Origin of the sequence: Brucella sp. NBRC 113783, from assembly GCF_040372265.1 — a bacterium.
In the GTDB taxonomy this organism is placed as follows: Bacteria; Pseudomonadota; Alphaproteobacteria; order Rhizobiales; family Rhizobiaceae; genus Brucella; species Brucella teleogrylli.
On sequence record NZ_BAABRX010000010.1, the window covers coordinates 1 to 56,435 of the forward strand.

A 56,435-nucleotide genomic window follows, 5' to 3' on the forward strand; every position below is an offset into this window, starting at 1 on the left:
GCAACGACACGCTCACGCAACTCAATCGGATGCGGCTTGCCCATGGTGCATCTCCTTCCATGAGACAAGTGAATCACAGATCAAGCCAAACGGGAATCCCGAATCCGGTTAACAGCGACATGCTTTAAAAGTCGTGCCGCCTAGCAGATCGTCGAAACCTCAGCCATCAGCCAGTCGCGGAAGAGCTGTAATGCATGGTTTGAGGCAATGGTCTCATGGCTGCAAATGAACTTGTAAGATTCCTTGGGCTGGAAGAATTTCTCCGATACGATGCCGAGACTGCCGCGCTGCACGTCGCTTTCGAGAAGCGGTCGATGAGAAAAGCCAATGCCTTGTCCCGACCGCGCCGCCGCCAGAAGCGTGTGCTGGTCGTCGAAAAACAGATTTGAGTTTGCGGCTATATCACCAATGCCGTGGTGCGATATCCATCGCTTCCAATCGCTCATGTCGCGGTAGTGTAGGCGCGGAATGTCGGGGTTTGTGAGAAGGTCTTCCGGGTTTGCCACGCCTTCGAGAAGAGAAGGGCTACAGACGGGAACGAGCTTTTCGGTCAACAGGTCGATGCTGTAGGCACCGGCAGGGGCGTTCAGGCAATATTTGATCTGCGCGTCTTCTCTGTCATGCGCAATGGAATCGATCTCGAGATTGTTCAGATGCAGCTGTATACCCGGGTTCTGTTTGAGGAATCCAGCAATGCGGCTGGCAATGACTTCCATAGAGAAGAAAGGCCCGGCGCGGACGCGGAGAATTTGCGCCCTGTTGTCCTGACCGATAAGGGCCGTCACAGCACCGATTTCGTCAAGGGCACGCCCACAAACTTCGGCCAGCAATGCGCCCTCTGCGGTAACGGTCACGCCACGAGGCCCGCGAATAAGCAACTGGCAGCCCAAGGCCTGTTCGAGAAGTTTGATCTGATGACTGACCGCGCCTTGGCTGACCGCAAGCTCTTCCGCCGCAGCGGTAAAGCTCTGGCAGTGCGCCACGGCTTCAAAAGCCCGCAACGCTTTCAAGCTTGGAAGTCTTCTCCGCCCGGCTCGTGAATTCATAGTCCCATTAAATTTTCTAATAACATTGAATAGTTCTTTTGCATTGATCGGCTGCGGGCACAAGCATAATCGTCAATCAATAAAAGCTGCCCAAGGGAGCATTCCCACCGGCTGATGATCTCAGGTGACGCTGATTTTCTGGGATCAGACATTGCCGGGCAAGGGCGAATAACAGGAGATCGGAACATGCATAAGCACGCCAAAATGGGAATTATTGCAGCGGTTGTCGCCGTGTTCGGTGCTTTCCCATCCTATGCCGAGGAAATCCGCATGGGAGCCGAGGGCGCTTATGCGCCGTTCAATTACCTCGATCCCAATGGGAAGCTGCAGGGCTTCGATATCGACGTCGGCGATGCGATCTGCGAGAAACTGAAAGCGGATTGCGTGTGGAGCGCCAATGAATGGAGCGGGATTATTCCTGCTCTTCAGGCGAAGAAATTTGATGTGATGGCGTCGTCGATGGCTATCACGGAATCGCGCATGCAGCAGGTCAATTTTTCCAATCCCTACTACTACAATACCATGCGGTTTGTTGCGTTGAAGGAACTTGGCCTGAAGGACGTGACGCCGGAAAGCGCCAAGGGGAAGGTCATAGGCACCCAGACCGGCTCTATCGCGGTCGATGTTTTGCAGCGCTTTTTCCCTGATAATGAGGTGAAGCTCTATCCGACGCTGGAAGAAGCTTTCCTCGACATTGAAAACGGTCGCGTGGACCTCGTGCTTGAATCCAAGTTCGCGCTCAGCAACTGGATTTCTAAGGGAGCGAGCTGCTGCGAGTTTGTCGGTAACGAGTTCCTGCTCGATGGCACATTGGGCGCTGGCATGGCCTTCCGCAAGGATGATGAGGAGCTGCGCGCGCGCGTCAACAAGGCGCTGGAAGAGATCATCCAGGACGGCACCTACGACAAGATCCGCGCCAAGTATTTTGACTTCGACATTCGGGAAAAGCCGAAATTCGCCAGCGAAATCTTCGCAAAATAGTTCGTTCCGAAAGGGCCCTGATCTGAAGCACCACATCAGATCGGGTGCCCGCCTTGTGCCATGCGCAAGGTTGCGGCGGCGCGATCATGCTTCAGCCGTTACATTCTCGACCAATCCAGACTGGTCTTCGCCGACATAGAGCATTTCCAGCAAAAGTGCGTAGCGGTTTTGCGTAGGATAATGCGTAAAAACAAATAGATAGAGCGGTTCCACGATTCCGTTTTCACCGGAACCGCTCTAAGAAAGGTCGATCCCGTGTCCTATCGCGTTGCGATCATCGAACTCATCAATGAAAGTAATACCTTCACGAAAAATCGCACGAGTATTGGCGATTTCCGTGCGTCCCACTATTTCAAGGGTGATGAGATTCCGGCCAATTTCCGCGGCACCGGCTCGGAGGTCGGCGGCGCGATAAAGGTCGCGGATGAAAAGGGATGGACACCTGTTTATATTACTGCCGCCCATGCGGAGCCGAATGGCGCGGTGCTGGAAAGCGCACGTCTGGAAATCACAGGCGAATGCCTGCGGCGGTTGAAGGAATGCGGACCGTTCAACGGTATCTTCGTCGCTCTGCATGGTGCCATGGTGACGGAAACGGATCAGGATGGCGACAGCCAGTTCCTGCGCGAAATCCGCTCGGTGGTTGGGTATGATGTACCGATTGCCATCACGCTCGATCTTCATGCGAATATTTTCGACGAACTGGCCGATCTGGCGCAGATCGCGGTTTCATTCCGAACCTATCCGCATGTCGATATGAATGAGGTTGGGGTTGAGGCTTGTTCGCTGCTGGATCGGGCGATGAAGGGCGAGATCGAACCTGCTCTCGCCATCGCCCGCCCGCCAATGCTGCTCGGTTGCGATGACGGTCGCACGACGGATAATGGCCCGATGTGCCGTCTGCTCGAAAGCGCGGACCGCGAAATGCAGCAGCCGGGCATCCTCAATGTGGCGATCAATGCCGGTTTCACCGATGCCGATGTTTGGGCGGCGGGACCAAGTGTTATTGTCACCTTCGATGCGAAAAGTGTTGAACGGCAGGCCGCTTTCGATGTTGCAGGCAAGATGTGTGATGAAATCTGGTCCTATAAGGATCAGTGGACGCAGCCGATGCCTCTTGATGCGTGCATCGCGCGATTGAAAGAGGCGCGCGGCGCCAAGGGCACGATTGTTGTTGCGGACTTCTCGGATAATCCCGGCTCGGGCGCTTATAGCGATTGCACCGCGCTGATTGCGGCGATGCTGGACGCCGGTGTGACCGATGCCGCCGCTGGCGCGCTGCTGGACCCCGAAGCGGTGGCCGAGATTGCAGCCAAGGCAGTGGGCGAGACCCTCACGGTGACGATTGGCGGCAAGTCTGATCCAACGGTCGGCGGTGGCCCGCTGACGGTGACGGGCCGTGTCATGGCGATCAGCGAAGGCAGCTTCGTTTTCGAAGGGCCGATGTTTACGGGTCTGCCCGGAACGACCGGAAAATCCGTGTGCCTGCGCGTGGAGGGGATCGACATCATGATCGTTTCCGAACGGATGCAGATGCTCGATCAGAACATCTTCCGGATTGTCGGTATCGAGCCGAAGGAAAAGGCAATTGTTGCGGTCAAGTCGATGCAGCATTTCAAGGGGGCTTTCGGCCCGATTGCGGCGCAGATCATCGTGACCGATGCTGGTGGGTTGAGTTCGCCGGATCTTTCGAGACGCACTTATTCGCGCCTGCGGCGTCCGGTTTTCCCACTGGATACACTCTCGTGAGTACATCAGTGAAAGTCCCAACTGAATCTGTTGGACTTTTGCCAGCGAACAGGGAATTTAGAGCATTTCCAGCAAAAGTGCGTAGCGCCTACGCTGGGAAATCAGTCCACTGGACTGATTTCTAATCCCGCTTCGATGCGTAGGATAGTGCGTAAAACAAATAGATTGAGCGGATCCACGATTCCGTTTTAATCGGAACCGCTCTAGAACCGTTTCGATCTGACGTAATCAATCATACCCACGGATGGAGTATCCGATGCAGACAGCGCCAATTTTCGCCGGATTAAAAATCGAGGCGGCTGAAATACGGGTTATCCGGTTGCCGCTGCTCGTGCCTTTCGTGATCTCCACCGGCACGATGACTGAAAAGGTGATACCGATCCTCACCCTGAAGGCGGAAGGTCTTGAAGGCTATGCCGAAGGCGTGATGGACCCCTTGCCGGATTATCTCGAAGAAACCATCTCCGGCTCGCTCTCATTCCTGCGCGATGTGCTGCTGCCGCAGATTGTTGGAAAGCGTTTCAACGGTCCGGCTGATCTTGCCGCCATTCTCGATCCGTGGCGCGGGCACAGGATGAGCAAGGCCATGGTCGAAATGGCCGTGTGGGACTTGTGGGCGAAAGCGCTGAACCTGCCATTGAGCGTTGCGCTTGGTGGCGTTCGCGATGCCATCGATGTTGGTGTCAGCCTTGGCATCGCCGATATTCCAACGACGATTGACCGCGTCGCGGCTTCGCTCGACGCCGGTTACAAGCGCGTGAAGCTCAAGATCAAGCGCGGCCATGATCTGGCGATGCTGCAAGCCGTGCGCGACCGCTTCCCGGACGCCAAGCTGACCGTTGACGCCAATACGGATTATCGCCTGTCGGACCTGCCGCTTTTGAAAGCCATGGACGCATTCGCGCTCGATTACATCGAGCAGCCGTTGGCGTTTGACGACATTACCGACCATGTGCATGTGCAGGAAAAACTGCTGACGGCCATTTGTCTCGATGAAAGCATTCGCTCTTCGGTCGATGCGCGCAAGGCGCTCGTCGCGCGTGCCTGCCGGGTCATCAACATCAAGGTCGGGCGCGTCGGTGGCCACAGCGCATCGCGGGCCATTCATGATGTCTGCGCGGCTTTCGATGTACCTGTATGGTGCGGCGGCATGCTGGAGGCAGGCATTGGACGTGCGCACAATATCCATCTTTCGACGCTGGTGAATTTCACCAAGCCGGGGGATACCTCGTCCGCCAGTCGCTATTTCCCGCGCGACATTGTCAATGAGCCGCTGGAAGCCGAAAACGGCCGCATGGCTGTGCCGAAAAACGGCCCGGGTATTGGTGTGACGCTCGACCGCGCCTTCCTCGATACGGTGACGAACCATCGCGAGGAATTCGCAGCATGAGCGAAATAGTCATCCGCGAACTCGCATCGCTGGCCGAGATGAAGGATTCGGAAACTGTGCAGCGGCTTGTCTGGGGCGACGACGATCCTGTCGATGCCTCCGATCTGTTGCTTGCTATCCAGCATGAAGGCGGGCTTGTCGCCGGTGCCTTCGATGGTGAGAAGATGCTGGGTTTCATCTTCGGTTTCCCGACTGCGACACCGGGCATCCAGCATTCGCATCGTCTGGCGGTTTTGCCGGAAGCGCGGGGCCTGAAGCTTGGTGCGCGCATGAAGTGGTTCCAGCGTGACTGGTGCCTTGCGCGCGGCGTGACCCATGTGCGCTGGACCTATGATCCCATTCGCGCGGTCAATGCCGGGTTGAATATTGCAAGCCTTGGCGCCACGTCGTCCACCTATCACATCGACTATTATGGTCCGATGGTCGGCATCAATGCGGGCCTTCCGTCGGATCGCATCGTAGCCGACTGGCACTTGGACGATCCGCGTGTCGAAGCCCGTTCCAAAGGGCAGGCGCCTGAATTTCCCGCCGATATTCGTCGCGTCGAATTTCCCGGCGATATCGACCAGCTGCTTGCGACAGATCCAGCGGCGGCCATGCAGGCGCGCCTGTCGCTTCGCGAGACGCTGCGCGCAGCCTTTGCCGAAGGGCAGCGCATTGTCGGCTTCGATCCCAAAATACCTGCCTATCTGCTGCGCTGAAGCCAGCCCGCGCGCCCTTTTAAAAGCCCGCATCCGAGCATCGGTTGCGGGCTGACTTTTTTCCGCGCGGCGCTACTTATTACATGGAGCGGACATCCCCCACGCTTGCGATGGTTTTTGAAAGGCAGAGCAAGCGCTCGCGTGTATGGTGAGTCCTCGACAGGATGCAGGCGGCGAAAGGAAAAGCGAATTGGCTCAGCATCGCGTAGTGATTGTCGGCGGCGGTTTTGCGGGTTTGCAGCTGGCGAAAGATCTGCAAAGTCCGGATACATCGATCACGATCATCGATCGCAGAAACCATCATCTTTTCCAGCCCTTGCTCTATCAGGTCGCGACGACTGTTCTTGCAACATCGGAAATCGCCTGGCCGATCCGCTCCGTCTTTCGCAATCGCGAAGAGGTTTCCACCCTGCTGGCTGAAGTGACGGGCGTGGACACGCAGGCGCGCAAGGTGCATCTCCGCGATGGGCACGCCGTTGATTATGACACGCTTGTGCTTGCGACCGGTGCGCGGCACGCTTATTTCGGACGCGACGAATGGGAGCCTTATGCACCGGGCCTGAAGGCGCTGGAAGATGCGACGACTATTCGCCGCCGTCTCCTGCTGGCTTTCGAACAGGCCGAGCTGGAGGCCGATCCCGAAGTTCGCAAAGCGCTGTTGACATTCAGCATCATCGGCGCGGGGCCGACCGGCGTGGAACTGGCGGGGATCATTGCGGAACTGGCCCACCGCACCTTGGTCAAGGAATTCCGCAATATCGATACATCCACAGCCCGCATCATACTCATTGAAGCCGGGCCGCGCATTCTGCCGGTTTTCCCGCCGTCGCTTTCGGAATATGCGGAGAAGTCGCTGACGAAAATGGGCGTGGAGGTCAGAACCGGAACGCCCGTCACTGCCTGCGATGCCAGGGGCATTTCCATCGGTGACGAACAGGTCGCGAGCCGCACCGTCATCTGGGCGGCGGGTGTGCAGGCTTCGAAAGCGGCTGAATGGGTGGGCGCCGAACAGGATCGCGCCGGGCGCGCCGTGGTCGAGCCGGACCTGACAGTGAAGGGCCATCCCGAAATCTTTATCGTCGGGGATACGGCTCTGGTCAAAACCGCTGATGGAAAGCCAGTGCCGGGCATTGCGCCTGCCGCCAAGCAGCAGGGCAAATATGTGGCGAAGGTGATCAAGGCGCGGTTTGCCAATCATGCCGCGCCCGGTTCCTTCCGTTACAAGCATCTTGGCAACCTTGCCACCATCGGTCCAAGTGCAGCCGTCATCGATTTCGGGTCGCTGCGGCTCAAAGGCTGGATTGCATGGTGGATATGGGGCCTCGCCCATATCTATTTTCTCATTGGCACGCGCAGCCGTCTGGCGGTGGCGCTCAGCTGGCTCTGGGTCTTCATTTCGGGGCAGCACTCAGCGCGTCTGATTACGCAGAAAGAAACGCTGAAAAATGAAGTGTAGGCGTGTCGCCCACGGCATGTTTACGCCAACGCGATAGTGAATTTCGTTTCGCTGGACACATGGTTGTGTGCGCCATTCTTAGAGCGCGGTTCGATCTGATTGAATCAGATCGAACCGCGCTCTAATTTTTCTGTTATAACGCGCATCTTCTCCGATAACCGTTTCACACTTTTCGGGATGCGCTCTTAACGAGGAGATATGAGAATGCGCTTGATGATGGGAATGCTGCTGGCGGGTGTCAGTATTTTGGGTGGGGCGAACCTGGCGCAAGCCGAGGAAAGCGTGGAAGTTCTCCATTACTGGACCTCGGGCGGTGAGGCGGCAGCGCTTAATCTCTTGAAGGAAAATCTTCAGAAACAGGGTATTGGCTGGGTCGATATGCCGGTCGCCGGCGGTGCGGGCGAGGCTGCCATGACGACCTTGCGCGCCCGTGTGACGGCGGGCAATGCGCCTGCCGCCGTGCAGATGCAGGGTTTCGACATTCTGGATTGGGCGGAGCAGGGCGTGCTCGGCAATCTGGATGAAGTCGCCGACAAGGAAGGCTGGGACAAGGTCATCCCGCCTGCAATCCAGCGCTTCTCGAAATATGACGGCCACTGGATCGCCGCGCCGGTCAATGTGCATTCCACCAACTGGGCGTGGTACAACAAGGCCGCGCTCGACAAGGCAGGCGGAAAAGTGCCGCAGAACTGGGACGAGCTTGTCGCGCTGCTCGACAAGTTCAAGGAACAGGGGATCACGCCGATTGCCCATGGCGGCCAGCCCTGGCAGGAAGCGCTTATCTTCACAAGTGTCGTGATGTCGTTCGGGCCGGATTTCTACAAGAAGGCGCTGATCGATCTCGATCCGGAAGCGCTGAAGAGCGATACCATGAAGCAGGTCTTCGAGCGGATGGCGAAGCTGCGCACCTATGTGGACGACAACTTCTCCGGACGTGACTGGAATCTTGCCTCATCAATGGTCATCGACGACAAGGCGGGCGTGCAGTTCATGGGCGACTGGGCCAAGGGCGAGTTCACCAAGGCCGGAAAAAAGCCGGGCGCGGATTTCGTTTGCGGTCGTTTTCCGGGAACGGAAGGTTCCGTGGCTTTCAATGCCGATCAGTTCGCTGTCTTCGAAGTGGGTGAGGACAAGCGCAAGGCGCAACTTGCACTCGCAGCCGCTGTGGAAGACGTCAATTTCCAGTCGGCCTTCAATGTGGTGAAGGGCTCGGCACCGGCGCGCACGGATGTGCCGACCACGGCATTTGACGAATGCGGACAAAAGGCGATCAAGGATCTGGCCGCCGCCGACAAGAGCGGATCGCTGCTTGGTTCCTTCTCGCAGTCGCATGCACAGCCAACCGCGATCAAGAATGCGATGTTCGATGTCATCACCCGTCAGTTCAATGGCCAGCTGACGGCTGATCAGGCGGTTGAAGAGCTCAGCTCCGCCATCGACATGGCGAAATAAATAAAAAAGCCTCCACCGAAACCTTCGGGGGAGGCTTTTTCGTTAGAGCGGTTCCAGTTAAATTGGAATCGCTGGAGCCGCTCTATCCATTTGTTTTCACGCATTGTCCTACGCAAAACCGCTTCGCACTTTTGCTGGAAATGCTCTAGATCGGCTTTTATGCCAGATCGAAACGGTCGGCGTTCATCACCTTGGTCCAGGCGGCAACGAAGTCCTTCACGAACTTCTCCTTGCTGTCGTCCTGAGCATAGACTTCGGCATAGGCGCGAAGGATCGAATTCGAACCGAAAACGAGATCGACGCGCGTTGCGGTGAACTTCGGCGTGCCGGTCTTGCGGTCGCGGATTTCATACAGGCCTTCGCCGGTCGGAACCCACGTGTAGCGCATGTCGGTGAGCGTGGCGAAGAAATCCGTCGTCAACGCGCCGACCTTGTCGGTGAAGACGCCATGCGCCGTGCCGCCATGGTTGGTGCCGATGGCGCGCATGCCGCCGACAAGGACCGTCATTTCAGGGGCGGTGAGGCCCATGAGCTGGGCACGGTCGAGGAGCAGTTCCTCGGCGCTGACCACATAGTCCTGCTTCTGCCAGTTGCGGAAACCGTCTGCCAGCGGCTCGAGCGGAGCAAAGCTTTCGGCATCGGTCTGCTCGGCTGTCGCATCGCCACGTCCCGGTGCGAAAGGCACTTCAATGTCGAAACCGGCGGCCTTGGCTGCCTGTTCCACACCGTAATTGCCAGCCAGCACGATGACATCGGCCAGACTTGCGCCAGACGCCGCTGCAATCGGTTCCAGAACCGAGAGAACACGGGCCAGACGTTCCGGCTCGTTGCCTGCCCAATCCTTCTGCGGAGCCAGACGGATACGCGCGCCGTTTGCGCCGCCACGGAAATCCGAACCGCGATAGGTGCGGGCGCTGTCCCAGGCGGTGGAAACCAGATCGGACACGGAAAGGCCGGAAACGGCGATCTTGGCCTTGAGGTCCTTCACGTCGTAATCCGTGCGGCCAGCAGGAACCGGGTCCTGCCAGATCAGGTCTTCCGTCGGCGCGTCAGGCCCGATGTAACGGGTCTTCGGGCCCATGTCGCGATGGGTCAGCTTGAACCATGCGCGGGCAAAGGCATCCGAGAACGCGTCGAAGTCGTTCATGAAACGCTCGGAAATCGCGCGATAGATCGGGTCTACCTTCAGCGCCATATCAGCATCGGTCATCATCGGGTTCAGTCGGATTGACGGGTCTTCCACGTCAACCGGCTTGTCCTGCTCGGCAATCGAAATGGGCTCCCATTGCGATGCGCCAGCCGGGCTCTTGACCAGATGCCATTCATGCTTGAACAGCATTTCGAAGAAACCGTTGTCCCACTTGGTGGGTTCCGTGGTCCATGCGCCTTCGAGGCCCGAAACCACGGTATCACGACCGATGCCGCGACCCTTGGTATTCATCCAGCCCAGCCCCTGATATTCAGGCCCTGCATCTTCCGGATCGGGACTGAGGTTAGCCGGATCGCCATTGCCATGGGTCTTGCCGATCGTATGGCCGCCAGCTGTCAGCGCCACGGTTTCCTCGTCGTCCATACCCATGCGGGCAAAGGTTTCGCGCATCTGCGCTGCCGTTGCCAGCGGATCGGACTTACCGTTCACGCCTTCCGGGTTGACGTAGATGAGGCCCATTTGGACCGCCGCCAGCGGGTTGTCCAGCGTGCTCGGCTTGGTCACGTCACCGTAACGGCCATCGCTTGGCGCCAGCCATTCCTTTTCATTGCCCCAATAGGTGTCTTTTTCGGGCGCCCAGATATCTTCACGGCCAAAGGCGAAACCAAAGGTCTTAAGACCGGCGACATCATAGGCAATCGTACCGGCGAGCGCGATCAGGTCGGCCCAGGAGAGCCGGTTGCCGTACTTCTTCTTGATCGGCCACAGCAAACGGCGACCCTTATCGGTGTTGACGTTATCCGGCCAGGAATTGAGCGGCGCAAAACGCTGGTTACCGGTGCTGGCGCCACCGCGACCATCGGAGGTGCGGTAGGAACCGGCGGCGTGCCAAGTCACGCGAGCCATCATGCCGACATAGCTGCCCCAGTCGGCAGGCCACCACTCCTGACTATCGGTCATGAGCGCGCGCAGATCGGCCTTGAGGGCTTCCACGTCGAGCTTTTTCAGCTCTTCTTTATAGTTGAAGTCCTTGCCCAGCGGATTGGTCTTGCTGTCGTGCTGGTGCAGAATGTCGAGGTTCAGCGCATTGGGCCACCATTCCATGACAGAACTGCCAAGCGCGGTATTGCCGCCATGCATGACCGGACATTTTCCGGCCGATTTCGTCTTAACGTCCATGATTGCTCTCCGATGGCTTTCCCAAAGATGGCTTTCGCTAAATTGAACGAGCGGCTGACACTGGCATGCCAAAGCGTCCGCTTTATGAAGGCGGACACTCCGGGCCACAGTCAGTTTTGGTACGGTAATCAATGCTTCCGATAAATTCCAATTGTATATTCTAAAGGCTGCGATATGCTCAGCTTATGATTGGCCTCTCCATGAAACACCTTCGCTATTTCGACTCGCTGGCGCGATTGAGCCATTTCGGGCGCGCGGCAGCGGCCTGCTCCATCTCTCAACCCGCCTTATCCTTGCAGATCAAGGAACTGGAAGACCTGATCGGCGCGCCTCTGGTGGAGCGTGGTGGCAGACAAATCCGCCTGACCGGGCTCGGTGAGGAATTCGCGGAGAGGGTGCGCGGCATTCTGCGTTCGGTCGACGAACTGGAAGAGCTGGCGCGGGCAGCGCATGGCCCGTTCACGGGGCGCCTGCGTCTCGGCGTGATCCCGACGGTTGCGCCCTATCTTCTGCCGGAAGTGATCAAGACGCTCACCCAGCGTTATCCGGGGCTGGAACCACGCCCGCGTGAGGCCATCACCCAGAAACTGATCGAAGACCTTTTGGAAGCCAGACTGGACGCGGCGATTGTCGCCTTGCCGATTTCCGAGCCTGCCTTGCAGGAAGTGCCCCTCTTTGAAGAGGAATTCGTGCTGATGCGCCCGCTGGAAGATGCGGGCAAGCCGGTTCCCAGCGCCGAAAAACTGCATGAAATGCGGCTTCTTCTTCTGGAAGAAGGGCATTGTTTCCGCGATCAGGCGCTATCCTTCTGCAATATTGCGAATGCGCCGCCGCGTGAATTGATGGAAGGCAGTTCACTGTCCACGCTTGTGCAGATGGTGGGTGCTGGCATCGGCATTACGCTTGTGCCGGAGATGGCGGTCTATACGGAAACACTCGCCGCGAATGTCTGCATGTTCCGCCTTGCCGAACCGCGCCCGTCGCGGACCATCGGTCTGGTTTGGCGCAAAAGCAACCCGCTGTCGTCGCAACTCTCGCAGATCGCCGAGATCGTTCGGGAAGTCGGGCTGCGCAATCAGGACCGGATGCAGGCTTTGTTGAGCCAATGAACCACCCGTCTGCGTCGGATCGGGCCTATTCTCCCACAATTTCGCCGACAACTTTGCCCGCTACAGACGTGCAGCGAAGATAGACCCGGTTCACGGCAACGCCGGGCAGGGGCTTTTCAAGAGCGTCGCGGGCGTGAAAGCCGTTTGCGTTATTCATTATAAGCAACCTGCGGCTTTCCTGCGGGATGGAATAGCGAAATTTGTTTTCTGATATGGCATTCACCATGTCAGTGACGACGTCATGGGATTGGGTATGCTCCTCGCCCACCTTCCCGTCGAACTGGCCGCTCATATAAGTTGTAATCGAGCCGTTCTGGTCATGGCTGAAAATGGTTGCCTTGACGCGATGTTCTATGACCATCACGTCATTTTGCCCGTCTTCATAGACAGTCGGATTGAGCTTGAAATAATACGCATCCGATAAGCCTATTCTGTCCACAAGCGCTGCCAGACCATCGAGTTTGCAGGTCGGAACCCAATGAAAATAGCCGCGTTCCTCGAAATTAATGGCAATGTTATAGACTGATATGTAGTCGGGAACGGCCACCTCTGTGCCGGTAAGTGCACTGTCGGAATGAAACTCCAATCGGTTCGTTGGCGTTAGATCCTGTAATCCGGCGCGTTCAAGTCTTTCGAGACTGTCTGCGGAAGTGGTGAAGACGGAAAACGGCGTCTGGTTTCTCCCGTCGGTTAACGTCGGCATAAGCGCCTGGGTCAGCGAAACGGCCAGCAGCGCACCCGCAATGGCATCCAATGTCGCATCGTCAAGGATGGACGGTATATCGACCGCGACGATCCCGATTTCCGGGCAATCCAACTGATACTGCAAATCTTTGAGCAAGTTTGCGAAGACATGTGCGGCCTGGTCGGCCAGATCCGCCGCGAGTTCCTTGTCACGCAAATCCGCGAGCGAAATCATGATGCCGCTCTTGGTGAGATAGTGCTCACAAAAGTCGCTTGCGGCCTGGTGAGGCAGCGAAAAGATAACCGGAGTTTCAAAGTGTTTCGTCATGAGAGTTATCTTTCCAGCGGGAAAATTAGGGAGTGAACTACCCCCTAATCTCCATCCAGAAGTTAGTAACGGGCGTTCTTAGCAGAGATAATATTATTTCTTCTTATTGTTGCAGTCATAAACATAAAGAAAATCAATACATCTGAGTGTTGAAGAGAGTCCCTTCAATACATCTTCAACTGCAATTGATTGCTTGCTTACGGTGTTGTTTGGATTATGCATTGAACTTCTCCCAATTTTTAAAATGTGCCTTTTTATGAAGGTAGCTTATTATTGAAGTCATTTATTATTTCGCGAAATAGCAAAGGAGCGCTGGCAATTTTATATCAGAGATTGCTTTTTATAGTGTTGATTCTTGCGGGCGAGTTTTTGGTTCGGCGAAAGGATTCTGCCATACTGCGCCAGTCCCGCCGACAAAGCCTACCATGGCCTTCTTCCCAATCCCATTTTACACCACACGCCTGCTCGCGAAATTTTGACGTTTACGGAAACGTCAAACTGCGCTAGTTTTGAGTCCGAACTGGTCGGCTGCGACCCGAGAACGGGTTAAGGCTGGCCAGAATGCTGCAAAAATGGCAGGTTTTCGAGTGAGAACGGTCCTTTTTGTTGCAGCATGCAGGTTGTCACGGCGTTTTGCCAGTTAAGCAGACAGCATGCATGAAACGCGGTTTGGAGCTGGTATCCGTCCGTTACGGGCTGGCTCAGGTGATGAATTTGGAGGATTTTGATGCCGAGCTATCGCGCGCCCGTTGAAGATACGAATTTCGTGCTCAACGACGTTCTGAACTATCAGCGTTACAACAATCTGCCGGGCTTTGCCGACGCGTCGCCCGACGTGGTCGAGGCAATCCTGTCGGAAGGTGCAAAGCTCGCTGAAGGCACCCTGTTCCCTGTCAATCACAGCGGCGACCGCGAAGGCTGCAAGCGCGCTGCCGATGGCAGCGTCACCGCGCCGAAGGGTTTCAAGGAGGCCTTCGATCTTTACCGCGAAGGCGGCTGGCTCGGTCTCGCCGTGCCGGAGCAATATGGCGGCCAGGGTCTGCCTTATCTGCTGCACACCGCCGTCGGCGAATATATGTCCTCGGCCAATATGGCGCTCACCATGTATCCCGGTCTGACGCAGGGCGCGATTGCCGCGATCCTTGCCCATGGCACCGATGAGCAGAAGGACACCTATCTGCCGAAGATGGTGGAAGGCACCTGGACCGGCACGATGAACCTGACCGAACCGCATTGCGGCACGGATTTGGGTCTCCTGCGCACCAGCGCGGCGCCGCAGGGCGACGGCTCCTACAAGATTTCCGGCCAGAAGATTTTCATCTCGGCTGGCGAACATGACATGTCGGAAAACATCATCCATCTGGTGCTGGCCCGTATCGACGGCGCGCCGGAAGGTGTGAAGGGCATTTCGCTGTTCATCGTGCCGAAGTTCATTCTCGATGAAAACGGCAACCCGGGTGCGCGCAACGGCGTTTCCTGTGGGTCTATCGAAGAGAAGATGGGCATTCACGGCAACGCCACCTGCGTCATGAACTATGACGATGCGACCGGCTATCTGATCGGCGAGGCGCATAAGGGCCTGCGCGCCATGTTCACCATGATGAACGAAGCGCGTCTCGGCGTGGCGCTGCAGGGGCTTTCGATTGCCGAAACCGCCTATCAGAATGCCGCGATCTATGCCCGCGAGCGTAATCAGGGCCGCGCCCTTTCTGGCGCGAAAGAGCCGGAAAAGAAGGCTGACCCGATTATCGTGCATCCGGATATCCGTCGCAACCTGATGACGATCCGCGCTTTCAACGAAGCAGGCCGCGCGCTCATCCTGTGGACGGCGCTGAATTCCGACATCGCGCACCGTTCCGGTGATGAGGGTGAGCGTCAGGCCGCCGATGATCTGGTCGGCCTGTTGACGCCGGTGCTGAAAGGCGTTCTGACCGACAAGGGTTTTGAACATGCCGTCATGGCGCAGCAGGTGTTCGGCGGTCACGGCTATATCGAAGAACACGGCATGAGCCAGTATGTGCGCGATGCGCGCATTGCGATGATCTATGAGGGTGCGAACGGCATTCAGGCGCTCGATCTGGTCGGTCGCAAGCTGGCGCTGAATGGCGGTCGTGCGGTCACGACCTTCTTCAAGGAAGCGGGCGAGTTCTGCGAAGCCAATCGCGACAACGAGAAGCTGTCCTTCTTCACCAAGCATCTGAAGAAGGGGCTCAACGACCTTCAGGCCGCCACCATGTGGCTGATGCAGAACGCCATGGCGAAGCCCGACAATGCCGGTGCAGCCTCCAATGACTATATGCACCTTTTCGGTCTGGTTGCTCTGGGCCTGATGTGGGGCCGCATGGCCAAGGTCGCCGAGGAAAAGCTGGCGGCAGGTGAAGGCAACAAGGCTTACCTTGAAGCCAAGCTTGTCACTGCCCGGTACTATTTCGAGCGTATCATGCCGGAAAGTGCCGCCCATCTGGCGCGCATCCAGTCGGGTGCGGATAGCATGATGGCGCTGCCTGCGGATGCGTTCTGATTTTCTGCCGATATTTTAAAGGTTAGGCCGGGTTCTTCGGACCCGGCGGGAAGGAGAAAAAATGGCTGAGGCTTATATTTACGATCACGTGCGGACGCCGCGCGGGCGCGGCAAGAAGGACGGGTCCTTGCATGAAGTGCCTGCTGTGCGTCTGGGCGCAAAGGTTCTGGAATCCCTGCGCGACCGCAACAACATCGATACCGCCAAGGTCGATGACATTATTTTTGGCTGTGTCGATCCGGTTGGCGAAGCCGGTGCCGTCATTCCGCGCTCTGCCGCTTTTGAAGCCGGATACGACTTCAAGGCCCCGGGCATCCAGATTTCGCGCTTCTGCGCTTCGGGTCTCGATGCCATTAATCTGGCGGCTGCCAAGGTTGCCTTCGGCGCCGATGATCTGGTGATAGCGGGCGGCGTTGAAAGCATGTCGCGCGTGGGTATGGGCATGTCGGGCGGCGCCTGGTACATGGATCCATCGGTTGGCTTCCCGGGCTATTTCATGCCGCAGGGCGTTTCCGCCGATCTGATCGCCACGAAATACGGTTTCAGCCGCGACGACGTCGATGCCTATGCTGTCGAAAGCCAGAAGCGCGCAGGCAAGTCGTGGGAAAAGGGTTATTTCAAGAATTCGGTCATTTCGGTCAAGGATCAGAACGGCCTGACCATTCTCGACCATGACGAGCATATGCGCCCGACGACCGACATGCAGGCGCTGGGCCAGTTGAACCCGTCCTTCGTGATGCCGGGCGAAATGGGCGGCTTCAATGCTGTCGGCATTCAGGCGCATCCGGAAATCGAAACGGTCAATCACGTTCATCATGCCGGTAATTCGTCGGGTATCGTCGATGGCGCAGCGGGCGTTCTGGTTGGCTCCAAGAAGGCTGGCAAGGCGTTCGACATCAAGCCGCGCGCCCGTATCCGCGCTTTCGCCAATATCGGCTCCGACCCGGCGCTGATGCTGACCGGCCCGGTCGACGTGACGGAAAAACTGCTCAAGCAGGCAAAGCTGAAGATTTCGGATATCGACCTGTTCGAACTCAACGAAGCCTTCGCCGCTGTGGTGCTGCGCTATATGCAGGCCTTCGACATTCCGCACGACAAGATCAACGTCAATGGCGGCGCGATTGCCATGGGCCATCCGCTCGGCGCAACCGGCGCGATGATCCTCGGTACGGTGCTGGATGAGCTGGAACGCCGCGATCTCAACACCGCGCTGGTGACCTTGTGCATCGGTGCTGGCATGGGCACGGCGACGATCATCGAGCGCGTATAAGGGCGAGGGAGGTTTTTACGAATGGCTTACACGAATTTCAAAGTTGAGACCGACGCCGACGGCATTGCCCTCGTCACCTGGGACATGCCTGAAAAGTCGATGAATGTTTTCACCGTCGAGGCGATGCAGGAACTGAACGCCATCATCGATGCGGTGGTTGCCGATGACAAGATCAAGGGCGTGGTCATCACGTCCGGCAAGGAAAGCTTCTCCGGTGGCGCCGACCTGACCATGCTGGAAGGCATGTTCAAGGCGTTCCAGAAGCAGAAGGCCAAGGACCCGCAGGGCGCGGTTCAGTCCCTGTTCGACAATGTCGGCAAGATGAGCGGCCTGTTCCGCAAGCTTGAAACCTGCGGCAAGCCTTGGGTTTCGGCCATCAACGGCACCTGCATGGGCGGCGCGTTTGAAATGTCGCTCGCCTGCCATGCGCGGGTTGTGTCGGATGCTCCGGGCGTGAAGCTTGCGCTGCCTGAAGTGAAGGTCGGCCTGTTCCCGGGCGCTGGTGGAACGCAGCGCGTTCCGCGCCTAGCCAACCAGCAGGACGCGCTTCAGATGATGACGACCGGCTCCAGCCTGACGGCGCAGCGCGCCAAGGCGATGGGCCTCGTCACGGAAGTCGCCCCGGCGAAGAAGCTGGTCGAAACCGCCAAGAAGCTCATCAAGGGCGGCCTCAAGCCGGTTCAGCCTTGGGATGAAAAGGGCTTCAAGCTGCCGGGCGGCGCGATCTATTCGGCTGCCGGTGCCAATCTCTGGCCCGCCGCAACCGCCATTCTGCGCCGCGAAACATCGGGCAATTATCCGGCGGCGCTGGCTATTCTGAAGTCGGTTTATGAGGGCCTTCTGGTGCCGTTCGATACCGGCCTCAAGATAGAGCAGCGCTATTTCACCGAAATCCTCCAAACAACCGAAGCGGGCATGATGATCCGTTCGCTGTTCGTGTCGTTGCAGGAACTGAACAAGGGCGCACGCCGCCCTGCGGATGAAAAGCCGACCAAGCTCAAGAAAATCGGCGTCATTGGCGCTGGTTTCATGGGGGCGGGCATTGCTTATGTGACCGCCAAGGCGGGCATTCCGGTGGTGCTGATCGACCGCGATCAGGAAGCCGCCGACAAGGGTAAGGCGCATACCGCCGATCTCGTCACCAAGGAAATGCAGAAGGGCCGCGCTACTGAGGCCGACAAGGAAAAGCTTCTGTCGCTCATCACCGCGACGCCGGACTATGCCGAACTCGACGGTGCCGATCTGGTGATCGAAGCCGTGTTCGAGGACCGTGAAGTCAAGCGTGTCGCGACCGAGAAGGCCGAGGAAGTGCTGAAGTCTTCGGCGATCTTCGCGTCCAACACTTCGACCCTGCCGATCAGCGGTCTTGCCAAGGTATCGAAGCGTCCGAAGAATTTCATCGGCATCCACTTCTTCTCGCCGGTCGACAAGATGATGCTGGTGGAAGTGATCCTCGGCAAGAAGACCTCGGACAAGGCTCTGGCCGTCGCGCTCGATTATGTCCGCGCGATCAAGAAGACGCCGATTGTCGTCAACGACACGCGCGGCTTCTACGTCAATCGCTGCGTGCTGCGCTATATGTCGGAAGCCTACAACATGCTGGTTGAAGGCGTTCCGGCGGCCATGATCGAAAATGCCGCCCGCATGGCCGGTATGCCGGTCGGCCCGCTGGCGCTCAACGACGAAACCGCCATCGACCTGTCGCAGAAGATCCTGAAAGCCACGCTTGCCGATCTGGGCGACAAGGCCGTTGATCCGCGCCATGTCGAGCTGGTGGACAGGCTCGTCAACGAGTTCGACCGCAAGGGCCGCAAGAATGGCAAGGGATTCTACGAATACCCGGCCAAGCCCGCCAAGAAGCATCTTTGGGCTGGTCTCAAGGATCTCTATCCGCAGCAGAACCCCGACAAGATCGACGTGAACGAGCTGAAGCAACGCTTCCTCGTCACCATCGCTCTCGAAGCTGCCCGCGTGATGGAAGAAGGCATTGTCACCGATCCGCGCGAAGCCGATGTCGGCTCGATCCTCGCCTTCGGTTTCGCGCCTTATACGGGCGGTACGCTGTCCTATATCGATGGCATGGGTGCGAAGAAATTCGTCAAGCTTGCCAAGGACTTGCAGAAGAAATACGGCCAGCAGTTCAAGGCGCCGAAGCTTCTGCTCGACCTGGCCGAGAATGGCGAAAGTTTCTATCAGCGTTTCAATCCCTACAAGAGCGAAACCAAAAAAGCGGCTTGATCCGTAATCTCTTAAAGTCTGGAAGGCGCGGTGTGAAAACATCGCGCCTTTTAATTTTCCGGCGTCCCTTTCGATCTCGTTAGGAAATTTTCCCTGTTATTTCATGCGTCTTGCGTAAAACACCAATTTTCGGTAGGTTCTGACAAAAGTTGGTAAGGGTATTAGGTTTAAAATCCTACGCGGCGCATTCTCACGGCCCGAGTTCGCCATGGGACGATGCCTGCCTGAAATTGGCGGATAACACATGTTTTCTCACGACAGCGTCTGGGCGGCGATAGACGCACTGGCAGAACGCCATTCCCTGAGTGCGTCGGGCCTTGCCCGCCGCGCTGGTCTTGATCCCACGACCTTCAACAAGTCGAAGCGTTACGCCGCCGACGGGCGCGCGCGCTGGCCCTCGACGGAATCGCTGGCCAAGGTGATGGAAGCCACCGGGGCAAGCTTTGAAGAACTCACCCGCCTGATCGGCGGCGGCGTTAATACGAACCAGGGTTTCGGCGAATATACGCAGGACGCGCAACCGATCCCGCTTCTCGGCATGGCGGAGGCTGGCACGGGCGGCTATTTCGACGATGCGGGTTTCCCGGCGGGGCAGGGCTGGGACATTGTAGAATTTCCAGTGGGTGCCAGCGAAGGTGTGTATGCGCTGGAAGTTTCGGGCGACAGCATGTTGCCCCTTTACCGTGACGGCGATACGTTGATTGTCGCGCCCAATGCGCCGGTGCGTCGCGGCGACCGCGTGGTGGTGCGAACCAAGGACGGAGAAGTCATGGCCAAGATACTCTATCGCCAGACACCACGGACAATCGAATTGCATTCGCTTAATCCAGAGCATTCAAACCGCAGCTTTGAGACCAAGGATGTGGAATGGATCGCCAGAATTCTATGGGCCAGCCAGTAATGGCGCAGTCGCATACGAGAAGCCATTCGCGCATGGTCTATGGCAGTCTCGCCGGTTTGACCGGCGCGCTGTTGGCCGCTGCTTTCATCGCTCCGTTTTATGGCGCTCTGGATGGGCCCGTGCCGGTGATCGCTGCGGATAGCGGCACGACCGCGCCGACCGGCAGTTCGGGCAACGGCATCGTCGTCGAACAATTCGATTATGACGAGCCGGGTACCAAAACGGATGGTCAGCAGAACGCGCAATCCGCTCCTGAGACCACGCCGCAGCCGGGCAATTCCAGCGATGAGGCAAACGGGCTTCAGCGCGAAGCGCCGCGACCGCCGCTCAGCGATCTCGGTCTTGCGGCGACACCAAAGCCGCCGGAGCCGGTCGCTCCGGCTGAGCCGGTTGCGCCAACCCCTGCCGTGCCTGTCGGGGAGGGCGAGGACATGCAGCTGTTGCAGCGGCCAGTCGCGGTTGCCGCCGGGCGGCTCGAAAGTCAGGGACGCATGATCGATTTGCAGGGCATCGAGGTTTTGCCGGTCGAGCAGACCTGCCAGACCACATCCGGCCAGAACTGGCCATGCGGTATGCAGGCGCGGACGGCCTTCCGCCAGTGGCTGCGCTCGCGCGCCATCATGTGCCGCCTGCCGCAGAACGATAGCGGTGCCGCCATTGCGACCGGGTGCAAGCTTGGCAATGACGATGCCGCTGAGTGGCTGGTGACGAATGGCTGGGCCAGGGCGACGCCAGACGGTTCCTATGCTGATGCGGGACGCAAGGCGGAAGAAGCGCGCCTTGGCATTTTCGGAGACAAGCCGGATGCGTCCTTGCAAAGTCTGGAGCCTGATCCGGGCAACAGTCTCAGCAATCCATCGCCGCTGGCACCTGAGCCAGAGCCGCAACCCTCTGCGCCGTCTCCGCAGCAGGGTGAATTTCCGCCAGCGCCTGTTGCGCCAGCACCAACACCTGCAAACTAGGCTTCGGCTGCTGCCTTCGGGCTTCTGCCTGATACTGATTTCAGCGGAACGGTGATCACCACGAGGCAAGCGATCACCAGTACGACGCCGAGCCAGCCCATGGCTGGGAGACGTTCTCCCACAATAACTACGGCCAGCAGCGCGGCGACGACAGGCTCGACGAGTGTGATCGTCGTCGCCATGCTGACAGGAACCCGCGCAAGGCCGATGCCAAAGCAGACATAACCGAGGAACATCGGCACCGCCGCCATATAGATGCCGACGGCGGCATTGTTCCAAGAGGCGAGGAAGGGCGCGCCGGTCATCAGCAGCACCGGCATCAGCAACAGGCCGCCAATGCCGAATGTCGCGCCCATCGCGACCGATGAATGGATGCCGCGCAGGATCAGGCCGCGCGCAGTCCATGAATAGAGCGCATAGGTGAAGCCTCCAATCAGGCCAAGTCCAATGCCGATCAGCACAGAGTTGCCCGTCTGCACACCACTATGCGCCGATCCCTCGGCTATGGATATGAGGATCATGCCGAGCAGTCCGATCAGGGCACCCCACAGCCATTGTCGGGACAATCGGGAACCATCGAATACATATTCGATCAGGGCGGAAAGCAGCGGCGCGGACCCGAGTGTGACGACGGTCCCGATGGTGACCCCAGCCATACGCATCGAGGCGTAGAAGGCGAGGGGATAGATGGCGACGGCCAGTCCGCCGAGAACGAGGTTGCGCCAGTTTCTGGCCAGTTGCGGCCGTGCACGGATGATGCCGGGTCCGGCGAGAAGCGCCTGCATCAGCCCGCCGACGCCCATGGCCGCAGCGCCGATTGCCGCAGAACCCACCTCCGGGGCAAATGTTGCGGCTGTGCCAGTCGTCCCCCAGACGGCAGAGGAAAACAAAATGGCGGCGACGCCAATCGCATAATTGCGCGATGATGTGTTCACAATGCCCCCAACATGTCCGATGCCATAGCCCGCGCCTCCTGAATGCAGGCGCTGTTCCCCTCAAGTCCGGCGCGCGACATTGCCCCTTCCAGCAGAAAAGACAGTTGCCGCGCCAATGCAGCCGCTCTCTCAGGCGCGTCGGGCAGCAGTTCCGCCAGATGGCCCGCCAGCAGCGCTTCGACCTCGCGCTTGTGGTGTTTCACTGCCTGGCGCCCAATATCGCCGACCATCAATTCGGCAGCAGCATTCAGCAGCCCGCAGCCGCGAAAGCCGTGCTCATAGGCAAATTCAGCATGGTCCTGATAGGCGTCGAAAACCGCGAGAACCTTTTCCAGCGGTGTGACAGCTTTTTGCAGCCGCGCATCATAGAGGCCCAGCCATTCGGCATGGCGCACTTCCAGATACTGGTTCACCAGATCGGCTTTGGACGCAAAATTATTATAGAGGCTCTTCTTGGCGACGCCCGCTTTTTCAACGATGGCGTCAATGCCGGTGCCGCCGATGCCTTGATCGTAAAACAGCACGGCAGCAGCATTCAAAAGCTTTTCGCGCGCGCTTTCCGTGGAAGCCGGAAATGGTGTTTGAACGGACTTCATCGCAGTAATCCTTGTGATAGGTATACCGTTCTACCTACTACGAGATGCAGAGTCAATCGGAGCAAATGTGCCAGCGTTTCGGGCGCAAAAAAGCCCCGCGCCGGGTGGCTGCGGGGCTTGTCGTTTTGTTCGGCTATTGAGCGGCTCAGACCAGTTCGCCAGCCAGCGCCTTTTTGATCAGGGCGCGGGTTTCCTCGATGCCGTAAAGCGCGACGAAGGAGCCGAAGCGTGGGCCACGCTCCTGTCCGATCAGCACTTCATAGAGCATCTGGAAGAAGGAAACCGACACGCCGGGGCCGCCTTCCGGGCTCTTCTTGGTGTGATCCTGATAGCGTTCGATGGCGCGGGCGACGTCCAGAATGGCGTTCTGGATATCGTTGCCATCGGTCCCGGCAGGCAGGGTCGCAAGCTTGGCGTCCAGCGCTTCCAGTGCGCCGCGTTCCACGTCGTCCGGCGCACGGAACTGCTTGGTCGGCTTGACGAAATCGTTGAAGTAACGGATCGCGTAACCAACCAGCGCATCCAGTTCCGGATTGTTTTCCGGCGTGACGCCCGGCGCGTGGCGCGAGATGAAGCCCCACAGAACCGACGGGCTTTCCGCATTTGATGCGCTGACCAGATTGAGCATCAGCGCGAAGGTCACCGGCAGGTCAACCTTTGGCGGGTTGCCATAATGAATATGCCAGACCGGATTGTTCAGCCGGTCCTTCCACTCTTGACGGTTATAGGCCGACAGATAGGTGAAATATTCGTCCACCGCCTTCGGGATGACATCGAAGTAAAGGCGCTTTGCGGTCTTCGGCTTCTGGAAATTGTAAAGCGCAAGGCTTTCGGTCGGCGCATAGGCCAGCCATTCGTCAATCGAGATGCCGTTGCCCTTGGACTTGGAAATCTTCTGGCCAAGTTGGTCGAGGAACAACTCGTAAACGAAATGTTCCGGCGCGCGTCCGCCGAGAATTTCGCAAATGCGGTCGTATACGCCCGCATTGGTCTGGTGATCCTTGCCGAACATTTCGAAATCGACGCCGAGTGCCGCCCAGCGCATACCAAAATCCGGCTTCCACTGCAGCTTTACCTTGCCGCCGGTGACGGAAAGCGTGGTTTCGACGCCGTCTTCATCGTCGAATGTGATCGTGCCAGCCTTGGCGTCCACGCTCTTCATCGGCACGTAAAGCACGCGGCCCGACTTGGGCGAGATCGGCAGGAACGGGCTATAGGTCGCCTGACGCTCTTCGCCGAGCGTCGGCAGCATGACTTTCATAATGTCGTCATAGCGTTCGACGGCGTTGAGCAGCACCGCATCAAACTTGCCGGACTTGTAGTAATCTGTCGCGCTGGCGAATTCGTAGTCGAAGCCGAAAGTGTCGAGGAAGCGGCAGAGCATAGCATTGTTATGCTCGGCAAAGCTCTTATATTCGCCGCCGAACGGGTTCGGCACCGACGAAAGCGGCATTTGCAGATAAGGCTCAAGTGCTGCCTTGTCCGGCACATTGTCTGGAATCTTGCGCATGCCGTCGAGATCGTCGGAGAAGCAGATCAGGCGCGTCTTCACCTTGTCTTCGGTCAGAATACGGAAGGCATGGCGCACCATCGAGGTGCGCGCCACTTCGCCGAATGTGCCGATATGCGGCAGACCCGACGGGCCATAGCCGGTTTCGAAAATCACTGTGTCCGGCAGGCCGGTCTTGGCATAGCGCTTGAGGATTTTCTTCGCTTCTTCAAAGGGCCAGGCTTTCGCGTCCGCAGCCGCCGCGGTCAGTTCCGGGGTCAGCGTAATTTCGGGCAGACGATGCGAAGTCATGGTTTTGTCCTGATATCCTGTGAAGGGCGTTATTCTTGAAAAACGGTGCACGCATCCGTGCCTATGCTCTATGGCGCGACAACCCCGTGCCGTCAACGGCTGGTGCGGAATTTCCTTGCCTAACCGCGGGAGGCTTCCTAACTTTCCGGCAAATTGTAACCGGAAAAGCTGATTCCGATCATGGTGTCGCTGAGGAGTACCCGATGAAGAAAATCTCGCCGCAGGATGCACTCGTCTACATCATGATCACGACGTCGGCTGCCGACACGACGATGACCGACGCGGAACTGGAGTCCATCGGCAATGTGGTGACGCGCCTTCCGGTGTTCCGTGGCTTCGATACGGCGGAACTGCCGCGTCTTGCCAATGAATGCTACGCGCTGCTGGCCTATGAAGACGGTCTGGAAAAGATCCTCGACCTTGCGCATGAAGCGCTGCCTGAAAAGCTTTATGACACGGCCTATGCGCTGGCGGTGGAAGTGGCGGCTGCCGATCTCCATGTCGAGCAGGAAGAGCTGGAATTCCTCCAGATGCTGCGCGACCGCTGGACGCTGGACGAGCTGACGGTTGCCGCCATCGAGCGCAGCGCACGGGTGCGTTTCCGCAAGCTCTGAATAGTTTGCGTCACGCAATAAAAACGCCGGTCCGAAACAATTGGACCGGCGCTTTCTTTTTGCGGGATAGGCTTACCAGGCAGGCTGAACCGAACCCTTGAAGGTTTCTTCGATGAAGGTCTTCACTTCCGGGCTGTGATAGGAGGTGATCAGTTCCTTGACCCAGTCGGCGTCCTTGTCGGCGGTGCGCACGGCAATGACGTTGAAGTAGGGCGCCTTTTCGCCTTCGCGGATCAGCGGGTCCTTGGCCGGGTTAAGACCGGCCTCCATGGCATAGTTCGTGTTGATGACAGCCGCCTCGACATCTTCCAGCGAGCGCGGCAGCTGTGCGGCATCAAGCTCGACGAATTTCAGGTTCTTGGGGTTTTCGGTCACGTCGATGACGCTGGCGCGTAAGCCCTTGGCCGGATCGATCTTGATGAGACCGTTATCGGCCAGCACCAGAAGCGCACGCGCGCCATTGGTCGGGTCGTTGGGGATCGCCACCGTCGCGCCATCGGCAAGTTCGGAGATGTTCTTCAGCTTCTTCGAATACATGCCCATCGGGAAGTTGACGGACTGTGCCACGCTGACAATATCGAATTTGCGGTCGGCAACCTGATTATCGAGATAGGGCTGGTGCTGGAATGAATTGGCTTCCAGCGCGCCATCGGCCAGCGCCATATTTGGAATGACGTAATCGGAAAATTCCTGAATATCGATTTCCAGACCCTTGGTGGCAGCGACTTCCTTCACCTTTTCCATGATCTGGGCATGCGGGCCGGGCGTGACGCCGACGCGTATGGTTTTTGCCATCGCCGATCCGGCTGTGCAGACGGCGAGAATAAGGGCGGCGGTTAGCAGCTTACGCATCGGAACTCCTGAGATAATTGGTATGCGACCTGGGGAGGATGATTTCATCAGGTCCGGTTCATAAAGCATTTCCAGCAAAAGTGAAAAGCGGCGGCCGACCTGTCATGCACAAAAAAGCGGGCGGGGAAAACCCGCCCGCCTGTCCGGTTTCACGCTATCAGCACACGACCGGAAGCCGTCGCGCCTTGCGTCGTTCCAAAGCCGCGCGCATCACATGGGCGGCTTCTGAGAAAGTTGCGTTTTCTTTCCAGCGTTCCGCATGAACCAGTGTCGACGGAACGATATCCTTCAATGCTTCCAGCGTGTGGCGCGGCACCATGTCGGTGCAGTTCCACAGGCGACGGAAGACAACGCTGATACGTGTAATCTTGCCATTGACCTGAACAACCGGCTCTGCCGTTTCCAGTGTCCAATCTTCATAAGCATCGACCGCATCTTGAAATGCGTGATGTAGATAGATCGGTGCGTGACCGTCATGAAGCGGGGGCAGCAAACTAGACATTTCTGTTTCCTCTCTTCCAATGTGGTTCAGCTTCAAAACTTGCAGCCGGATTTATCTATCGGGCCTGCAAGTGGGCGAAACAGGAGCGGGGGTAAACTCCTGTGGTCATGTGCTGGCCATATTCGGTTCTCTCTTCACGAAATACGACAACACATAATTAACCATGATCTATGCAAAGGCGCCCCTTTGGCAAGGGGAGAATTTCTTAAGATGGCAATTTTGTAAAAAATTAATTCAGCAGTATTCTGCAAAATACTGAACAATCAGTGAGCATATTATTGGATTATACTACGTTTATCTGTTGGTCAAAATTTCCCAAAAAGGAAATGATTTTCAATATTTATTGTCGTGGTAACAGGTTTTGACCCTGTCATTCGGCCGTGGCTGCGATAGAAATAAGCCGATGGGAATAAAAATGCAGGGCAGGTGGGGTTATGTCTCGGTTCATTGCGTCGCGAAGAGGTTTTCTGGTCGGCTCGACCTTTCTGGCCGCATCGGTGGCGTGGCCGAAATGGGCGCAGGCGCAGGACAGTGCAGAAAAGGGCGGACGACTTGTAGTGGCGGCGGATTCCGAACCGCGTAATCTCAACCCGGCTATCGTCGCCTCCAATGGCGTGTTTTTCGTTGCAAGCAAGATCGTCGAGCCCTTGGCCGAAGCCTCTTTCGACGGCGAAAACGGCTTGAGCCCGCGACTGGCCACGGCCTGGGAAGGCTCGGCTGACGGGCTGACTGTGACGTTCCGCCTGCGTGAAGGCGTCACGTGGCATGACGGTACGCCGTTTACGGCGGCGGACGTGGCCTTCTCCGCACTGGAAGTCTGGAAGCCGCTGCAAAATCTTGGCCGCGTCGTGTTCAAGGCGCTGGATAAGGTGGAAACACCGGACGATCATACCGCCGTCTTTCATTTCTCGGAGCCGACGCCGTTTCAGCTCGTGCGCAACGCTCTGCCAGCGCTGACCGCGGTTCTGCCGAAACATGTTTTCGCGGGCACCGATATTGCGGCCAATCCGGCCAATGAAAAGCTCATTGGCACCGGACCGTTCAAATATGCCGAGCACAAGACCGGCGAATATTATCGACTGGTCCGGAACGACGCCTATTGGGGCGAGGGCGAACCTCATCTCGATGAGATCATCTATCGTGTTCTGCCGGACCGGGCTGCCGCAGCCGGAGCGCTTGAAGCGGAAGAGATTGATCTGGCGGCTTTCTCCGCCGTGCCGCTGGCCGACCTCGACCGCATTTCGAAAGTGCCGGGGCTAGCGGTTATTTCCAAGGGCTATGAGGCGCTGACCTATCAGCTTGTCGTGGAAATCAATCATCGTCGCAAGGAACTGGCGGACCTGAAGGTTCGTCAGGCGATTGCCCATGCGATCGACCGCGATTTCGTGGTCAAGACCATCTTCCTTGGCTACGCCAAAACCTCGACCGGCCCCGTGCCGCGCTATGACAACCAGTTTTATACGCGTGATGTGCCGTCCTATCCGTTCGATGTGGCCAAGGCGAATGAGCTTCTGGACGAAGCGGGTTACAAGCGCGGCGGGGGCGGAACGCGCTTTGCGCTGAAGCTTCTGCCCGCGCCCTATTTCAACGAGACCAGACAGTTTGGCGATTATCTGCGTCAGGCTCTGGCTGCGATTGGTATCGATGCGCGCATCGTCAACAATGACGCGGCGGCGCATCAAAAGGCGGTCTATACCGATCACGATTTTGACCTTGCCATTGCGCCGACCGTCTATCGCGGCGATCCGGCCATCTCCACCACCATTCTGGTGGAAAGTGGCATTCCGGCGGGTGTGCCGTTCTCCAATCAGGGCGGCTATACCAATGCCGAACTGGACGCCCTGATCGCCGCCGCAGCACGCGAGATCGATGAGACGAAACGCACGGCGCTTTATCACGAGTTCCAGCAAAAAGTGGAAGCGGATCTGCCGCTGATCAATGTTGCCGAATGGGGTTTCATCACGGTTGCCAATGAGCGGGTGAAGAATATTTCCAACAATCCGCGCTGGGCGGTTTCCAACTGGGCCGATACCTGGGTTGAACCGCGATAGAGCATTTCCAGCAAAAGTGCGTAGCGTCTACGCAGGGAAATCAGTCCACTGGACTGATTTCTGATCCTGCTTCGATGCGCGGGATAATGCTTAAAACAAATAGCTAGAGCGGTTCCACGATTCCGTTTTAACCGGAACCGCGATAGACGGTGACGAAGCTTCGTGTTGATTGTATCGTCGCGACGTGGCGCAGATTCTAACCCTTCTCCGGAAACGTCTGATCGGCAGCATCCTTGTGCTGCTGATTGTCGTTGTCGGCTGCTTTCTGATGCTGGAACTGGCGCCGGGCGATGCGGTGGACGCCTATGCCGTCAGCTTCGGCGGTGATGCGGCGCAGATTGCGGAAATGCGTGCCCGCTGGGGGCTGGACCAGTCGGTCTGGTATCGGCTTGCCGCCTATCTTGCCTCTCTCTTGCAGGGCAATCTTGGCTGGTCGGTCAGTTTCAACCGCCCTATCCTCGGCGTCATTCTGGAACGGCTGCCCAATACGCTGCTGCTTATGGGTGCGGCGACGGCACTGTCCTTTGCCATCGGTACACTGCTTGGGCTTGTCGCCGGATCAAGGCCGGGCAGTTTGCGCGACCGGTTTCTGTCGGTTACCTCTCTGGTGCTCTACGCCATTCCGGGTTTCTGGCTGGCGCTGGTGCTGGTCATCCTGTTTTCGATCCGGCTGCGCTGGTTACCGTCGAGTGGCATCGAAACCATTGCATCCGGCAAGCAAGGACTGGCGCGGGCAGGCGACATAGCGCGCCATCTGGTGCTGCCGGTCATGTCGCTGGCGCTGATTTATCTGGCGCTTTATCTGCGGGTCATGCGCGCCGCGATGGCCGACATATGGCGGATGGATTTTGTGCGAGCCTTGCGGGCGCGCGGCATTTCGCGACCACGCATTGTGTTGCGCCATGTGGCGCGCAACGCGTTGTTGCCGCTCGTTACCCTGCTCGGATTGCAAGCGGCCAGCATGTTGGGCGGCAGCGTGGTGATCGAAAGCGTCTTTGCGGTTCCCGGTCTCGGACGACTGGCGCAGGAGGCCGTTGCAAGCCGCGATACGCCCTTGCTTCTGGGCGTCATTCTCACAAGCGCGATCATGGTGATCATGGTCAATTTGCTTGTCGATCTTCTCTATGTCTGGCTCGATCCGCGTATTGCCCAAAGGCCGACAGGAAAGGCCAGCGCATGACGGTTTTTCTGCGCAGTCTCAAGACGGGCGAGGGTCTGGCAGGTTCGCTTATCCTGACGATCCTCGTCGCAGCAGCACTTTTCGCGCCGCTGCTCTTTCCTGGTGATCCGCTGCGGATTGTCGCGTCTCCCTTGCTGGCACCGTTCGAAAACAGCGCCTTTCCGCTTGGCACGGACCGGCTTGGGCGCGATGTGCTGGCCGAACTTTTCCACGGCGGGCGCACCTCGCTGGTTGTCGGGCTTGCGGCGGCTGTGGCCTCCATCCTCGTCGGCAGCACGGTCGGCGTGCTGGCGGGTTTTGCAGGCGGGATCGTCGATGAAGTCCTGATGCGGGTTACAGAGGCGTTCCAGACTGTGCCGGGCTTTTTGCTGGCGCTGGCGCTGGTTAGTCTTGCCGGGCCGTCATTGCCGGTTCTGGTCGCCGCAATCGTACTCTCAAGCTGGACGCAGGCTGCACGGCTGACGCGCGGGCAGGTGCTGTCCATCCGCGAGCGCGACTATGTGGCCTCGGCGCGGGTCATAGGCATGCATCCGCTGGAGATCGCCTTTCGCCAGATATTGCCCAACGCCCTGCCGCCGGTTCTGGCGCTGGTGCCGGTGATCGTCGCTTCGGCTATATTGATCGAGGCCGCACTGTCCTTTCTCGGCCTTGGCGATCCGAACCGTGTCACATGGGGCGGCATGATTGCGGAAGGCCGCACGGTTCTGCGCTCTGCACCGTGGCTTTCCATTGTGCCGGGACTGGCATTGGCGTTGACCGTCGTTGGCGTCTATCTGGCGGGCGAGGGCGTGACTGCCGCCGCGGCACGGCGCGAGGTGCAATCGTGAGCCTGCTCGTGAAACTGGATAACCTCTCGGTCACCTATGGGCGCGAAACGGCGCTGGGCAACGTTCAGCTCGATATAGAGGCGGGCAAAACGCTTGCCATTATCGGCGAAAGCGGCTCCGGAAAAAGCACCCTGGCGCTGGCGCTTGCAGGCCTTCTGCCTGCCAATGCGCGAGTATCAGGGCGGATCGACTGGGCCGATGGGCCGATGAAGCCGGGACGCGATATCGGCTTTGTCTTTCAGGACCCGGCATCAAGCTTCGATCCGCTGATGAGCATCGGCGCGCAATTGGTCGAAACCATTCGCGCGCATGAAAAGCTGGATTGCCACACCGCGAGGATGCGGGCGCTCGCACTGCTTGAGCGCGTGCATATCCCCGATGCGGAGGATAGTTTTCACCGCTACCCGCATCAGTTCTCTGGCGGGCAAAAACAGCGTATCGCGATAGCGCTCGCCATCGCCGCCAATCCGCGTGTGCTGATCGCCGACGAGCCGACAAGCGCGCTCGATACGATTGTCCAACGGGAAATCGTGGCGCTGCTGCGCAAGCTGGTGCGTGAAGACGGCATGACGCTGATCTTCATCACGCATGATATCGCACTCGCTTCCGGGCTGGCGGATCGCATCGCGGTCTTCCGCCGGGGCGCGCTGGTGGAAAGCGGCGATGTGCGCGCAATCATCGGCACACCGCAGACGGAGTATACGCGCGCACTGATTGCCGCCGTGCCTGCACTGGAGTTGGCGTCCCATGACTGAGGCTTTGTTGCAGGCGGACGGGCTGGTGGTGCACTATGGCGCTGCATTGGCGCTCGATCATGTCGGCCTTGCGGTCAACAGGGGCGAGACACTGGCGCTGGTCGGCCCGTCGGGCAGCGGCAAGTCTACGCTCGCGCGTGCCTTGCTGCGCTTGCAGCCGCTGAAGAGCGGGACAATCCGCTTTGAGGGTGAGGATTGGCTGGCATGGCAAGGTGCGGCGCTGCGCAGGCGTCGCGCAAGGATGCAGATGGTGTTTCAGGACCCGCTATCGGCTTTCAACCCTCGCGCCAGCGTGGGCGATCTTCTGCACGAACCGCTGCGCATTCATGGCATCGACCGCGATATCGCAGACCTGTTGCAAACGGTCGGGCTTGATCCAGCGCTTGCTCGGCGCGGTGTGCATGAAATTTCCGGCGGCCAGCGGCAGCGGGTGGCAATTGCCCGTGCGCTTGCGACATCCCCGTCGCTGATCGTGCTGGATGAAGCGGTTTCCGCGCTCGACGTGACCGTGCGCGGCGCAATTCTCGACTTGTTGCAGGAGATACAAAAGGCCGAGCAGACGGCTTATCTCTTCATCACCCATGATCTCGCGGTTGCTGCACAAGTGGCGGATCGCATTGCGGTGATGGAGCGCGGGCGGATTGTTGAAAACCGCCCGACGCGGGAGCTGATCCTGAAACCGCAAGCGCCTGTCACCAGAGCGCTGATTGATGCGGTGCCGAGACTTGCTGATTAGGCCTTGCCGAGTTCCACCGAACGCTTGCGCGCTGCTTCAACGGCCTCGGCAACCAGCGTTTTGAGACGGTCGCCACCCATCAGCACGTCAAGCGCCGCCGCCGTGGTGCCGTTCGGGCTCGTCACCTGCTCGCGCAGTTGCGACGGGGTGTCGGTGCTGGCGTCGGCAAGCGCGCCCGCCCCCATCACGGTCTGCATGGCAAGAAGTGCCGCCGTTTCGCGTGGCAGACCGGCCGTAACACCAGCATCGGTCAAGGCTTCGATGAAGTGGAACACATAGGCCGGGCCTGAACCCGAAACCGCCGTGACGGCATCCATCAGCGTTTCGTCATCGACGCTGGCGACCTTGCCCGACGTTGCGAGCAGGCGTGCGACGAACGCCTCGTTGTCGGCGGTCACATTGGCGTTCTTGAAGGTCACCATCATGCCCTTGCCGATGGCGGCAGGCGTGTTGGGCATGCAGCGGAGGATGGCGGCGTCGTTGCCCAGATGATTTTCAAACAGCGCAACCGGAATGCCAGCTGCAACGCTGACAAAGGTGGCGGCAGGCGCAAAGCGCTTATAGGCAGGCAGGACGGCGTTCATCACCTGCGGCTTGACGGCAACCAGGATCATGCGCGGCTTAAGGTCAGCAGGCAGCGCATCCGCGCTGGCATAGGCGTGAACGCCGGCGCCAGCTGCACGTTCGCGCAGCGCATCCGTCGGCTCGACGACGTGAACATCGCCTGCTTTCAGAATGCCATTGTCGAGCCAGCCTTTGAGCATGGCAAAGCCCATATTGCCGCAACCGACGAGAATTACCGTGTCCTGCATATTGATTGTTCCGCCTGTCTGAATGTGTCGGCGCCGTTGCGCCAGGATTGATCAAAGCCGGTATAGCCTTGCGCCTTTGCAATCTGCAAGGCGGCGCGGCCAAATTTGATCGTTGCGCGCGGACAAAACATAAAACTGCGGAAATTATAGCTTTATTGCCCGTAAATTATTGATGCCTCATAAATTATCGACCAGTATGTCCCGACGAAATTGCATGAAAGAGCGGATAATTTGCTTATCCGCGCTGCTGTTGGAATGAGGGGCCAATGGATCCGTCTTTGACTACAGGTATTCCGCCAGCGGAGGCATTCGGTCACGTTCGCATCATCATCGGTATCATTCTGGGCCTGTGCGTATCGCGCCTGCTCACCGGCTTTGCGCGCTTCATCCAGCATCCCGGCAAACAGATAATCTATCCGGTACATCTGGCCTGGGTCGCCTTCGTGCTGTTGTCGGTGGCGCATTTCTGGTGGTTCGAGTTCGGCCTCAGAACCATTCCGCTATGGACGTTCGAAAAATATCTTTTCGTGATCTTTTATGCCGGGCTTTATTTCCTGCAATGCACGCTGCTGTTTCCCGACAGCATGGAGGAATATACTGGCTATCGCGATTATTTCATGTCGCGGCGCAAATGGTTTTTCGGCATTCTGGCGCTGATCCATGTGGTGGATGTGCTCGACACATTGCTGAAAGGCGTGGATCACTATCAACTCTACGGGATCGAATATCCGATCCAGACGGTCTGCTTCATCCTGTTCAGCATCATCGCCATGTATACGGATAGCCGCCGCTATCATGGGATATTCGTCACATTCGCCTTGCTCTATCAGATCATCTTCACGCTGCGGCATTTCGCGACGCTGAACTGATCACTTCTGCCGCTCCGCATTGCGCGCGGTTTGCGCATCCACCACGGCGCGAAACTGGCGCAGGAGCGGGTGGCGTTCGGTCTGCTTGAGGCCGTAGCCAAGATTGAACGCATAATCGAAATCGGGCGGGTTCAGCCCGATATTGTGTTGCAGCATGGTCTCGATCTTGTCGAACCCCTTGGCGAAGATCGCCTCCGGGGAGACACCGCGATTATAGTCGGTCCAAAGGTCGAGAATTTCCGCCCGCAGATCATCGGGCAAAGGCGCGCATAGCTCGATGAGATCAGCCTTTTCCCGTTCGGCGCGGCCATCATCGGCGCTTTGGTGAATGGCCGGAACATCGCCGGAAATCGCTTCGCCCAGATCATGTACGAGGCACATTTTCAGAAGGCGCAGCCGGTCGCAATCGCCAAGTTCCTTGTCGAAAAGCGTGACCAGCAGACTGAGCCGCCAGCTGTGTTCGGCAGTGCTTTCCGGGCGGCCCTCGGCAGTATGGCCGGAACGCAATGTGCTTTTCAGGCGTTCGGCTGCCTGAATGAACTCAATGATGCCCTCAAGGCGTTTCATATCGACCGGATGTTCCATTTTGGTTTGCATCGAGGGTTCCTCAAGTTGCGCATCGATATGAATCATTATGGAAAACTACAATTTTAACGGTTTGTTTGCCATGATGGATGCCATAATTCTCATGGTCTGTGATATGGGCAGATCATGGGTGGATGGTCCGGGCAAAGGGGCCAGTCAATGGGCTTGGATAGGCATCGGGAAAAAGCGATGGTTGAGCAAAAGAACAAGGGACAAGCTGCTGCCGCGCGCCCCTTATTGGCTTATGCTCCCGAGTTTCTGGTCAGGACACCGGATGTAGGGCCGACCAAGACCACTGCCGAACTGGCCGAGGAATTGCTGACCGAGCGCGAGCATCGAAGGCGGCGTGAGGAACTTTTGCGCCGCAAGCAGGAAATGCTGGACGGCGAACCGGCTGCCCCTTCGGCGGTCCATGATCCTGCCGCCGATATGCGCCAGCGCATGAGCGCGATCAGGGCCGAATTGCAGTCCCGGCTTGAACCGGAGGAAGCGCCAAAGCTGCCGATGCCAGCGCCGGAGCCAACAGCGCCCGCCGCTGTCGCTCCGACCGGTGATACACCGTCCGCCAAACCGCGCAGGCGTTGGCGCTTGCGCTGGGGTCGCATCGTGGGTTTTACCGTGCTGGGCGGTTTGCTTGGGCTTGGTTATGCCATGCTGGAGCCACAACATTATCGCGTATCGACATCCATGCAGGTGTTTCCTTCCGAACGTCGCAGCGAGATTGCATCCGAAGCGGTGCTGAACCGCGCCGCGCAACTGGCGCATATCCAGTCGCCACGAGATTTCGGGCCGCCGCCGCTTCTCGATCAACTGCGGCAAGCCCTTGCCCGGTTCACCACAGCCGAAGGCGAGGCTGCGCCCGCAGCACAGGCCGCGCAAACGGGTGCGGCCATTCTGCGCCCGCATCTGGAATTTTCGCAGGCGCTCGATAGCGGCATCGTCACGGTCGAGGTGAAGGCCGCGAAGCCGGAAACAGCAGTGGCGGTTGCCAATGCGGTGACACAGGCCTTCCGTGACCAGCTGACGGGCAGCACGGGCGCGCCGGATGCCGGTCTGCCCGAGCGATTGCAGGCTCTGGAAGCTGATGCGACTGCGGTTAAGGCGGCGGTTGAAGCGTTCCGCGCCAGCCGGAATTTCGGCGACGGCGACCAGGCGGCGCTTGAAAAGGCCTTTGCCGAGGCCAAGGCCGAAACGGCGCGGATTGTCGCCGAGGCTGGCCGCTTGAGCAGCATGACGGCGGAAAGCCTGTTGCGGGATGGCCTGCCGGAAGATATGCGTTCCGGCGCGTTGGGCCGGCTGGTCGAACAATATCGCGCAGCCGGGCAAAGCGAAGCGGCCAAAAGCCTTGCCACTGAAATCGATACGGAAATCGCCAATCAGCGCAGTCTGATTCAGGCAGATTTGCGCAAAGCCGTTGAAAACGAGCAGAAGGCGGCATCGGCCATGACCGGGCTGAATGCGCCTCCAGCTAGCGATGAAGACCGCAATCGTCTGCAAGCGATGCAGCGCGATCTGGCGGCGCGGCAGGCGCTTTATGAAGATGCGCAAATGCGCGCGGCGCAAGGCGACATGAGCACCCTGTCGGCGACGGGTGCCACGGTGCGCCTTGTTCCGCCAGCCAAGGATTCATACGGCTGGCGCGGCGTGTCCTTGCAGACTTCGGTTCTGGCCGGACTGCTCGGCGGCCTCTGGCTTGGTCTGTTTTCGTGCCTGTTCGGAAACAAGCACGCGCCCGTTGCAGAAAAGCGGGAGCGGGAGGAGCCGGAAGTCGACGACGTGCTTGAGACCTATGGCGAAACGCGGCTTGCCGCCGTCATTCGGGAAGCGAACGAGCGCTGGGAAGTCGAAAACAATCGCGCCCATACAGCCGCAGAAGCGGATGAATTGCAGCGCACCATCGACGACGTGCGCGCAAACCGCGGCGTCCGGTTCTGAAACTTCTGAAATCCTGCCCTGATTTTCGCCTTTGTTGCGTATTCGGTAATTGTCATCGGGCGTCATGACGCTTATTGGCATGTATGCCCGACGGATGTGATGTATCTCCCAGACATTCCGCTCCGTTATTTCGCAAAGCCGATATTTCGAAAAGAAAGAAGCGCTCGCTATGGCCCAGTTGATCGATGGCAAGAAGCTCGCCGAGGATGTGGTTTCCACGGTGAAGACCGAAACCGAAAAGCTCGTTGCAGCGACCGGCGTGGTTCCCGGTATTGCCGTGGTGATCGTGGGTGAAGACCCGGCGAGCCAAGTCTATGTCGCCTCCAAGGGCCGCAAGGCCAAGGAATGCGGCTTCCATTCCATCCAGCACGATCTGCCGGACACCGCCTCTGAGCAGGAGCTTCTCGACCTGATCGAAAGCCTCAATAACGATCCGGCGATTCACGGCATTCTGGTGCAGCTGCCGCTGCCGAAACACATTGATTCAGGCCGCGTCATCCAGACCATTTCGCCTGACAAGGACGTGGATGGCTTCCACTTCATCAATGTCGGCAAGCTCGGCACTGGCGAGGTCGATACGGCGTTCGTGCCCTGCACGCCAGCCGGTGCGATGATCATGATCGAGCGCGTTCACGGACGCGATCTTTCCGGCCTCAATGCCGTGGTGATCGGTCGCTCCAATATTGTCGGCAAGCCTATGTTCAATCTGCTGCTCGCCGCCAATGCAACGGTCACGGTTGCTCATAGCCGCACCAAGGACCTGCCGGCGATTGCACGCACGGCGGATATTCTGGTTGCAGCCGTTGGCCGTCCGCAGATGGTCAAGGGCGATTGGGTCAAGTCCGGCGCGACGGTGATCGATGTCGGTATCAACCGCATCCCGGCACCGGAAAGAGGCGAGGGCAAAACCCGTCTTGTCGGCGATGTCGATTTTACGGATGCAGAAAAAGTTGCAGGCGCAATCACGCCGGTTCCGGGCGGTGTCGGCCCAATGACCATCGCCATGCTGATGGCCAATACGCTGACGGCGGCCTGCCGCAGTGCTGGCGTAAAAAAGCCCGTTTTTTGACATAATTGAGAGGCGTTTTCGCGCCTCGTTCCCGCAATTTGATGCGATTTGAAAGGCAAAGCGGTGCAAAACCCGCTTTGCCTTAATTGCTTCAGAACACCGAAGCGCCTTCATCGGCCCGCCCGGCAATCTGCCGGAAGGCGCGGAACAATTCACGCCCCATGCCATGTTCGTTGGCGGAAAGGTCGGGGCGTTCCTCCAGTCGGGCGTCGAATGTCGCGTGATTGATCAAAACTTCCAGCGTACCATTGACGGCATCCAGGCGGACAACATCGCCGTTGCGGATTTTGCCGATTGCGCCGCCATCGAGTGCTTCCGGCGTGACGTGGATTGCGGACGGCACCTTGCCCGATGCACCTGACAAGCGACCATCGGTGACAAGCGCCACGCGCTGGCCGCGATCCTGCAAGATGCCGAGAACGGTCATCAGCTTGTGCAGTTCCGGCATGCCATTGGCCTTCGGTCCCTGATAGCGAACCACCGCGATGAAATCGCCGGTCAGGTCGCCCGCCTTGAAGGCAGCCTGCAACTCGGCCTGATCGTTGAACACCTTTGCGGGCGCTTCGATCACATGGCGCTCGGGCTTCACAGCGGAAACCTTGATGATGGCATTGCCGATATTGCCGGTCAGAACCTTGATGCCGCCGGTTGGCTGGAACGGCGCATGGATTTTCGCCAGTACCTTGTCGTCGCCGCTCTTTTCGGGGACGGGTTCGCGCAGAACCGTGCCATCGGCACCGAGCTTCGGCTCAATGGCGTAAGGACGCAAACCCTCGCCCCAAACGGTGCGCACATCTTCATGAAGGATGCCGCCGTCCAGAAGCTCGCGGATGAGGAAGCCCATGCCGCCTGCGGCATGGAAATGGTTCACATCGGCAAGACCGTTCGGATAGACGCGGGCGAGCAGCGGCACCACGTCCGAAATCTCGGAAATGTCGTGCCAGGTCAGCTTGATGCCCGCTGCCGCAGCCATGGCGATCAGATGGATCGTATGGTTGGTCGAACCGCCGGTGGCATTGAGGCCGATGATGCCATTGACGAAAGAACGTTCGTCCAGCATTTCGCCGACAGGCGTATATTCATTGCCGCAGGCCGTGATGGCGAGCGCGCGCTTGGCGGCTTCGCGCGTCAGCGCATCGCGCAGCGGCGTGCCCGGGTTGATGAAGGACGCGCCCGGCAGATGCAGGCCCATGATTTCCATCAGCATCTGGTTGGAATTAGCCGTGCCGTAGAAGGTGCAGGTGCCAGGACCGTGATAGGACTTCGATTCCGATTCCAGCAGTTCCGCGCGCCCGACCTTGCCTTCGGCATAAAGCTGGCGGGTCTTGGCCTTCTCGTCATTCGGCAGGCCGCTGGTCATCGGACCGGCAGGAACGAAGACCGCAGGCAGGTGCCCGAAAGTCAGCGCGCCAATGATGAGGCCCGGCACGATCTTGTCGCAGACGCCAAGATAAACGGCGGCATCGAACATGTCGTGCGACAGGCCGACAGCTGCTGCCATGGCAATGACTTCACGCGAGAAAAGCGACAGTTCCATCCCCGCGAAACCTTGGGTGACACCATCGCACATGGCAGGTACGCCGCCCGCCACCTGCGCCACGCCGCCCGCATCGCGGGCCGCCTGCTTGATCAGCTGCGGGAAGGTTTCGAACGGCTGATGCGCCGAGAGCATGTCGTTATAGGCGGTGATGATACCCAGATTGAGCACTTCGTCGCCAGTCAACGCCGCCTTGTCATGCGGCCCGCAGGCCGCAAAACCATGAGCCAGATTGGCGCAGGCCAGAACCGTTCGGTTCGGTTTTTTCAACGCCGCCTCGCGCACGCGGCCAATATAGGCCTCGCGGGTCGGTTTGGAGCGTTCGCGAATGCGCGCGGTGATTTCCTGAATGCGTTTGTGAGCGGATTGCATGGGCATGGGTATCACCTGTGCCAATCTGGCCTGAATAGAATTAACTGGTCCAGTAAAGCTGGATGGGGGTGCGGGCATGGTGGAAAACCGCCCGTACCGGCATTTCATGTTCGTCGTCGCCGGACAGCGCCTTTTCCAGCGTCGCCTGCTTGGCCGCGCCTTCGATGTGCAGCACCAGCATGTCGGCCTCTGCAACCAGTGGCAGGGTCAGCGTCAGGCGCTTTTCACCAGCACCTTCGGCATGGATTGGCAGAACGAGCGCCCGTGTTGCCGGGTCGATCGCCTGATCGAGCCGGTCGGCATTGGGGAAGAATGAAGCGGTATGACCGTCATTACCCATGCCAAGCACCACCACGTCGAAGGGACGGCGCAATGCGTCGATGCGGCTGGCCGCGGCCAGCGCCGCCGTTTCGGCCGTCGCCGCCGGATTATAGAGGCCGACGAATTTGGCCACGCCCGCATGATCGCGCAAAAGATGGTCGCGGACCAGCTTTTCGTTGGAACGATCGCTGTCTGTGGCCACGAAACGCTCGTCAACGAGGGTGATCGTGACGAGGTTCCAGTCGATCATCTTGCGCGACAGCACTTCGAACAGCCTCAGCGGCGTGGTGCCGCCGGAGACGGCGAGCGTCGCCTGTCCCCGCTCAGCGATTGCGGCAGCCAGCTTGATTGCAATTGCCTCCGAGAGCGCTTGCGCCAGTTCCGTTCCGCTGGTGAAATCGTGCCGTTCGATGGTCATGCTGTTCCTTTCAGGGTCCTTTATAACGTTTCGTGCCAGGTGCGACCGTCGCGTTCAATCAATGCGATGGACGACGATGGCCCCCACGTTCCTGCGGTGTAACCCTGGACCGGCTGACTGTTCAACTCCCATCCCTGAAGGATCGGATCGACCCAGCGCCATGCGGCCTCGACTTCGTCGCGACGCATGAACAGGGTCTGATTGCCGCGAACCACATCCATGATCAGCCGTTCATAGGCGTCCGGATTGCGCTCGTTGAAGGATTCGGCAAAGCTCATATCGAGCGGAACGTGACGCAGGCGCATGCCGCCCGGGCCCGGATCTTTGATCATCAGCCACTGCTTGACGCCTTCATCGGGCTGCAGGCGGATGACGAGCTGATTGGCAATGACCTTGCCAGCACTTTCACCGAAGATCGAATGCGGAATTGGCTTGAAGGTCACGACGATTTCCGAAACGCGGGTCGCCAGACGCTTGCCTGTGCGCAGATAGAACGGCACGCCCGCCCAACGCCAGTTGGCGATTTCGGCCTTCAACGCCACGAAGGTTTCCGTGTTGCTGGTGTCGCTTTCGAGGTCTTCGAGATATCCGCGTACCGCTCCGCCCGCCGAAGCGCCCGCGCGATACTGGCCACGCACGGTCACATCCTCGACATTGGCATTGGTGATGGGCTTGAGCGAGCGCAGCACCTTGACCTTTTCGTCATGCACCGCGTCCGCTTCAATCGACGAAGGCGGTTCCATGGCCACAAGGCAGAGCAGCTGGAGAATATGGTTCTGCACCATGTCGCGCAGCGCGCCGGCCGTGTTGTAATAACCGGCGCGACCTTCAAGGCCGACGGCTTCGGCAACGGTGATCTGCACATGGTCGATATGGGCTGAGTTCCAAAGCGGCTCATAAAGCGCATTGGCAAAGCGCAGCGCCATCAGGTTCTGCACCGTTTCCTTGCCCAGATAGTGGTCGATACGGAAAATCTGGTCTTCGCGGAACACGCTGCCCAGCGTGTCGTTGAGCGCCATTGCCGAATCCAGATCACGGCCAATCGGCTTTTCAACGATGATGCGGGTGTCGCGGGTGATGAGGCCATGGCTCTTCAGGCGCGTGGCGATATCGCCGAACAGGGTCGGGCTGACTGCGAGGTAAAAGGCGCGAATCTTTTCCGGCTTCTTGCCGATCAGGGTCTTGAGGGCATCCCAGCCCTCTTCGGACTTGGCGTCGACAGCGACATAGCTGAGACGGGTCAGAAATTCTTCGATCTGCTTTTCATCGATTTCGGCAGGCTTGACGTGCTCATGAATGGCATCGCGCGCAAACTTCCGATATTCCTCATCGGTCATGGGGCTGCGCGAAGCGCCGATAATGCGCGTCGGGTCGGAGAGCTGGCCTGCACGCTGCCGCTGATACAATGCCGGGATCAGTTTGCGTTCGGCTAGGTCGCCCGAGCCGCCAAAAACGATGCAGTCGAAAGGCTCTACCGGAATAGTCTGGCTGGTCATCTGTCGCTCTCTTCTTTCGTTCGCGCAAATCAGTCTGTCAGTCATAGCCTACTATGACAACGGTGCCATATGCGCGGCCCATCTTTATAATTTAATCGATTTAAATTCAACCGTCCGATTGCCGCATTCTCGTGAATTTGAACTGGGCGTCAAATGTGGGCCAGATATCGGGATATGACCGCGCATGGAGGCAGCCTGTCGGTTTTGTCGGGTTAACCGCTTATGCACACATGACATGTTCATCTTAAAGCCATATTGGAACAAACAATCGTGTTTCAAGTGATTTGCACACAAAGTCTGAAACGGCTTTGTCAAAGGAGAATGACATGAAGAGGCTGCAGGATAAGGTCGCAATCATCACCGGTGCCGGATCGGGTTTCGGTTCAGGCATGGCGCACCGATTTGCAGCCGAAGGCGCGAAAGTCGTGCTGGCTGACGTCAATGTGAAGCGCGTAGAAGACGAGCTGGCGCATATCGGCAAGAATGCCTTGTCCGTGCAGGCGGATGTGTCGCGCAAGGACGATGTGGAGCGCGTGGCGCGTGCGGCCTTCGAGGCCTTCGGGCGCATCGACATCATGGTCAACAATGCCGGTTTCACGCATCGCAACATGCCATTGACCGAGGTGGATGAGCACAATTTCGATCTCATCCATGCCGTCAACATGAAGGCGCTCTATTATTCGACGCAGATCGTCGTGCCGATCATGGAGCATCAGGGTGGCGGCGTCATCATCAACACTGCTTCGGCGACCGCGCTGCGCCCGCGCAAGGGGCTGGTCTGGTATAGCGCGTCCAAGGGCTGGATCATCAGCGCCACCAAGGCGATGGCGCTGGAACTGGCCAACAAGAATATTCGCGTCAATTGCATCTGCCCGGCGGAAAGCGACAGTGAAGCGCTGAAGCTGTTTTTGGAAGACGATACGCCGCAAGCGCGTGAAGCCTTGAAAGCAACCATCCCGCTCGATCGCTTTTCGACGCCGGAAGATGTTGCCGAAGCTGCCCTTTGGCTCGCATCCGACTCCGCCGCGATGGTCACGGGGACGGCGCTGAGTGTCGACGGCGGCTATTCTATCTGAGATTGCGGCTCTGGCCGCCTGCAAATGGCGTTGTTTTGCGCTTCCGGTGCTCATGTACCTTTAAGTACACTCCGCTCCGGTTCTCAAACTCCACCATTTTCGGCTGACCATAACCACAATCCATCTCATGCACCTGCTTCCGCGAGAAAATCATCATAGATGGCTTCCAGCCGCTTATGGCGTTCGGCGGCCATGCGCCGTCCGGTTTCCGTTCTGAAACCGGAGGCAAGCTTGAACAGCTTGGTGCGGAAATGGTCGAGCGCAAAAGTTTTATCGTCGAACGCGCGGTCTTCCGCGCGCGGGTCGCGCCAATCATAAAGGGCGCTTCCCATACGGCCTGCTATATAAAAACAGCGTGCTGCGCCGATCACGCCAATGGCGTCGAGCCTGTCGGCATCTTGCAAGGTCTGTGCCTCGATGGTCACAGGCTCGATATTGGCTGAAAAACTGTGCGCTTCAACCGCATGGGCGACGCGGTCAATGCGCTCATCGTCCCAGCCGAGGCTGCGCAGCAGTGCGGAGGCCTTGTCGGCTGCAAGGCGCGAAGCCTTGTGCCGGTCGGGGGAATTTTTCTCCACACTCACGCAATCGTGCAGAATTGCCGCTGTGCAAAGAATTTCGGCGTCGCCGCCTTCCACGCTTTGAATGGCTGAGGCATTTTTCCAGACGCGGGCGAGGTGGGACAGGTCGTGCGATCCGTCCTCACCATGTTCCAGCGCATGCGGCAGAAGTTCAGCTGCAAGCGCTTCGAAGGGCGCGAAGATATGGTCTGTCATTCAATGTCCCAGAATCATGGAATCGATGGAATGACAGCCAGTATCCCTTGGTTGCGTCAGTTCTGTGAAGCGCGGCGCAGCACGATCCAGTTATAAAACGCGCCAAACGCCATCATCAGGCAGGTGCCGAGAAAGACGGCGCGCATCCCGAAATGGCCGCCGACAAAGCCACCTGCCACCGGGCCTGCGACCTGTCCGACATATTGCGCCGAGACCGAATAGCCGAGTATGCCGCCAGCAACCCGGTCCGGCACATTGTGCCGGATGACGCTGGTGATGCAGGGCAGGAGGCCGCCCAGCGCCAGTCCCATCAGAAAGCGCAAGCCGATCAGTTGCCAGGCTTGTGTGACGAATGCCTGCGGGATCAGCAACAATGCGGAAATCGCCAGCGCACCGATGATGACATATCTGTGCCCGATGCGGTCGGCCAGTCGTCCGAGGCGCGATGAGGACAGGATGCTGCCCAAGGCTGCCGCCGCCATCACGACGCCGGAAATCAGCGTAACCTTGGTCTGGTCGTCCATCAGTTGTATGACATAGACAGTGATGATCGGTTCGATCGACATATTGGCGAACAGCAGCAGCATGCCCGTCACCAGCATGGCCAGAACAGGCTTTCTGTCGGGGATCGCAGCCCAGATGGATTCCGCCCTCTGTTCCTTGGTCGGTTTCGGCGGCTTGCGCTCTTCGCGGATCAGGAAAGTTGTGGCGAGGAAAGTCAGGAAGATCACACCGCCCGCCAGCCAGAAAGTGGCGCGGATGCCGATCAACGGCGGCAAAGCGCCGCCGAGCAGCGGCCCGGCCAGATTGCCCGCCATGATGCCCGCCGAAAGCGCACCCAGCGCCCAGCCGGTTTTGTCTTTCGGGGTCTGCGTCGCGACGAGGATCATTGAGCCGGAGGAATAACCGCCCGCAATGCCGACGAACAGGCGTAGCGCGACCAGCTGCCAGACGCTCGTTACCATGCCGATCAGCGACATGGCGATGGCCATGCCGAGACTGGCGCGGATCAGCATCAGCTTGCGACCATAGCGGTCGCCAAGCTTGCCCCAGAGCGGCGCGACGAAGGCGGCGGCGAGAAAGGTTGCGCCATAGGCGATGCCGGACCATTGCACGATGGCCGCATGGTCGGACACGCCAAGCTGCTCCACATAAAGCGGCAGGAAAGGAAGCAGAAGCGACATGGCCACAAGCGTGGTGAACGAACCGATGAGGCAAATGAGGAGGTTCTGTTTCCAGTAGCGCTCGTGGTTTTCCTCAGCCTGTTTCGGGCCAGCCAAAGGGCCAGTGGTGCCGTCTAACGCGGCGGCGTCCCTGGCGGCAGCTTGGGTCGTACTCATGTCATGTCCTGCGAATGAATGCGGATGCGGGAATGGGATTGTATTGTATTCCATTTTGGGATACCAAAGCGGAATACATGCATGCGCCTGTTGCTTCGTCTTGTCAACTCCCGTCAGGAACAAGCATTCACGGTGTGGTGAACGAGAGCATTTCCAGCAACAGTGCGTAGCGGTTTTGCGTGGGATAATGCGTGAAACAACTAGATAGAGCGGTTCCACGATTCCGTTTTAACCGGAACCGCTCCAGGAGACCGGTCGGCAATGTCACAGATGAGGCAAGTGGAAACGCAACTCCGCGACATGATCCTGGGGCTTGAGCTTGGGCCGGGCGAACGCCTGACCGAGCGCTGGGTGGAGACGCAGTTCGCCGCCTCGCGCACGCCGATCCGCGCCGCGCTGTTGCGGTTGGAAGCCGAAGGGCTGGTCTGTCGGGAAGGGCGCGGCTGGACGGTTTCGCCGATCAATCTTGCTGAAATCGATCAGATCGGCGTTTATCGTGAGGCGCTGGAAGTGGCGGCGATCCGGCTGACTGCGACGCTTGATGAGCGCAGCGGCGTCGAGCCGATTGGCGCGATGCTGGACAGTTGCGACGCCGAAACCTCGCGGGAGGAATGGCATCGGGTCGGCATGGATTTCCACATCGAACTGGCGCGACTGTCGGGTAATGAGTTTTTGAGCCGTGGCGTGCGTGATGCGATGCAGCGCCTGTCACGAGCGCGCTGGCTGGAAGTGCGCGACGAAGCGGCCCTTGCCCGCGCATGGCGTGAGCATCACGCGATCCTTGATGCGGTGCGCGAAGGCGACGCCGACGAGGCGGCGAAGCTGTTGAGCGCGCATCTGGGCGGCAGCCGCGACCGTCTCGTCAGCAGTTTGCACGAGGATCGTCGCGGCCTGAAGGCGCGGGGATTTGCCGTTATCAGCGCTTGAGTTAGCGCCAATCCGGCAGTCTGTGTCCGCCGCGCGGGAGGCGGGAGGTGCGCCCTTCCATGAGGCCAAGGTCGCGCAGCAGATAGTCGGGCGAGTGTTCGCTGACGACATAGGGCGCTGGCTTGCGCTGAAACAAGCGGGTGAAAAGACGATACCAGCCTGTGGTGGCTTTGCCGGCAGGGCCAGACGCAGCGCAAGCGCCTGCATGGGCTGGTGCATTGATCTCGATATTTTGCATGGTTCCGGCTTTGCTTTTGTGAACTGTGGGAGACAGCTCAGTTAAATTCTGCCTATAGATATGGCCGGAAAAGCTGTTGTTTTCCAATTGAACGTCGATTACCATACATAAGGAGGGCTTATGTATCATGGTGTCGTCGCTACCCCCTTTATCCGCCATTCGCGTCTTTGAATCCGCGTCCCGTCATGCAAGCTTTACCAAGGCTGCGGAAGAGCTTGGCATGACGCAGGCCGCCGTCAGCTATCAGATCAAGATGCTGGAGGAGCGGGTCGGCGCGCCCTTGTTTCTGCGCATGCCGCGACAAGTGAAACTGACCGAGCTTGGTGAGCGACTGGCGCCGTCCATTACAGAGGCTTTTGAAACGATGCGCACGGCTTTCGCCACGTTGCGGGAGGATGCGGAAGGCGTGCTCACGATCAGCTCGGTCGCCACTTTCGCCGCCAACTGGCTGGTTCAGCGCCTTGGTTCGTTCCAGATGGAGCACCCGCTTCTGGCGGTGCGGCTCGATACCAATGACCAGCTGATCGATTTCACCCAGAGCGAGGTCGATCTCGCCATCCGCACCGGCACCGGCCACTGGCCGGGGCTGGTCAGTCATGAGCTGATCAAGGCGCAGTTCACGCCCATGCTGAGCCCGAAACTTGCGGCAAGCATTGGCGGGGTGCGCGAGCCGGCTGATCTGTTGCGCCTGCCCGCCATCGATGCCAGCGATCCTTGGTGGCGGCTGTGGTTCGAAGCCGCTGGTGTTCCTGATCCGCAACTGCGGGGCAACACGCAGAACCGACTGGGCGCGCAGCATCTGGAAGGGCGGGCGGCCACGGCAGGCCTCGGTATGGGTATCCTCACCCCTGCCTTTCACACGGCGGAAGTTGCGGCGGGTCTGTTGATCCAGCCTTTCGACCTCCTCTGCGATGATGGCCGTTCCTATTGGTTGGTCTATCCCGAATCCCGCCGTAACGTGCCGAAAATCCGGGCTTTTCGGGCATGGATTATGGGAGAACTTGGAAAATAACGCCTATCGGCAAAAATTTTTTTGCCCACATGTCACATTCAGCGATGCTCGCTCGTCATGTCTTTCGAACCATCAAATCAAACCCGAAAGGAACGAGACCATGACTGCCACGCTGAACCCATTCAATGCTGCTCCTGCCCTGATGAAATCCTGGATGACCACCTCGCAAGCCGTTGCTGCCAGTCTGGAAGGGAGCCTGATCGAATTGGTCAAAATCCGCTCGTCGCAGATCAATGCCTGTGCAAACTGCATCAACATGCACACGATTGAAGCCCGCGCGCTGGGCGAAACCGAACAGCGCATTTATTTGCTCTCGGCCTGGCAGGAAGCGCCATGCTATTCTGAGCGGGAACGGGCGGCTCTTGGCTGGGTGGATGCGCTGACGCGTCTCTCGCAGGGGCATGATCTTGTCGAAGCGCGCAAGGCCCTGCAGGCGCAGTTTACGGAGGAGGAACAGGTGAATCTCACGCTGATGATCAATATTATCAACGGCTGGAACCGCATGGCCGTTGGCTTCGGCCTCTGGTTTGAACCAGCGGCGGCAAAGGCTCCGGCCCAAAAGACTGCTGAGGCGGTCGCCTGATGGCAGGGGGGGCGGCGCATGACGATGCAGCGGAGATTTTCGATCCGCTGCGTTCGAAACTGATCCGTGTCGCCTATCGCATGCTCGGCTCCGTCGCCGATGCGGAAGATATGGTGCAGGAGGCGTTCATCCGCTGGATGAACGCCGACCGCAGCGCGGTGCGCGAGCCGGAAGCCTTCCTGCGGCGCACGGTGACGCGGCTTTGTCTCGACCGGCTTAAATCCGGCCAGCGGCAGCGCGAAACTTATTTCGGCCCGTGGATTCCAGATCCGGTGGTCGAGGAGGAAGAGGAAGACGACGATGTGACCCTGCCGTTGATGCTGGCGCTGGAGCGTCTTTCACCGCTGGAACGCGCGGCCTTTCTGCTGCACGATGTCTTCGGTCTCGACTTCGACGAAATAGCGAAAACAATTCAGCGCGATGCGGCGGCCTGCCGACAACTCGCGACCCGCGCGCGCAAGCATGTTCGCGAAGAACGACCGCGTTTTCAGGTCGATAGAGAGCGCGGGATTGAGCTGGCGCAGGCTTTCTTCACGGCATCGCGTAGCGGCGACATGAATGCGCTGGGCACCATGTTGGCCGCCGACGTGCATATGCATGCGGATGGCGGCGGAAAACGCCCGGCCTTCCCGAAGCCGATTTTCGGCTTTACCGATGTTATGGAAATTCACGAGAAGCTTGCCGGCTATTTCAGGGCCAATGGTTCAACGCTGGTGCGCACCACCTTCATCAATGGTCTGCCGGGCTTCATCTCGCTGGAATCGGATGGTCAGATCCAGACCACGGCGCTCGATATCGAAGACGGAAAGATTGCGGCGATCTATGTCGTCCGCAATCCCGACAAGTTGCAGCACCTGCACTGACCTGTGCTGCCGCTATCCGATCAGGTAGCGGCAGAGACCGGCAGCACCGATGCCGATGATCACGGTCGGCAGCATGGAAAAGCGCGTGGCGGCGAAAATGGTGATCGCCAGAGCCAGAAGATCGGCGGGCTTGTCGGAGACGAAATCCGGTGCGATCACCGATATCAGCACACAACCGGGCGCGGCTTCCATAACGGCGGTCGCGCGTTTGCTGAGTGTGCGATTGCGCAGCAGTACATATCCGCCGATGCGGGTCAGATAAGTGACGCTGGCCATCAAAACGATGGTGAGAACGGCTAACGGATCGATCATTCTTCACCTGCCAGAAGATAGGCGGCAACGAGGCCGGAGAGTGCACCGGCGGCGACATACCAAGCGCCGGGAATGGTGAGATAGGTAACGGCGGCGACAACAAGGCTGACCAGCCACGGGCGCGCTGCGGCAAAGCCCTTCCACATGCCTGCCAGCAGCACCAGAAACACCGCCGGAAACGCCATGTCGAAACCATAGGGCCGCAAGTCGCCCATCATCGGGCCAAAGGCCGCGCCCAGCGTGGTGAAAAGCACCCATGCAATGTAGAACGGGATGGCGACACCGGCATAGAATTTGAGGCTCAGCGCCGGATTGACGCCCTTCGCCTGACGGCGCTTCGCATCGGCGAGGCCGAGCGCCCAGCTTTCATCGCACATCAGAAACAGGCTGGCGAAAGCCTTGCGCTTTGGCAGATGGCGGATGAAAGGCGCAAGGGCGGCACCCATCAAAAGATGGCGGCTGTTGACCAGAAGCGTGATCGCGGCAATGAGCAAAACATGCGGCGGCGAGGTCCAGAGCTGGATCGCGGCAAATTCAGAGCCGCCCGCGAAATTCAGGCCCGTCATCAACGGCACTTCGAGGACGCTTAGGCCCTTTTGTGCAGCCTGCGCGCCCAGCACCAGAGCATAGGGAATAATGCCTAGCAAAACCGGTAGTCCGGCGGTGGCACCCCGACGGAATTCCGACGCCGGTTTACTTTGCTGTGGCACATAGGCCTGTGAAATATCCATAAAACCGCCGTTGGCTGGCCTCGCGGCTGCCCCTTGTCTATTACCCCAGCATCTTTGCTTGAGAGCGAACGGCAATATAGCCAATGTCTTGAGCAATCGGGTTGCAAAGATTGGCCGATTGCAGCAATATTTGGCAGTGAATGCCAACAATATCGGCATAAATGGAATTCGTGGCCAATGAAGCGCGGGGCGATATAGAAGCTATCCGATAAAGTGGCGGCAAAGACCGGCAGTGCCGATGCCGATCAGCACGGTCGGCAGCATGGAAAAGCGCGTGGCGGCGAGAACGGTAATCGCCAGCGCCAGAAGATCGGCGGGCCTGTCGGAGACGAAATCCGGTGCGATGACTGAAATCAGTACGCAGCCGGGCGCGGCCTCCATCACCGCCATCGACCGTTTGCTGAGTGTGCGATTGCGCAGCAGTACATAGCCGCCGATGCGGGTCAGATAGGTGACGCTGGCCATCGCGATGATGGTGAGCAGGACTAAGGGGTCAATCATTCTGCATCTGCCAGAAGATAGGCTGCAACGAGGCCGGAAACTGCGCCAGCGGCGACATACCATGCGCCTGGAATGGTGAGGTAGGTGACTGCGGCGACGGCGAGGCTGACGAACCACGGACGCGCTGCGTTAAGGCCTTTCCACATGCCTGCGAGCAGCACCAGAAAGACCGCCGGAAACGCCATGTCGAAGCCATAGGGGCGGAGATCCCCCACCATCGGTCCGAGGACAGCGCCCAACGTGGCGGCGGACAGCCATGCCACGTAGAATGGGATGGCAACGCCCATATAAAATTTCAGGCTCAGCGCCGGGTTGACGTCCTTAGACTGGCGGTGCTTCGCATCGGCTAGACCAAGCGCCCAGCTTTCATCGCACATCAGGAACAGGCTGATGAAGGCCGTGCGCTTCGGCAAATGGCTGATGAAGGGCGCAAGGGCGGCACCCATCAGCAGATGGCGGCTGTTGACCAGAAAGGTAATCGCCGCGATGAGCAGGACATGCGGTGGCGACGTCCAGAGCCGGATTGCCGAAAACTCCGAACCGCCCGCGAAGTTCATGCCGGCCATCAACATGACGGACAACAGGCTGAGGCCTTTGTGTACAGCCTGCGCGCCCATAACCATGGCATAGGGAAAAGCACCCAGCAGAACCGGAAGCACGGCAATGGCTCCGCGGCGGAATTCTGACCTTCTAATTTGATGGCTGCTAAATGTGCTTTCTTGAGATGCATAGAACGGTGGAATATCCATAAAAATCCCGTTGGCTGGCCTCGCGGCTGCCCCTTATCCGCGTGGTTCCCAGTCCAGACACAGCTGCTGGAACCACTTGATCTCTTTCTGGCTTTGCGCGGCAAACTGGCCGCTTCATAACCTTTGCCGGAAATTCGCGCATGCGGTGCGCTGGTCTGGAAGTATTCGCTAATGTAATCAGTATCTTGAGCAATTGCCTTGTGGGAGCTAGTGTATGGCATTAATATTTGGCAGAAAATGCCAATAGTTTGGGTGTAAATGAAATCGGTGGCCAATGAAGCTGGACGAGATCGACAAGCGGATATTGCGTGTGCTGCAACGCGACGGGCGCATCGCCAATAATGATCTGGCGCGCGAGGTCGGGCTGTCGCCGTCGCCGTGTCTGCGGCGGGTCAAGCTTCTGGAAGAGGCGGGCGTGATCGACCGCTATGTTGCGGTGCTTAATCCGGCCAAGATCGGCAAGGGGCTGACCTTCTTCACCCGCATCCGGCTGGACAGGCAGGATGAGGAAACGCTTCAGGAGTTTGCACGCGAAATATTGAAGCTGCCGCAAGTGCTGGAATGTTATTTCATGCTGGGCGATTACGACGCGATGATCCGCGTGGTCGCGGCGGATATCGAGGAATATCGGCGTTTCCAGTCGGAATATCTAAGCCGCATCAAAGGCGTGCAGAACCTGAAGACCGACGTTCCGAGCCAGACGGTCAAGCAGACTTCGGCGATGCCGCTTTAGGCGTTCCGGGAAGCGCGAGCAGGCTCACAAGCGCTATGGCCGAAAGGATCGCTCCGGCGAGGAAGGTCGAGGACGAGCCATAGGCTTCCCATAGCCAGCCAGCGCCGACATTGCCCGCCAGCATGACAAAGCCGGTGATCACATTGAAGATGCCGAAGGCGGTGCCTTTGAGATGCGGGGGTGCGGTATCGGCGATAAGCGTCGCCAGAATGCCTTGTGAAAAGCCCATATGCAGGCCCCACAGGACAATACCCGCCAGAAACGGATAGATCGTCGTTGAATGAGCGATCACCAGATCGGCGGCAACGAGAAAGCCGAGGCTTGCGGCGAGCAGGCCCTTGCGGCCCATCCGGTCCGACAGGCTGCCGACGGGATAGGCGGTCAGCCCATAGACGGCATGCATGACGACCATGGTGATTGGCACCCAAGCGGCGGTAAAACCGGCTTCCTGCGCCTTGAGCAGCAGAAATGCTTCGCTGAACCGGGCAAGCGTCAGGACCGACGCGACGGCGATGACGATCCAGACGGCGGTGTTCAGTTTTCCCGTATCGGCAAAACGGGGCAAGCCTTTAGAGCGGGCAGGGGGTGTTTCCGGCTCGCGAATACCGACGATCAAAAGCGCAACCGCAAGGAAGGCCGGGATAACGGCAATCCAGAAGATCGCGACAATATTGCCGCCTGTCGCCACCATCAGGCCGATAGCGACAAGCGGACCGACAAAGCCGCCAACCGTATCGAGTGACTTGCGCAGGCCAAAGGCCGCGCCGCGAATTTCCGGCGGCGTCACATCGGCAATCAGGGCGTCGCGTGGTGTGCCACGTATGCCCTTGCCAACGCGGTCGATGGCTTTGGCGGTGACGATGCCGCCAGCCGTGGTGGCAAGCGGAAAGATCAGCTTGGAGAGGGCGGCGAGACCATAGCCTGCCACCGCGAGCGGCTTTCTGCGGCCAGTCCAGTCGGATATCACGCCGGAAAAGAGCTTGGTCACCGTGGCGATGGCAACCGACAGGCCTTCGATAAAGCCGATCGTCATCGCGGATGCGCCCAATCCCGCCACCAGATAAAGCGGCAGCAGCGTCTGCACCATTTCGGATGAGATATCCATCAACAGGCTGACAACGCCCAGAACCCACACGGTTGAGGGGATTGCGTGCGTCTTGTCGGTGGAGGCTGAACCTGTCGCCATGCAGAAAATCCGAATCTGTCGAAGGATTATGTCTCTGATAGCACGGGTTGATGAAATATGAGCGCTGTGCTCACATTATTTGAGATAGGCGCGAACCACGTCCACAAGTTCGCCAGCGCCTTCGTCGCGCTCCTTCTGCGGCAGATCACCATCGGCGACATGCATGAGAATATGATCCTCGATCACCTCGGCCATCAGCCCGTTCACCGCGCCGCGCACACCGGCAATCACCTGCATGACTTCAGAGCAGCCCTTTTCCTCCTCAAGCATCCGCTCCACACCTTCAAGCTGCCCGCGAATGCGGCGCACGCGGTTGATAAGCTTCTGCTTTTCGCGGAGGGTATGGGTCATGGGGACTCCTGATTTTGCGATATGTCAGGCGAGGCGGACTTCCACCTCCACCGTCACATGCGACAAATCGTGGATCGCTGCAAGCTTCTTGCGGTAATAGGACGGCGCCTTTGGCGTGGCCGTGACAATCGACACGATGGCGCCGTGATGGCCCGGCCCAAGCTGCCAGACATGCAGATCGGCGATTTCGCCGCCTTCCTTCTCAATGATTTCACTGATCTCTTCGGGGAGGTCCTCGCCTTCAGGGATGTAATCGAGAAGCGTCGCGCCCGCATCGCGAATAAGGCCCCAGGACCAGCGCGCAATCACCAAGGCACCGACAATGCCAATGGCCGGATCGAGCCAGAGCCACCCGTAAAGACTGCCGAGAAGAAGGGCGGCAATCGCCAGCACCGAAGTCAGCGCGTCGGCCAGCACATGAATATAGGCGGCGCGCAAGTTCTGGTCGTGACCGCTTTCGTGGTGATGGGCGTGGTCATGTCCGTGGTGGTGATGCGCGTGATCGTCTTTCAACAGCCAGGCGCAGACGAGATTGACCGCGAGGCCGAGGCAGGCAATCAGAATGGCTTCATGGAAGTTGATGGCGACCGGGGCGCTGAAACGCAGGAAACTTTCCCAGCCGATCAGCAGCGCAATCAGTGCTAGAACGATGGCGCTGGCAAAGCCCGCCAGATCGCCGAGCTTGCCGGTGCCGAAGGTAAAGCGCGGATTGTTGGCGTGCTTGCGGGCATAGAGATAGGCGAGTGCTGCGATGAGCATCGCTGCTGCATGGGTGGACATGTGCCAGCCATCGGCAACCAGCGCCATGGAACCATAAAGGTTCCCGGCAACGATCTCGATCACCATCATTGCGGCGGTAATGGCGATGACGATCCACGTGCGCCGCTCGTTGCGCCGGTGGTTGTCACCCAGAAACACATGGTCGTGCCGCGCTTCCAGCTGACGTTCATACGGATGATGCGTGCCCATATCGCGGCCTCCTATAAAATAGGGGGGTATATTATTTTTGACGTTTCGACAAGAAGTGGAATCGGATGTTTCAGATGATGGGAATTAATCTCGATCAGTTCGCACTGCTTTGAGACGGACGGGAAAATGCCAAAAACCTGCACCTTTGGAGGTAGGTTTTACGCCTGTTTATGGAGGGTTTCGTCCGTTTTGCCGGAATATTCAGCGGGGCATGATCGGCTAAGATCAGAAACGTAGTCTTGGGGCAAAGCGTTCGAAACGACGAATTTCCACGTAATGGCGAGCGGCGTTTCGGGTTTTCAATCTGCGCATCGTGCTTTGCAAAACTCCGCACTGGTTTTCTGGCCGATGTTCAACTGCATTTCCGGCAAAAGCGCGCGGCGCTTGATGCTGGCGATGCGTCGAAACAGACAGACGGAGCGGAGGGATTTATGTCGACAGAACAACAAAACAGGCATTCACCACGCAATCGTGCGCGACGCCATTTTTTAGGAGTGGCGGGCGCTGCTGCCGCAAAGGCCGCTGCGCTTGGCGCTTTGGCGTCGTCTCTCACAACGCCAGCCCGCGCCTTGGGGACGAAATGGTGGGAGGATGGCGGCGGTGACGGCGGCGGTGGCACCAACTGCCTTTTGAAAGGCACGCTGGTTGAAACAATGAGCGGACCCGTTGCCGTTGAAAAACTGGCCGTTGGCGATCTTGTCGTGACCGCCAATTGCAAGGTGGTGCCGGTGAAATGGGTCGGCTGGCAGCGCTATAGGAAGGGCGGTGCGGAATGGGGCGAGGACGTGATGCCGATCCGCATTGCACGTCACGCGCTCGACCGCATGACGCCGCGACGCGATCTTTATCTGTCGCCCAACCATGCGCTTTTCATCGACGGCGTTTTGATCCGCGCCAAGGATCTCGTCAACGGGCGTTCCATCACGCGTGTCCCGATGGAGCAAGCAATCGACTACTACAATATTCTGCTCGACAGCCATGAAGCGATATTCGCCGAAGGGGCTGCGGTGGAGACCTATCTGCTGCTGGGCGACAGCTATAAGAGCTTCATGAACTTTGCGGAATATCAGGAGCTTTATACCGACGAGCCGAACATCGTGATGCAGCCCTTCGCGCCGATCATGGGCTATGAGGGCGGACGCGAGCATATGCGCGCTTTGTTGTGCCTGAGCGGTGTTCTGCCGATGCGTGACGTGGTGGAGGAAACCTATCAGCGTCTGGCTTTGAGGGCCGGGGAGCAAATAGTGTAAGGGGAGCGGTCTGCAAAAATGCAGGTCGAAGAAAGGCGAGGCGCCAAATGGCGCCTCGCCTTCATTTCATATCCGATCCATCAGCGCATACCATGACAGCGCAAGGAAGAGCAGCGGCGCGCGGAATGTGCGCCCGCCGGGGAAGGCGGGAATGCGCAGTTCTTCGAACAGTCTCAGTTTGTCGCGCTTGCCGGAAATGGTGTCGGCATAAAGCTTGCCCATGAAATTCGCCAGCATCACCCCATGGCCGGAATAACCGCCTGCCGATATGACGCCGGGCATCACTTCGCGGACAAAAGGCTGGCGCGGCATGGTTATGCCGACCGAGCCGCCCCAGGCATGGGTGATCTCGACATTGCCGAGTGCGGGATAGATTTCAGCGATCTGGCGGCGGATATGCGTGCTGATCTCACGCGGATTATCCGCCGTATAGGCTTCGCGACCGCCGAACAACAGTCGCCCATCTTTCGAGCGGCGGAAATAGCGGACCACAAAGCGGGAATCGTCGACGGACTCGCCGCCCGGTATCACCGGGCTGTCGTCGCCCAGCGGCACCGTCGCGCCGATGAAGGAGCGGATCGGCATGACATGCGATGCGCTGGTCGGTTCCAGCGTCCCGCCATAGGCATTGACCGCGATGAAGGCATGTTTCGCAACAATTGTGCCCTTTGTGGTCGCGACTTCCACACGCCCGCTGGACGTGCTTATCCCCGTTGCCCTGGTGTTTTCATAAAGCTGCGCACCCGCCGCTTTCGCCGCCTTGGCCGTGCCGATGAGCAGCTTCAGCGGATGGATGTGGCCGGTGCCCGCATCATAAACGCCCCCGTGATAGCGGCTCGACCCTAACAGTGAGGCGGTTTCATCGCGGGTGACAAAACGCAAATGCGGATAGCTGAAGCGGCTCTGCATCAGTTCCGCATGGCGCTCATATTGCTTGAGATAGCGCGGCTTGTGCACGACGGAGATCTGTCCGGGGACATAGTCCATGTCGATCTGATGTTCGCTCGCAAAGGCGAGCAGATAGGCTTTCGCTTCTTCGGCCACATCGAACAGGGCCTTGGCGCGCTCGAAGCCATATTCGGCTTCAAGATCTTCGGCCCATGTGCGCTGACCGGTGCCGAACTGGCCGCCATTGCGCCCCGACGCGCCATCGCCGAAGCGTTCGGCCTCGATCAGAACCACATCTGCGCCCTGTTTCGCCAGATGATAAGCAGCCGAAAGCCCCGTATAGCCGCCGCCGATGATAACAACATCGGCCTGCCGCGAACCGTCAAGTTCCGGATATTCTGGCCGCTCGGGCACGCTCGCTTCGTACCACGAAAGGCCGGGGGAGATTGGGGACTGGTGGGGCATCGGCGATTCCGCGCTTTAAGGAAGTAGGGGAATAGGGGAGTAAGGGAATAAGGGAATAAGGGAGTGTGTTAGCCGTCCGATAGCTTGCGAATGAGAAGCCTAAGT

The 56,435-nt window shown here is 58.7% G+C and carries 53 protein-coding genes (1 of these 53 running past the window's edge); 28 read left to right on the plus strand and 25 right to left on the minus strand.

Features of this window, described 5'->3' with window-relative positions:
* Positions 1-140: 140 nt before the first annotated feature.
* Positions 141-1,109 carry a LysR family transcriptional regulator gene (locus ABWW11_RS21540; RefSeq protein WP_235859017.1) on the minus strand — a complete coding sequence of 323 codons (969 nt, stop codon included), beginning with the start codon at positions 1,107-1,109 and terminating at the stop codon, positions 141-143.
* 123 nt (positions 1,110-1,232) lie between these two features.
* Here ABWW11_RS21540 and ABWW11_RS21545 point away from each other — a divergent pair, with 123 nt between their 5' ends.
* The 6 genes from ABWW11_RS21545 (at position 1,233) to ABWW11_RS21570 (ending at position 8,775) form a co-directional block, all read left to right on the plus strand.
* Complete coding sequence (locus tag ABWW11_RS21545; RefSeq protein ID WP_235859018.1) at positions 1,233-2,027, plus strand: ABC transporter substrate-binding protein; 795 nt, start codon at positions 1,233-1,235, stop codon at positions 2,025-2,027.
* Between the two features lie 255 nt (positions 2,028-2,282).
* Positions 2,283-3,776: a M81 family metallopeptidase gene (locus ABWW11_RS21550; RefSeq protein ID WP_109366993.1), complete on the plus strand. Its 1,494-nt coding sequence runs from the start codon at positions 2,283-2,285 to the stop codon at positions 3,774-3,776.
* A gap of 256 nt (positions 3,777-4,032) precedes the next feature.
* Positions 4,033-5,166: an o-succinylbenzoate synthase gene (gene menC / locus ABWW11_RS21555; RefSeq protein WP_109366994.1), complete on the plus strand. Its 1,134-nt coding sequence runs from the start codon at positions 4,033-4,035 to the stop codon at positions 5,164-5,166.
* Positions 5,163-5,867, plus strand: a complete 705-nt coding sequence (locus ABWW11_RS21560; protein WP_109366995.1) for a GNAT family N-acetyltransferase — start codon at positions 5,163-5,165, stop codon at positions 5,865-5,867. The genes menC and ABWW11_RS21560 overlap by 4 nt, the downstream gene beginning before the upstream one ends.
* 190 nt (positions 5,868-6,057) lie before the next feature.
* The gene (locus ABWW11_RS21565) at positions 6,058-7,323 is read left to right on the plus strand and encodes an NAD(P)/FAD-dependent oxidoreductase (RefSeq protein ID WP_209445998.1); all 1,266 of its coding nucleotides are present in this window, start codon (positions 6,058-6,060) and stop codon (positions 7,321-7,323) included.
* A 204-nt stretch (positions 7,324-7,527) separates the two neighbouring features.
* A complete protein-coding gene (locus tag ABWW11_RS21570; protein WP_109366997.1) occupies positions 7,528-8,775 on the plus strand; it encodes an ABC transporter substrate-binding protein in 1,248 nt (415 codons plus the stop codon).
* Between the two features lie 157 nt (positions 8,776-8,932).
* On the opposite strand, the gene katG is transcribed toward ABWW11_RS21570, so the two are convergent.
* Positions 8,933-11,104, minus strand: coding sequence for a catalase/peroxidase HPI (gene katG / locus ABWW11_RS21575; RefSeq protein ID WP_109366998.1), 2,172 nt, complete (start codon positions 11,102-11,104; stop codon positions 8,933-8,935).
* 185 nt (positions 11,105-11,289) lie between these two features.
* On the opposite strand from katG, the gene ABWW11_RS21580 reads away from it, so the two are divergent.
* Positions 11,290-12,213 carry a hydrogen peroxide-inducible genes activator gene (locus ABWW11_RS21580; protein ID WP_109366999.1) on the plus strand — a complete coding sequence of 308 codons (924 nt, stop codon included), beginning with the start codon at positions 11,290-11,292 and terminating at the stop codon, positions 12,211-12,213.
* A gap of 25 nt (positions 12,214-12,238) precedes the next feature.
* Here the strand turns inward: ABWW11_RS21580 and ABWW11_RS21585 are convergent, their stop codons facing one another.
* Positions 12,239-13,114, minus strand: coding sequence for a hypothetical protein (locus ABWW11_RS21585; RefSeq protein WP_353411553.1), 876 nt, complete (start codon positions 13,112-13,114; stop codon positions 12,239-12,241).
* A gap of 838 nt (positions 13,115-13,952) precedes the next feature.
* Between ABWW11_RS21585 and ABWW11_RS21590 the strand changes: the two genes are divergently transcribed.
* The 5 genes from ABWW11_RS21590 (at position 13,953) to ABWW11_RS21610 (ending at position 21,117) form a co-directional block, all read left to right on the plus strand.
* Entirely contained in the window at positions 13,953-15,746 is a 1,794-nt protein-coding gene (locus ABWW11_RS21590; RefSeq protein ID WP_109367001.1) for an acyl-CoA dehydrogenase C-terminal domain-containing protein, read from the plus strand.
* Positions 15,747-15,807: 61 nt separating this feature from the next.
* A complete protein-coding gene (locus ABWW11_RS21595; RefSeq protein WP_109367002.1) occupies positions 15,808-17,016 on the plus strand; it encodes an acetyl-CoA C-acetyltransferase in 1,209 nt (402 codons plus the stop codon).
* 21 nt (positions 17,017-17,037) lie between these two features.
* Complete coding sequence (locus tag ABWW11_RS21600) at positions 17,038-19,254, plus strand: FAD-dependent oxidoreductase (RefSeq protein ID WP_109367003.1); 2,217 nt, start codon at positions 17,038-17,040, stop codon at positions 19,252-19,254.
* A 244-nt stretch (positions 19,255-19,498) separates the two neighbouring features.
* Complete coding sequence (locus tag ABWW11_RS21605) at positions 19,499-20,155, plus strand: S24 family peptidase (RefSeq protein WP_109367004.1); 657 nt, start codon at positions 19,499-19,501, stop codon at positions 20,153-20,155.
* Positions 20,155-21,117, plus strand: a complete 963-nt coding sequence (locus ABWW11_RS21610; protein ID WP_109367005.1) for a thermonuclease family protein — start codon at positions 20,155-20,157, stop codon at positions 21,115-21,117. Before ABWW11_RS21605 ends, ABWW11_RS21610 begins: the two co-directional genes overlap by 1 nt.
* On the opposite strand, the gene ABWW11_RS21615 is transcribed toward ABWW11_RS21610, so the two are convergent.
* The 3 genes from ABWW11_RS21615 to ABWW11_RS21625 all read right to left on the minus strand — a co-directional run bounded on the left by ABWW11_RS21615 (position 21,114) and on the right by ABWW11_RS21625 (position 24,449).
* A complete protein-coding gene (locus ABWW11_RS21615; protein ID WP_209445999.1) occupies positions 21,114-22,052 on the minus strand; it encodes a DMT family transporter in 939 nt (312 codons plus the stop codon). The two genes, ABWW11_RS21610 and ABWW11_RS21615, sit on opposite strands and share 4 nt — an antisense overlap.
* Entirely contained in the window at positions 22,049-22,648 is a 600-nt protein-coding gene (locus ABWW11_RS21620; protein WP_109367006.1) for a TetR/AcrR family transcriptional regulator, read from the minus strand. The genes ABWW11_RS21615 and ABWW11_RS21620 overlap by 4 nt, the downstream gene beginning before the upstream one ends.
* Positions 22,649-22,793: 145 nt before the next feature.
* Entirely contained in the window at positions 22,794-24,449 is a 1,656-nt protein-coding gene (locus ABWW11_RS21625) for a lysine--tRNA ligase (protein WP_109367007.1), read from the minus strand.
* Positions 24,450-24,652: 203 nt separating this feature from the next.
* Here ABWW11_RS21625 and ABWW11_RS21630 point away from each other — a divergent pair, with 203 nt between their 5' ends.
* Positions 24,653-25,063 (plus strand): tellurite resistance TerB family protein, encoded by a 411-nt coding sequence (locus ABWW11_RS21630; RefSeq protein ID WP_109367008.1) that lies wholly within the window; start codon positions 24,653-24,655, stop codon positions 25,061-25,063.
* Positions 25,064-25,135: 72 nt separating this feature from the next.
* On the opposite strand, the gene ABWW11_RS21635 is transcribed toward ABWW11_RS21630, so the two are convergent.
* Positions 25,136-25,915, minus strand: coding sequence for a MetQ/NlpA family ABC transporter substrate-binding protein (locus tag ABWW11_RS21635; protein ID WP_109367009.1), 780 nt, complete (start codon positions 25,913-25,915; stop codon positions 25,136-25,138).
* A gap of 157 nt (positions 25,916-26,072) precedes the next feature.
* Positions 26,073-26,417 (minus strand): BRA0787 family protein, encoded by a 345-nt coding sequence (locus ABWW11_RS21640; RefSeq protein WP_109367010.1) that lies wholly within the window; start codon positions 26,415-26,417, stop codon positions 26,073-26,075.
* Between the two features lie 434 nt (positions 26,418-26,851).
* Here ABWW11_RS21640 and ABWW11_RS21645 point away from each other — a divergent pair, with 434 nt between their 5' ends.
* The 5 genes from ABWW11_RS21645 to ABWW11_RS21665 all read left to right on the plus strand — a co-directional run bounded on the left by ABWW11_RS21645 (position 26,852) and on the right by ABWW11_RS21665 (position 31,966).
* The gene (locus ABWW11_RS21645) at positions 26,852-28,468 is read left to right on the plus strand and encodes an ABC transporter substrate-binding protein (RefSeq protein WP_109367011.1); all 1,617 of its coding nucleotides are present in this window, start codon (positions 26,852-26,854) and stop codon (positions 28,466-28,468) included.
* Between the two features lie 169 nt (positions 28,469-28,637).
* The gene (locus ABWW11_RS21650) at positions 28,638-29,648 is read left to right on the plus strand and encodes an ABC transporter permease (protein ID WP_109367012.1); all 1,011 of its coding nucleotides are present in this window, start codon (positions 28,638-28,640) and stop codon (positions 29,646-29,648) included.
* Positions 29,645-30,475: an ABC transporter permease gene (locus tag ABWW11_RS21655; RefSeq protein WP_109367013.1), complete on the plus strand. Its 831-nt coding sequence runs from the start codon at positions 29,645-29,647 to the stop codon at positions 30,473-30,475. The genes ABWW11_RS21650 and ABWW11_RS21655 overlap by 4 nt, the downstream gene beginning before the upstream one ends.
* The gene (locus ABWW11_RS21660; RefSeq protein WP_109367014.1) at positions 30,472-31,230 is read left to right on the plus strand and encodes an ATP-binding cassette domain-containing protein; all 759 of its coding nucleotides are present in this window, start codon (positions 30,472-30,474) and stop codon (positions 31,228-31,230) included. The genes ABWW11_RS21655 and ABWW11_RS21660 overlap by 4 nt, the downstream gene beginning before the upstream one ends.
* Entirely contained in the window at positions 31,223-31,966 is a 744-nt protein-coding gene (locus tag ABWW11_RS21665) for an ABC transporter ATP-binding protein (RefSeq protein ID WP_109367015.1), read from the plus strand. The genes ABWW11_RS21660 and ABWW11_RS21665 overlap by 8 nt, the downstream gene beginning before the upstream one ends.
* Here the strand turns inward: ABWW11_RS21665 and proC are convergent.
* On the minus strand, positions 31,963-32,778 hold the full coding sequence (gene proC / locus ABWW11_RS21670; RefSeq protein WP_109367016.1) for a pyrroline-5-carboxylate reductase: 816 nt from the start codon (positions 32,776-32,778) through the stop codon (positions 31,963-31,965). The genes ABWW11_RS21665 and proC overlap by 4 nt on opposite strands.
* A gap of 266 nt (positions 32,779-33,044) precedes the next feature.
* On the opposite strand from proC, the gene ABWW11_RS21675 reads away from it, so the two are divergent.
* A complete protein-coding gene (locus tag ABWW11_RS21675; protein ID WP_109367017.1) occupies positions 33,045-33,647 on the plus strand; it encodes a hypothetical protein in 603 nt (200 codons plus the stop codon).
* On the opposite strand, the gene ABWW11_RS21680 is transcribed toward ABWW11_RS21675, so the two are convergent.
* Positions 33,648-34,244 carry an HD domain-containing protein gene (locus ABWW11_RS21680; protein ID WP_109367952.1) on the minus strand — a complete coding sequence of 199 codons (597 nt, stop codon included), beginning with the start codon at positions 34,242-34,244 and terminating at the stop codon, positions 33,648-33,650.
* 177 nt (positions 34,245-34,421) lie between these two features.
* Between ABWW11_RS21680 and ABWW11_RS21685 the strand changes: the two genes are divergently transcribed.
* Together ABWW11_RS21685 and folD are read left to right on the plus strand one after the other, a co-directional pair.
* Positions 34,422-36,167, plus strand: a complete 1,746-nt coding sequence (locus ABWW11_RS21685; protein WP_121539082.1) for a GumC domain-containing protein — start codon at positions 34,422-34,424, stop codon at positions 36,165-36,167.
* A gap of 169 nt (positions 36,168-36,336) precedes the next feature.
* Positions 36,337-37,236 (plus strand): bifunctional methylenetetrahydrofolate dehydrogenase/methenyltetrahydrofolate cyclohydrolase FolD, encoded by a 900-nt coding sequence (gene folD, locus ABWW11_RS21690; protein WP_109367019.1) that lies wholly within the window; start codon positions 36,337-36,339, stop codon positions 37,234-37,236.
* A gap of 91 nt (positions 37,237-37,327) precedes the next feature.
* Here folD and edd read toward each other — a convergent pair whose 3' ends face one another.
* Genes edd through zwf form a run of 3 tightly spaced genes read right to left on the minus strand, consistent with a single transcriptional unit; the run spans position 37,328 to position 41,380 of the window.
* Positions 37,328-39,151 carry a phosphogluconate dehydratase gene (gene edd, locus ABWW11_RS21695; RefSeq protein WP_121539083.1) on the minus strand — a complete coding sequence of 608 codons (1,824 nt, stop codon included), beginning with the start codon at positions 39,149-39,151 and terminating at the stop codon, positions 37,328-37,330.
* Between the two features lie 34 nt (positions 39,152-39,185).
* Positions 39,186-39,884 carry a 6-phosphogluconolactonase gene (gene pgl, locus ABWW11_RS21700; protein WP_109367021.1) on the minus strand — a complete coding sequence of 233 codons (699 nt, stop codon included), beginning with the start codon at positions 39,882-39,884 and terminating at the stop codon, positions 39,186-39,188.
* A 20-nt stretch (positions 39,885-39,904) separates the two neighbouring features.
* Positions 39,905-41,380, minus strand: a complete 1,476-nt coding sequence (gene zwf, locus ABWW11_RS21705) for a glucose-6-phosphate dehydrogenase (protein ID WP_109367022.1) — start codon at positions 41,378-41,380, stop codon at positions 39,905-39,907.
* 326 nt (positions 41,381-41,706) lie between these two features.
* On the opposite strand from zwf, the gene ABWW11_RS21710 reads away from it, so the two are divergent.
* On the plus strand, positions 41,707-42,456 hold the full coding sequence (locus ABWW11_RS21710) for an SDR family oxidoreductase (RefSeq protein ID WP_109367023.1): 750 nt from the start codon (positions 41,707-41,709) through the stop codon (positions 42,454-42,456).
* A 125-nt stretch (positions 42,457-42,581) separates the two neighbouring features.
* On the opposite strand, the gene ABWW11_RS21715 is transcribed toward ABWW11_RS21710, so the two are convergent.
* Positions 42,582-43,232 (minus strand): HD domain-containing protein, encoded by a 651-nt coding sequence (locus ABWW11_RS21715; RefSeq protein ID WP_109367024.1) that lies wholly within the window; start codon positions 43,230-43,232, stop codon positions 42,582-42,584.
* A 56-nt stretch (positions 43,233-43,288) separates the two neighbouring features.
* Positions 43,289-44,572: a multidrug efflux MFS transporter gene (locus ABWW11_RS21720; RefSeq protein WP_121539123.1), complete on the minus strand. Its 1,284-nt coding sequence runs from the start codon at positions 44,570-44,572 to the stop codon at positions 43,289-43,291.
* 261 nt (positions 44,573-44,833) lie between these two features.
* Between ABWW11_RS21720 and ABWW11_RS21725 the strand changes: the two genes are divergently transcribed.
* Entirely contained in the window at positions 44,834-45,499 is a 666-nt protein-coding gene (locus ABWW11_RS21725; RefSeq protein ID WP_109367025.1) for a GntR family transcriptional regulator, read from the plus strand.
* A 1-nt stretch (position 45,500) separates the two neighbouring features.
* On the opposite strand, the gene ABWW11_RS21730 is transcribed toward ABWW11_RS21725, so the two are convergent.
* Positions 45,501-45,737 (minus strand): hypothetical protein, encoded by a 237-nt coding sequence (locus ABWW11_RS21730; protein ID WP_109367026.1) that lies wholly within the window; start codon positions 45,735-45,737, stop codon positions 45,501-45,503.
* 127 nt (positions 45,738-45,864) lie between these two features.
* Here ABWW11_RS21730 and ABWW11_RS21735 point away from each other — a divergent pair, with 127 nt between their 5' ends.
* The 3 genes from ABWW11_RS21735 to ABWW11_RS21745 all read left to right on the plus strand — a co-directional run bounded on the left by ABWW11_RS21735 (position 45,865) and on the right by ABWW11_RS21745 (position 48,195).
* The gene (locus ABWW11_RS21735; protein ID WP_109367027.1) at positions 45,865-46,749 is read left to right on the plus strand and encodes a LysR substrate-binding domain-containing protein; all 885 of its coding nucleotides are present in this window, start codon (positions 45,865-45,867) and stop codon (positions 46,747-46,749) included.
* 100 nt (positions 46,750-46,849) lie between these two features.
* On the plus strand, positions 46,850-47,332 hold the full coding sequence (locus tag ABWW11_RS21740) for a carboxymuconolactone decarboxylase family protein (protein WP_109367028.1): 483 nt from the start codon (positions 46,850-46,852) through the stop codon (positions 47,330-47,332).
* The gene (locus ABWW11_RS21745; RefSeq protein ID WP_109367029.1) at positions 47,332-48,195 is read left to right on the plus strand and encodes a sigma-70 family RNA polymerase sigma factor; all 864 of its coding nucleotides are present in this window, start codon (positions 47,332-47,334) and stop codon (positions 48,193-48,195) included. The genes ABWW11_RS21740 and ABWW11_RS21745 overlap by 1 nt, the downstream gene beginning before the upstream one ends.
* Before the next feature lie 12 nt (positions 48,196-48,207).
* On the opposite strand, the gene ABWW11_RS21750 is transcribed toward ABWW11_RS21745, so the two are convergent.
* From ABWW11_RS21750 to ABWW11_RS21765, 4 genes are all read right to left on the minus strand, one after another.
* Entirely contained in the window at positions 48,208-48,507 is a 300-nt protein-coding gene (locus ABWW11_RS21750; protein WP_109367030.1) for an AzlD family protein, read from the minus strand.
* Positions 48,504-49,238, minus strand: a complete 735-nt coding sequence (locus ABWW11_RS21755; RefSeq protein WP_109367031.1) for an AzlC family ABC transporter permease — start codon at positions 49,236-49,238, stop codon at positions 48,504-48,506. The genes ABWW11_RS21750 and ABWW11_RS21755 overlap by 4 nt, the downstream gene beginning before the upstream one ends.
* 201 nt (positions 49,239-49,439) lie before the next feature.
* Positions 49,440-49,739, minus strand: a complete 300-nt coding sequence (locus ABWW11_RS21760) for an AzlD family protein (RefSeq protein WP_109367032.1) — start codon at positions 49,737-49,739, stop codon at positions 49,440-49,442.
* The gene (locus ABWW11_RS21765; protein ID WP_109367033.1) at positions 49,736-50,488 is read right to left on the minus strand and encodes an AzlC family ABC transporter permease; all 753 of its coding nucleotides are present in this window, start codon (positions 50,486-50,488) and stop codon (positions 49,736-49,738) included. Before ABWW11_RS21765 ends, ABWW11_RS21760 begins: the two co-directional genes overlap by 4 nt.
* Before the next feature lie 274 nt (positions 50,489-50,762).
* Between ABWW11_RS21765 and ABWW11_RS21770 the strand changes: the two genes are divergently transcribed.
* A complete protein-coding gene (locus tag ABWW11_RS21770; protein ID WP_109367034.1) occupies positions 50,763-51,221 on the plus strand; it encodes an Lrp/AsnC family transcriptional regulator in 459 nt (152 codons plus the stop codon).
* Here the strand turns inward: ABWW11_RS21770 and ABWW11_RS21775 are convergent.
* From ABWW11_RS21775 to dmeF, 3 genes are all read right to left on the minus strand, one after another.
* Positions 51,193-52,407, minus strand: coding sequence for an MFS transporter (locus ABWW11_RS21775; protein WP_121539084.1), 1,215 nt, complete (start codon positions 52,405-52,407; stop codon positions 51,193-51,195). The genes ABWW11_RS21770 and ABWW11_RS21775 overlap by 29 nt on opposite strands.
* A gap of 75 nt (positions 52,408-52,482) precedes the next feature.
* Positions 52,483-52,758: a metal/formaldehyde-sensitive transcriptional repressor gene (locus tag ABWW11_RS21780; RefSeq protein WP_109367036.1), complete on the minus strand. Its 276-nt coding sequence runs from the start codon at positions 52,756-52,758 to the stop codon at positions 52,483-52,485.
* A gap of 24 nt (positions 52,759-52,782) precedes the next feature.
* Complete coding sequence (gene dmeF, locus ABWW11_RS21785) at positions 52,783-53,727, minus strand: CDF family Co(II)/Ni(II) efflux transporter DmeF (protein ID WP_109367037.1); 945 nt, start codon at positions 53,725-53,727, stop codon at positions 52,783-52,785.
* A 431-nt stretch (positions 53,728-54,158) separates the two neighbouring features.
* On the opposite strand from dmeF, the gene ABWW11_RS21790 reads away from it, so the two are divergent.
* Positions 54,159-54,977 (plus strand): Hint domain-containing protein, encoded by an 819-nt coding sequence (locus tag ABWW11_RS21790; RefSeq protein WP_109367953.1) that lies wholly within the window; start codon positions 54,159-54,161, stop codon positions 54,975-54,977.
* 66 nt (positions 54,978-55,043) lie between these two features.
* Here the strand turns inward: ABWW11_RS21790 and ABWW11_RS21795 are convergent, their stop codons facing one another.
* Complete coding sequence (locus tag ABWW11_RS21795; RefSeq protein WP_109367038.1) at positions 55,044-56,330, minus strand: NAD(P)/FAD-dependent oxidoreductase; 1,287 nt, start codon at positions 56,328-56,330, stop codon at positions 55,044-55,046.
* A 68-nt stretch (positions 56,331-56,398) separates the two neighbouring features.
* Positions 56,399-56,435, minus strand: partial view of a four helix bundle protein gene (locus ABWW11_RS21800; protein WP_109367039.1) — the 3' end only. The gene runs 326 nt beyond the window's last position; 37 of the gene's 363 nt are visible here — the last part of the coding sequence; its start codon lies beyond the right edge, outside the window; its stop codon occupies positions 56,399-56,401.

Bases quoted from the DNA above. Each gene is read 5' to 3' on its own strand.
- ABWW11_RS21545 (WP_235859018.1), top strand. From the start codon at position 1,233: ATGCATAAGCACGCCAAAATGGGAATTATTGCAGCGGTTGTCGCCGTG.
- menC (WP_109366994.1), top strand. From the start codon at position 4,033: ATGCAGACAGCGCCAATTTTCGCCGGATTAAAAATCGAGGCGGCTGAA.
- ABWW11_RS21560 (WP_109366995.1), top strand. From the start codon at position 5,163: ATGAGCGAAATAGTCATCCGCGAACTCGCATCGCTGGCCGAGATGAAG.
- ABWW11_RS21570 (WP_109366997.1), top strand. From the start codon at position 7,528: ATGCGCTTGATGATGGGAATGCTGCTGGCGGGTGTCAGTATTTTGGGT.
- katG (WP_109366998.1), bottom strand. From the start codon at position 11,104: ATGGACGTTAAGACGAAATCGGCCGGAAAATGTCCGGTCATGCATGGC.
- ABWW11_RS21580 (WP_109366999.1), top strand. From the start codon at position 11,290: ATGATTGGCCTCTCCATGAAACACCTTCGCTATTTCGACTCGCTGGCG.
- ABWW11_RS21590 (WP_109367001.1), top strand. From the start codon at position 13,953: ATGCCGAGCTATCGCGCGCCCGTTGAAGATACGAATTTCGTGCTCAAC.
- ABWW11_RS21595 (WP_109367002.1), top strand. From the start codon at position 15,808: ATGGCTGAGGCTTATATTTACGATCACGTGCGGACGCCGCGCGGGCGC.
- ABWW11_RS21600 (WP_109367003.1), top strand. From the start codon at position 17,038: ATGGCTTACACGAATTTCAAAGTTGAGACCGACGCCGACGGCATTGCC.
- ABWW11_RS21605 (WP_109367004.1), top strand. From the start codon at position 19,499: ATGTTTTCTCACGACAGCGTCTGGGCGGCGATAGACGCACTGGCAGAA.
- ABWW11_RS21610 (WP_109367005.1), top strand. From the start codon at position 20,155: ATGGCGCAGTCGCATACGAGAAGCCATTCGCGCATGGTCTATGGCAGT.
- ABWW11_RS21620 (WP_109367006.1), bottom strand. From the start codon at position 22,648: ATGAAGTCCGTTCAAACACCATTTCCGGCTTCCACGGAAAGCGCGCGC.
- ABWW11_RS21625 (WP_109367007.1), bottom strand. From the start codon at position 24,449: ATGACTTCGCATCGTCTGCCCGAAATTACGCTGACCCCGGAACTGACC.
- ABWW11_RS21630 (WP_109367008.1), top strand. From the start codon at position 24,653: ATGAAGAAAATCTCGCCGCAGGATGCACTCGTCTACATCATGATCACG.
- ABWW11_RS21635 (WP_109367009.1), bottom strand. From the start codon at position 25,915: ATGCGTAAGCTGCTAACCGCCGCCCTTATTCTCGCCGTCTGCACAGCC.
- ABWW11_RS21640 (WP_109367010.1), bottom strand. From the start codon at position 26,417: ATGTCTAGTTTGCTGCCCCCGCTTCATGACGGTCACGCACCGATCTAT.
- ABWW11_RS21645 (WP_109367011.1), top strand. From the start codon at position 26,852: ATGTCTCGGTTCATTGCGTCGCGAAGAGGTTTTCTGGTCGGCTCGACC.
- ABWW11_RS21655 (WP_109367013.1), top strand. From the start codon at position 29,645: ATGACGGTTTTTCTGCGCAGTCTCAAGACGGGCGAGGGTCTGGCAGGT.
- ABWW11_RS21665 (WP_109367015.1), top strand. From the start codon at position 31,223: ATGACTGAGGCTTTGTTGCAGGCGGACGGGCTGGTGGTGCACTATGGC.
- proC (WP_109367016.1), bottom strand. From the start codon at position 32,778: ATGCAGGACACGGTAATTCTCGTCGGTTGCGGCAATATGGGCTTTGCC.
- ABWW11_RS21675 (WP_109367017.1), top strand. From the start codon at position 33,045: ATGGATCCGTCTTTGACTACAGGTATTCCGCCAGCGGAGGCATTCGGT.
- ABWW11_RS21680 (WP_109367952.1), bottom strand. From the start codon at position 34,244: ATGCAAACCAAAATGGAACATCCGGTCGATATGAAACGCCTTGAGGGC.
- ABWW11_RS21685 (WP_121539082.1), top strand. From the start codon at position 34,422: ATGGTTGAGCAAAAGAACAAGGGACAAGCTGCTGCCGCGCGCCCCTTA.
- folD (WP_109367019.1), top strand. From the start codon at position 36,337: ATGGCCCAGTTGATCGATGGCAAGAAGCTCGCCGAGGATGTGGTTTCC.
- edd (WP_121539083.1), bottom strand. From the start codon at position 39,151: ATGCCCATGCAATCCGCTCACAAACGCATTCAGGAAATCACCGCGCGC.
- pgl (WP_109367021.1), bottom strand. From the start codon at position 39,884: ATGACCATCGAACGGCACGATTTCACCAGCGGAACGGAACTGGCGCAA.
- zwf (WP_109367022.1), bottom strand. From the start codon at position 41,380: ATGACCAGCCAGACTATTCCGGTAGAGCCTTTCGACTGCATCGTTTTT.
- ABWW11_RS21710 (WP_109367023.1), top strand. From the start codon at position 41,707: ATGAAGAGGCTGCAGGATAAGGTCGCAATCATCACCGGTGCCGGATCG.
- ABWW11_RS21715 (WP_109367024.1), bottom strand. From the start codon at position 43,232: ATGACAGACCATATCTTCGCGCCCTTCGAAGCGCTTGCAGCTGAACTT.
- ABWW11_RS21720 (WP_121539123.1), bottom strand. From the start codon at position 44,572: ATGAGTACGACCCAAGCTGCCGCCAGGGACGCCGCCGCGTTAGACGGC.
- ABWW11_RS21725 (WP_109367025.1), top strand. From the start codon at position 44,834: ATGTCACAGATGAGGCAAGTGGAAACGCAACTCCGCGACATGATCCTG.
- ABWW11_RS21730 (WP_109367026.1), bottom strand. From the start codon at position 45,737: ATGCAAAATATCGAGATCAATGCACCAGCCCATGCAGGCGCTTGCGCT.
- ABWW11_RS21735 (WP_109367027.1), top strand. From the start codon at position 45,865: ATGGTGTCGTCGCTACCCCCTTTATCCGCCATTCGCGTCTTTGAATCC.
- ABWW11_RS21740 (WP_109367028.1), top strand. From the start codon at position 46,850: ATGACTGCCACGCTGAACCCATTCAATGCTGCTCCTGCCCTGATGAAA.
- ABWW11_RS21745 (WP_109367029.1), top strand. From the start codon at position 47,332: ATGGCAGGGGGGGCGGCGCATGACGATGCAGCGGAGATTTTCGATCCG.
- ABWW11_RS21750 (WP_109367030.1), bottom strand. From the start codon at position 48,507: ATGATCGATCCGTTAGCCGTTCTCACCATCGTTTTGATGGCCAGCGTC.
- ABWW11_RS21755 (WP_109367031.1), bottom strand. From the start codon at position 49,238: ATGGATATTTCACAGGCCTATGTGCCACAGCAAAGTAAACCGGCGTCG.
- ABWW11_RS21760 (WP_109367032.1), bottom strand. From the start codon at position 49,739: ATGATTGACCCCTTAGTCCTGCTCACCATCATCGCGATGGCCAGCGTC.
- ABWW11_RS21765 (WP_109367033.1), bottom strand. From the start codon at position 50,488: ATGGATATTCCACCGTTCTATGCATCTCAAGAAAGCACATTTAGCAGC.
- ABWW11_RS21770 (WP_109367034.1), top strand. From the start codon at position 50,763: ATGAAGCTGGACGAGATCGACAAGCGGATATTGCGTGTGCTGCAACGC.
- ABWW11_RS21775 (WP_121539084.1), bottom strand. From the start codon at position 52,407: ATGGCGACAGGTTCAGCCTCCACCGACAAGACGCACGCAATCCCCTCA.
- ABWW11_RS21780 (WP_109367036.1), bottom strand. From the start codon at position 52,758: ATGACCCATACCCTCCGCGAAAAGCAGAAGCTTATCAACCGCGTGCGC.
- dmeF (WP_109367037.1), bottom strand. From the start codon at position 53,727: ATGGGCACGCATCATCCGTATGAACGTCAGCTGGAAGCGCGGCACGAC.
- ABWW11_RS21790 (WP_109367953.1), top strand. From the start codon at position 54,159: ATGTCGACAGAACAACAAAACAGGCATTCACCACGCAATCGTGCGCGA.
- ABWW11_RS21795 (WP_109367038.1), bottom strand. From the start codon at position 56,330: ATGCCCCACCAGTCCCCAATCTCCCCCGGCCTTTCGTGGTACGAAGCG.